Origin of the sequence: Actinomadura sp. NBRC 104412 (genome assembly GCF_030269515.1) — a bacterium.
Taxonomy (GTDB): domain Bacteria; phylum Actinomycetota; class Actinomycetes; order Streptosporangiales; family Streptosporangiaceae; genus Spirillospora.
The window spans coordinates 129423-176850 of sequence record NZ_BSTM01000014.1 but is presented as its reverse complement, the minus strand read 5'-3'; the positions used below and the strand labels follow the sequence as shown (position 1 = coordinate 176850).

The following is a 47428-nucleotide window of genomic DNA, read 5'->3' as shown; positions in this document are numbered from 1 at the left end:
GCATCCTGATCGACACCATCAACGCCTACATCGCCGACTGGAACCAGGACGCGAAACCCTTCATCTGGACCGCCAAACCCAAAGAGATCATCGCCAAGGTCCGCGTTCTCCAACGCGACTACAAGAAACTGCTTGCCAACAACTTCAAGTAAGCGATCTTCAGTTACAAGACACTAGGTCGGCCAGATAACGCGTGACCGTTGTGAGGCGCATCGAGGGGTCAAGTGTGAGCAGTTCGTCGAGTTGCTCGGCGGTGCCTTCTAGGTCCCCTTTGAAGAGGTGCGCCATTGCTGTGCCGACGCGGATCTGAGCCCAGATCGCTGGTGCGGTGGGTGCTCCGTTGGCCCATGCGGCATCGGCCATCTCGGCGGCTCGTAGTGCTGCGTCGGGATCGCCTGTCCGGTTGGCCACGGACAGGGCGAAGAGGGCTTGGCGTTCGTTGGGGAAGGACCAGACCGACAGGTCTGCGGTGCCGGTTCGGGCGGTCTCGGCGGACTGTTCGGCGCGGGCGACGGCTTCTCGTGCTCTGTTCTTGTCTCCGACGATGGCAGCGGCGTTCGCCTCGTACCACGCGAGTTGGGTTCTCATGGGCGTGTGCGGGCTGGCCTCGAAGCCCTGCCGGGACAGGTCCGCGGCTTCGATAAGGCGGTTTTGCCAGCGGGCCGTTTTGGCCTGGGCGTACCACGCGTACGACTCGTTGGCTCCGGCCTCCCGGGCGAGCATGAGCGCGACACTGCCGTACTGCTCGGCCTGGGCGTCCAAGTCGATGTCGCCGAAGATGACGGCTGCGTGTGCGAGTAGATCGGCGTTGATACGGAGAAGCTCGCGGGTGTGCCGGGGACGCGGGCGGCAGGTCTCCAGGAGGCCCTGTGCGCGGCGGTGAAGATGCAGCACTTGCGGGAGAAGTCGCTTCGCCGGCACCTGCGTATGCGCGGTGGCCAGGGATGAGGTCGATCGCGCAAGTCCTTCGATCGTCTCGTCCGTGGTGTCGCTGGCGGTGAGCCATCGGGTCAGGCGGGAGATGTCATTGGCGGCGTCTAGCTCTCCCTCACTGCCCGGGATGGTCTTGGTGTCCGCCGGTTGGGTCGGTGGCTCGGTGTGTGCGCGCGGCCGAGGGACGGCGACGGCTGACGCGCTCAGACGCCGTCGTGGCGCCAGTCCCAAAGTGATGCGGGCTGCTTCGGGCATGTTGAGGCCGTCGGCGATGCGCTCGAATACCTCCAAGGCGAGGACCTGGCGGCCACCCTTCTTCATGATCTCGCTGATCTTGCCTTGGGTCATGCCTACGGCGATCGCGATCTGGGTCTGGCTGGCGCCGGTGTACTGGCGCAGCAGGAGGAAGACGCTTCGGATGTCGCGTGTCCACAGGGCCTGGATCATCTGCGGTCGCTGCCAGAGGGACTCCGGGATGTCGATCGGGTCTGATGCCCGTCCCGGCATCGTTGCTCCACCTCCACGAGCGCGGCTTTCCCTGTGCCGAGCGTATATCCCACGGCGGGATACCTGCCGGTGATGGGCGGGCAGTGGCCGACACCGGGACCTTGGACGGCATGACGCAGCAGCAGACAGTGGATGAGCCTTGCCGGGCCTGTGTGTCGTGTGGTGGGCGGGGTGGCAAGTTCGTTCTTCCTCGGCGTGGGCTGGTCGCGGTCCGGTCGGAGGGTGCTCGCGAGCCGCTTGCCGTGCTGGGGCTGGAGCCGTGCCCGTTGTGTGTGGGGACGGGGGTGCAGGCGGCGTGATGGTGCAGGGGCCGGGTGTCGGGTTCGGGGTGTCGTGGGTGCGGGCGGGCCGCGTCCTGGTCGGCGCCGCAGGTGGGAAGGGCGCCGGTGTCGCCGGGCCGGGTGGGTGAGGCCGGTGCCGGCGAACGCTCGGGTGTGGGTGCCTGATCACTGGCACGTGGGCACCTCGCGTGATGGGACCTGGCGGGTCTTGCCGGAGCGGCGGGACCGTGCGGGCGCGCGGGCGATGGTGCGGGCGCTGCTGGTGCGGGACGGGGAACTGACCGGTGATCACCGGTATGAGGCCGGGGTCCGCGCCATTGATCGGGGCTATGACAGTTACCTGGTCGGCCTGGTGGCGTATGTCGCGTTCGCCTGCATGTGCCCGGAACCTTCAACACGGAAAGGTCAGGACAGTGGACATGCCGGGGTTGTCAGCCCCGTTGGAGTTCCGGAGGGCTTCGCGGTGCGAGACGCTGAATCAGACCGGGTGCGTGGAGGTGGCGAAGGGCCCGGGGTTTGTGGCCGTTCGTGATTCGACCGACCGCGGCGGTGCGGTGCTTGCGGTCTCGCCGGAGGCGTGGCGGCGGTTGGTGCGCCAGATGACGCGCCGGATGCTGGTGCACCGGTTGCCGTGTGATGCGACGGCGGCCTCGCGTGCGCGCAGGGTGCTGCGGGGCGAGCTGGCGCACTACCCGGCGGGCCTGCTTGATGACGTGGTGCTGTGTACCTGCGAGACGGTGACGAACGCGGTGCTGCATTCGGGGACGGCGCCGTGCGGGTTCCTGGTCCTGGTGGTGGAGACCTTCGACCGGCTGCGCGTTGAGGTGCTGGACGAGGGGAACGGCGCCGGTTCTGTGCTGGGTGAAGAGGCCGGGTTGTTCGCCGAGGGCGGCCGTGGCCTGTTCATCGTTGCGGAGCTGTCGGCGGCGATGGGTGTGTACGCCGATGGGGCGGGTCAGAACGTGTGGTTTGAGATGGACCTGTCCTCGCTGTCCGGGCGGCCGGGTTGTGGTCTGGGCCGGGCGGGTGACCGGTCGTGACTTTGCTGGCGAAGGTCGTGGGTGCGCATACCGATCAGGAGTGCGAGTTTTGCCCGGTGCGCGCGGTGCTGCGCGCTGAGCTGGTCCCTGCGGTGCAGGGATCGGGCCGGTTGCTGGTGTGCCGGTTGCACGGCCGCATGCTGATGATGGTCATGGAGTTCCGGAACGTGGTGATCTGGCTGGATGAGGACGCCGGGAACACGCTCAACTGGACGACGGCAGGGCCGGTGGTGAGCTGACCGGCGTGCGGTGCCTAGGGTGCGGTGCCTAGGGTGCGGGTGCCTGGCCGGGTCGTGCTCGCGCGTGGCTTGAAAGTTCCTGGTGGCGGTCTTGTGAAGGGGTGACGTGGGGTGCGGGGGCGCGTTAGGCTGCCTGGACGGTTGAGTTGTCGAGCTGATGGCAGGATGAGATGTCGGACGATATGGGGTACGCGCCGCCGAAGTACGCGCAGATCATCGCGGCGCTACGGCGCAGGATCGCCGATGGCACCTACCCGCCCGGCTCCGCCCTGCCCTCGGAATCCCAACTGATCAAAGAGTTCGGGGTAGCGCGCCCGACCGTGGTGCGGGCGTTGCAGGCGATGCAACTACGCGGGGAGATCGTCCGCGAGCACGGCCGCGGCTCGTTCGTCAAGGCGGCCCCGCTCACGCCCGAGGGTGAGCAGGCGCGTCCGGCGCGCACCGTGCTCGATGACGCAGAGGCCGGCGCCGGGGTGCGCATCCTGCACGTGGGGCAGGCCGACGCCCCGGAGCATGTGGCGCCGCTGCTGGGTGTGGTGGCCGGTGCGCCGCTGCTGCGGCGGCAACGCCTGGGCCTGCGCGGGGAACTGCCGTGTGAGCTGGTGTCGCTGTGGGCTGCGCCGCAGGTGGCGCGCTCGTCCGGGCTGGATCAGACCGAGCCGCTGACGGCCCCGGTCCGTCAGCTCGTGCAGGCGGGCACGCGGACACGGCTGGTGCACGTGGTGGAACGGCTCAGCGCGCGGCGGCCCACGGCGGCGGAGGCCAAACCGCTCCAGATCTCCAGGACGGCGCCGGTGTTCGGAGTGCTGGCCTCGGTGCTCGACGGTGACGGGCGCGCGATGCTGGTGGTGGAGCTGGTGCTGCCGGGCGAGCTGCACGACCTGGAAGAGACATACACCCTGTGACGTGACCTAAGTCACATCAGCTTGCCCGCTTACTCGACTTGTCGAGTTGCCATTCGCGACGTACCCTCATGGCAACTCGACAGTACAAGTTGTCGAGAGGTCGAACGAGTGGAGTGATGTGGCATGGCGATTCAGGGCAGGATCCCCGTCAGCTTCGCCGATGTGTTCCCGCACGGGGTGTACGCGACCGGCCCGGCTGAGGCGCTGGAGAACTTCGAGTCCAAGCGGCAGGAGATCGACAAGGACACCGGCCTTCCGGTGTGGGTGATCGATGTGTACGACGCCGACCCGGCGGCCGGTCACAAGGCGTCGGCGATCCGCGTCAAGGTGGCCGCCGAGGTGTGCCCGGTGGTGCCGGAGGCGGTGTTCGGCCCGTTCCGCCCGATCGAGTTCGAGGGGTTGACGGTGACCCCGTATGTGGAGGAGACCGGCCGCAAGCCCAACGGCGACCCCCGGGTACGGGTGGAGCGGCTGTACCGGTCCGGGCGTCGCGTCTCCTCGCCGGGCCGGTCGGGGAAGCGGGGTGCGGCGTGATGGCCGGGAAGGTCCGTGGTACGTGGGCGGCGCTGTCGGTCAATCCGGGTTCGGGTGCGTGGGTGATCTGTCACGCCTACCCCGGTAAGGCTCCGATTCTGGCGGTGCACGGCGCCCCGGTGAGCGTGAGCATCACTCCGGCCGGGCGGGAGGAGGGGCCGGTCACGGCGGCCGATGTGGACTTCGCCCGGCAGTTGGTCACGGCGGCCCAGACCTACCTGGACGAGATGCAGCGGCTGCACGCCCCAACCGACGGCGCGGGCACGGCCGGACCGGAGCGTGCTGCATGAGCGCGCCCCTCGTCGCCCTGGCGGTCCTGGTGCTGGCCGGGCTGGGCGTGGCCGGACTGCGGGCCTTCCTCGACTGGGCCGAGTCGCGCCGGGCGGCGCGCTGGTCACACACCCTGTCGCGGTTCTGCGGCGACCCCGGCTGCGGGGTGTGCCGGTCCCGCTCGCTGCCGACCGGATCCGCCCGGCCGGTCTGACACAGGTGGGGCGGCTGGAGGTCGCATCTCCGGCCGCCCCGCATCTCTCCCCTCGCAAACCCGCAAGTTGAAGAGGTGATCCATCATGGCATGGGAGTTCCGCAAGCTCGGGCCTGGTGAGAACGTCGCCGTCGAGGCCCAGCGTGATCCGTTCGCCGCGCCCAAGTGGGCGCCCCCGGTCTGGCACATGCCTGAGGGCCTGGTCCTGGTTGTGAACGCCGTCCGCGTCCTGGTGCGGGTGTTGGTGTGGCTGGTCCGCAACATCGTCCCCGTGAGCGTGGCGGCCGTCCTGTCCTGGCTGGGGTACGCCTTCGGCTGGCCGGTCCCCGTCCTGCTGGTCGTCTTGGCCGTGCTCGTCCTGGCGGCCTGGGCGGTCGCGGACCGTCCCACCTTCGTCCGCTACTTCGCGGGTCCGGTGCGGTCGCGGTGGCGGCTGGCCTGGACCTACCGGCGGCACTGGCAACCGGTTCTCGTCACCGCCGGGGTGACCAAGGTCCACCGGGGCCGTGAGTACCTGCCCTCGATCGTGCGTGTCCGCTCCGGTCCCACCTCCGATCGCGTCCTGGTCCGGATGCTCAAAGGGCAGGCGCCGGAGGCGTGGGAGCGGGTGGCGGCCAACCTGGCGCACGGCTTCGGCGCCCGCCTGGTCCGCGTGCGGGAGGGGGACCGTCCGGGCCGGATCTGGCTGGAGTTCGTCCGCCACGACGCCCTAGCCCGTCCCATCGCGGCGCTGCCCATCCCGGACGCGGACCAGGTCGACCTGTCCGGGGTGGTGATCGGACGGCAGGAGGACGGCTCACCCTGGCGGCTGCGGCTGCTGGGGACGCACGTGCTCATCGCGGGGGCGACGGGGGCCGGCAAGGGGTCGGTGATCTGGTCGGTGGTGCGTGCGGTGCTGCCGCTGATGCTGGACGGGCTGGTGCAGGTGTGGGCGATCGACCCCAAACGCATGGAACTGTCCTTTGGGCGGGCTTTGTTCGAGCGCTACGGCCGGTACTCCTCCGACCCGTCCGGCGGCATGGTCCGCCTGCTGGAGTCGGCGGCGCAGGACATGAACGCCCGCGCGGACCGGTTCGCCGGGCTCACGCGCTCGTTCACGCCCTCCCATGAGGATCCGTTCCGGCTGGTGATCGTGGATGAGCTGGCGTTCCTGACCGCCTACTGCCCCGAACGCGACCTACGCCGCCGGGCCGAGTCGGCGTTGGCGGTGCTGACCTCACAGGGCCGGTCGGTGGGGTACTGCGTGCTGGGCGCCCAGCAGGACGCCCGCAAAGAGGTCAACAACCTGCGCAACCTGTTCCCCGACCGCATCGCCCTGCGCCTGGACGAATCCGAACAGGTCGACATGGTGCTGGGCGACGGGGCGCGTGACCGTGGCGCGCTGGCCGATCAGATCTCCTCCGTCCCCGAGGTCGGCGCCGGGGTCGGTTATGTGCGGCTGGAGGCCGTCCCCGACCCGGTACGGGTCCGCGCGGCCTACGTCTCCGATGCCGACATCCGCCGCATGGTCGCCCTCGGCCTCGGCGAGACCGGCGGCGCTGACGAGGTGGGGGAGGTGGCGTGACCCAATCCACCCTCGGCACAACCGGCCCGGCTGACGAACCTCAGGCCGGGCCGGTGGCCAAGACGCTGCCGCCGCTGGCGCGGGGCGTGCTGGAACAGGTCGCCATCGACCACGGGGTGTGCATCCGCCCGGTGCCCATGCGCCGCGTGGACCTGCACACCGGCGCCTCCGACGTGGTGTACCTGCCGTGCGGTCACACCCTGGCCTCGGTCTGCCTACCCTGCGCCGAACGCAAGCGCCGGCTGCGCGCGGTGCAATGCGCCCAAGGCTGGCACCTCGACCACGAACCGGTCATACAACGGGCCGACCCGGACGCCGAACAGGCCGGGCTGATGGAGCTACGGGCGCGTGCCCAAGCCGAACGCGACCGCGCGGCGGCAACCGGGACGGCGGCCGGGGAAGGCGTGGAGTTCTGGGACCGGCTCTTGGCCGAACTCGATGGCGAGATCGAACGTTCCGGCGTCCGCGGCTCCCTCAAAACCGGCGACCGACCGGCACGGCGTACCCGCTCGACCCGGCGCCGCCAGGACGCCCCCGACCTCCCCCGCCGCCCCATCGACGCCCGCACCCTGGGCCGCACCTACCGGGGCCGGGACGGTAAGACTTTTCGCCCGTCGCTGTTCCTGACCCTGACCCTGGACTCCTATGGGCGGGTCAACTCCGATGGGACCCCGGCCGACCCCGACACCTACGACTACACGCGGGCGGCACGCGATGCGCTGCACTTCGGCAAGCTGATCGACCGGTTCGTGCAGAACCTGCGCCGGTTCGTCGGCTACGACGTGCAGTACTTCGCCACCGTCGAACCCCAACGCCGCCTCGCCACCAAGTGTGGTGGCCACCCACCGACCGCGTGCTCTACCAGGCGGACCGGCTCCCCGTTTTGGACGCTGCGCCGGGCCAAAGCGGCGGCTACATCGACCCCGACACCGGCGAGGTGCTGCCCACCTGGGATGAAGCCCTGGACGCGATCGGGCAGGACCCGGACGCTGAGCCGCTGCACGTGGTGCGGTTCGGGCGCCAGCTCGACGCACAGGGCGTCATGGCCGACACGCCCCGATCACGCAAGCTGATCGGCTACCTGACCAAGTACCTGGTCAAGGGCGTAGCCGAATGCCACGAACCCCAAACCGACGCCCAGCGCGAACACGTCGAGAAGATGGCCGAAGCGCTCCGGTACGAACCGTGCTCCCCGACGTGCGCGAACTGGCTGCGCTACGGCGTCCAGCCCAAAAACGCCCGGCGGGGCCTAACCCCGGGGTTCTGCAAGGGCAAGGCACACCGGCGCGAACACCTCGGCTATGGCGGGCGCCGCGTGCTGGTCTCCCGCAAATGGTCCGGCAAGACCCTGGCCGACCACCGCGCGGACCGCAAAGCCTGGGCCTTGGCCCGGCTCGCAGAAGCCGACATCCCCGTCCTCGATGCGGCCGACCCGGGCGCCGTCCACGTGTGGGAACGCGCCGGGCCGGGTGATCCGGACGTGCGGCCGGTCGAGCATCGCCTGTTGCTGCTGATCAACGAACGCATCCAACAACGCACCCAACTCGACCAAGCCACCCAGCACACCACCCCTGAGATTTCGGCAACTGTGGAGGCGGCGTGAGCACTATGCGCGATGAGCTCCTGACGGTTGATCAAGTGCTCGAAGAACTGGGCGGGGTCTCCCGGCGGACCTTCGACCGGTGGCGGGAGATCGGCAAGGCTCCGGAGGCGCTCCGGCTCCCGAACAACGGATTGCGCATCTGGCGTAGTGAGCTGATGCGCTGGCTCAGCACCTTGAGGGAGGCGGCGTGAACACGTCCTACAAGGTCACCTTCTGGGAACTACGGCCCAACAAGTCGGCTCCCAGGCCGGGCAAGCCGAGCAAAGTCATCTCCTACACGGCTCGGTGGCTGGTCGGCGGGCGCGAGAAGTCGCGGACGTTCAAGCGCTCCGCCCAGGCGAACAACTTCCTGTCTGATCTGCGGCAGGCTGCCAAGAAGGGGGAGGCGTTCGATGTGGACTCGGGCCTTCCGGTGTCCATGCTCGCCGAGAACAAGCGCGGTGAACGGATGGTCGCCTTCTTTGCCGTCATGTACTACGCGGCGCTGCGCCCGGAAGAGGCGGTGGATTTGCGCCGTGACCACCTCGTGAGCCTGCCGGATGATGGATGGGGCGAGATGCGGCTGACGCACGCTGAACCGCGTAGCGGCTCACTGTGGACGGACAGCGGGAAGCCGCGGGACAGGCAGCCTCTCAAGCATCGGGCGCCTGGCGAGACTCGGCCGGTGCCGATCCATCCGGAACTTGTCGCGCTGCTGCGTCGGCATATCAAGGAGTTCGACATCCCGCCCGGTGGCCGGCTGTTCGTCGGGCCGCGCGGCGGGATCATGACTGACCGGACGTACCTCGCGGCCTGGCACAAGGCACGCGAGAAGGCGCTGACAGAGCGGGAGGTGGCTTCGCCGCTGGCCCGTACGCCCTACGACCTTCGGCATGCGGCCGTGTCGACGTGGCTTGGTGCCGGTGTGCCTCCGGCTCAGGTGGCCGAGTGGGCGGGGCACAGCGTGGCCGTCCTGCTGCGCGTCTACGCGAAATGCGTCGCTGGGCAGGAGGAGGACGCCAAGCACCGGATCAGCGAAGCGACCAAGCCAAAGGATCGAGACGAAGGCCCCTAGGGCCTTAGCAAGCACCCGAGACGGCCCCTGACCTGGCTCAACTGGTCAGGGGCCGTTTATACATGTTGGGGCTCAGACGCGGGTCTTACAGCCACGAGACGCGGAGCAGGTACACCTCGCGCTGCTCTTCCAGGACGAGGTACGTGGCCAAGCCTTGCTCGCCGAAGGCATGCGTGAGCATGTTGCCTCTGGGGTTGGCGGCGTCGAAGGGCTGTCCGCTCCATGGAGCCGTCTCCAGCAGAGTGAACAGCTCGGCCAAGGGCCTCAGGGCCTCGCTGGGGAGGGCTGCTATCTGCTCTTCGGCGGTCGGGTCGGTGATGAGCTGGTACAACTACCGCTCGGCCTCTCGCTCGGCGAGGATTTCACGCCATGGCCGCCCCTGGGGTACGGCTTCCCCGGCCTGGATCTGCTCGGCCCTGGCGTGCATCTGACGGCGTCCCTCGGGGTCGTTCACCGAGTCGCACGCTGACAGCCACCAGCGGTGGACAAAGTCGTTCAGCACACCCAGATCAAGGCTGACCCGGACCTCGTCGAGCACGGCCTTGAGTCCGGAGTCGAACGCCTCGCGGTCCTGCGGCACCACCAGGGCGGCCCGGATGGCACGCAGGCTCTTGTCCGGCAACGGTGTGCCGCCTGGCCTTTCGTGTGGTTGCGCCGTCATCACAGGCCCTCCTCCGCCATACCTGACCTTGGTCAGCCATAGACGAGCCTACAGAGCCACGCGGGTAAGCGTCCTTCTGAATAACCTGGTCAAGGCTCCAAGGAAGCGTCTCGATCTTCGGCACGTATTCGGCACAGACGGCCGTAGAGGGCCGTTAACGATCAGAGACGGCCGGACAGAACGACAACAGCCCTTGACCGCGTCATGCCTGGCCAAGGGCTGTTTGCGCTGGTGTGGCGGGTCCAGGATTCGAACCTGGGTAGGCTAAGCCGACGGATTTACAGTCCGCTCCCATTGGCCACTCGGGCAACCCGCCTCGTGTCGTGTGTGCGACGGCACTGGAAAGGATAGCGGACGGTGGGAGTGGTCGTGACATCGGAGATCCGGGGCGGGGTTGGTCGCTACGCTGTGGCGGGACGCGAACGTGGGGCCGTACGGGCCTGCCCGGGGACGCGGGAGACTTCCACAGGGGACTGATCGTGGCAGATAGCTCTAGCTCTTTCGACATCGTCAGCAAGCTCGACCGGCAGGAGGTCGACAACGCGCTGAACCAGGCCGCCAAGGAGGTGGCGAACCGGTTCGACTTCCGGAACGTGGACGCCGGGATCAAGTGGTCGGGGGAGGTCATCGAGATCCAGGCCAACACCGACGAGCGGGCGCTGGCCGTGCTGGACGTGCTGAAGGACAAGCTCGTGAAGCGGGGCGTGTCGCTGAAGGCGATCGAGCCGGGGGACCCCAAGGCGTCCGGGAAGGTCCACAAGATCGTGGTGGCGCTCAAGGAGGGCATCTCCCAGGAGAACGCCAAGAAGATCGGCAAGATCATCCGGGAGGAGGGGCCGAAGGGGGTCAAGGCCCAGATCCAGGGTGATGAGCTGCGGGTGAGCTCCAAGAAGAAGGACGACCTGCAGGCGGTCATCACCTTGTTGAAGGGCAAGGACCTGGACGTGGCCCTCCAGTTCGTCAACTACCGGTGACGGCGAACGGGCCGGTTCCCGGAGCGGAGCGCCAGCGGAGCGGAGGGAGCCGGCCCGTTCGGCTTTTCCGGGGGGTGTGGGGGGTCGCCCCCCACAAGGGAACGCGCCGGCCCCCCTCCCCCGCTGAGGGAGTCCGGCGCGTTCACATGTGGTTTGACGGGGTCGCGAGCAGGGTGGTTCGCCGAGATACGGCGGGAACACGCCTGGAATATGGCGGTAACACGGCGGGCCTAGCGTCCGGGGCATGGTGAGCGATGGTGCACGGGCGTCCGAACTGCTCAGGAACGGGCTGGGACGCAGGGGTCTGTTCAGGGCCGCGGCGGCACTCGGTGTCGCGGGCGTCGTCGGAGGGGCCGGCCGGGCCGAGGCGAAGGTCCTCCAGCCGCGGCAGTGGTCCAACGCCTATCTGGGGTCGTCGCCGGAGACGGTGAGCTGGGGGTTCCTGCCGAACCGTACGGCCAAGCCGGTGCTGCGGGTCGGTTCGGGGAGCATCGTGACGGTCGACACGGTGTCGCATGAGGGGATCCTGGAGGATCAGGGGCGCGATCCCGTGGCCTTCTTCGGCGATCACGGGGTGCCCGAGGGCGCGGTGTTGCGGGACGCCCGGGCGATCGCGGCGTCCGATCTTGAGCATGACTTCGACGCGGACGGGCCGCATGTGGTGACCGGGCCGATCGCGGTACGGGGGGCGCGGCCGGGCGATGTGCTCAAGATCGATGTGCTGGACCTGAAGCCGCGGGTGCCGTACGGGGTGGTCTCGAACCGGCACGGGAAGGGCGCGCTGCCCGGCGAGTACCCGGAGAGCATCAAGGACGACCCGGAGACGCGCCCGTACCTGAACGAGTTCCAGAACATCTCGGTGTTCACGCCGGTGAAGCGGGGGCACGGGGTGATGCCCGGGGTGCGGTTCCCGCTGGATCCGTTCATGGGGATCATGGGCGTGGCGACCGACACGGCCGAGCGGGTGCATTCGGTGCCGCCGACGATCGCGGGCGGGAACCTCGACATCAACGAGCTCGGGGTCGGGTCGACGCTGTACCTGCCCGTGCAGGTTCCGGAGGCGTTGTTCTTCGTGGGCGACCCGCACTACGCGCAGGGGGACGGGGAGGTCGCGCTCACGGCGCTGGAGGGGTCGCTGCGCGGGACGTTCCGGCTGACCGTGATCAAGCCCGGTGGGAAGGCGCCCGAGGTGGCCTTCGAGTACCCGTTCGCGGAGGACGACGAGTACTGGATCCCGATCGGCCTGTCGGATCCGGACGGCGGTGTCGGCGGGCAGGTGACGTCCCTGGACGTGGCGATGAAGGTGGCCGTGCGCAACGCGATCGCGTTTCTGCACGAGGAGCTGCGGATGCCCAAGGCGGTCGCGTACGCCTACCTGTCGGCGGCGGCCGACTTCGAGGTCTCTCAGGTGGTGGACCGCACCACCGGGATCCATGCCCTGATTCGGAAGGCGGACTTCGATCGCCGGCCAGGGCGATGATCGACGTACCGAGGTTTCGGCGAGTGGGAGGTCATGCGGGAGGCGGGACGCGGCCGAGCGAGCTGGACGCCGTGGCGGCGCGGAGCATCCCGCCCCGTACCCCCCGACGGGGCTGCGGTGCGGAGTTCGCCACGGCGACGCGGCGGTGATCTTCGCTGTGGGCGGCTCATGGACGCGACCCGAACCGATCCTGTCCACGAGGGCGGGCACGATGCCGCGGTGATGCTCCACGGCGGACGGCAGCCGCCTGACGTCTAGGAGCGGCCGGCCAGGCGTTCCAGGCGGGCGATGCGCTCCTCGATGGGCGGGTGGGTGGAGAACAGCCGGCCGATGCCGAAGCCCTGGAACGGGTTGGAGATCATCAGGGAGCTGGTGGTGGCCAGCTCCGGGTCCTGGGGCAGCGGCATCGCGCGCGTCCCGGCCTCGATCTTGCGCAGGGCGGAGGCGAGGGCCAGCGGGTCGCCGGTGAGGGTGGCGCCGGACAGGTCGGCCTGGTACTCGCGGGTACGGCTGATCGCCAACTGGACGACCGTCGCCGCCACCGGGCCCAGGACCAGCATCAGCAGGGCGCCCAGCACTCCGGGGCCCTCGTCGTCCTCGCCGCGCCCCACCGGCAGGAAGATCGCCAGATAGGACAGGTAGGTGATCACCGTCGCGATCGCGGCGGCCACGGAGGAGATGAGGATGTCGCGGTTGTAGACGTGCGACAGCTCGTGGCCGAGGACGGCGCGCAGCTCGCGCTCGTCCAGGATGCGCAGGATGCCGCGGGTGCAGCAGACCGCGGCGTTGCGCGGGTTGCGGCCGGTGGCGAACGCGTTGGGCTGCATGGTCTCCGACACGTACAGCCGGGGCATCGGCTGCCTGGCCGAGGTCGCCAGTTCCCGGACGATCCGGTAGAGCATCGGCGCCTCGACCTCGCTGACCGGGTGGGCGCGCATGGAGCGCAGCGCGATCCGGTCGCTGAAGAAGTACGCGAAGCCGTTGGTGCCGAGCGCGATGATCAGGGCGATCGCCAGTCCCGCCCGGCCGCCCAGGGCCCAGCCCGCGGTGAGCATCAGTGCCGACAGGACGCCGATCAGTGCCGCCGTCTTGACGCCGTTGAGCCGCACGGTCGTTCTGCCTCCCCTTGTGCCACTATCCGGTCCAACGGGATGACCAGCCGAAACGTTCCCGCTAGGACGCCGCCGTCACGGCCTGCAGAACGAGCTGCGGCGCCACGGTGAGGACGAGCGCACCGGCCGCGGTGGCGGCGACGGCGGCCCGTACCGCCGGTCCGGGCTCGGCAAGCACGGGCGCGGAGGGACGTTCGGCGGGCGCGGCGAACAGGCGGGCGGCCCAGGCAAGGTAGTAGTAAAGCCCGATCACCGTGTTGACGGCCATGACGACGGCCAGCCAGGTGACCCCGCCGGCCACGGTCGCGCGGAACACCACGACCTTCGCGAACAGCCCCATGACGCCCGGCGGCAGCCCGGCCAGGCAGATCAGGAAGAACGCGAGCGCCGCCCCGGCCGCCGGGCGCGTACGGGCCAGGCCGCGGAAGTCGTCCAGGGCGGCGAAGCGCTTCCCGCGCGCGCCGTAGCCGATGACGACCGCGAACGCACCGAGGTTCATCACGGCGTAAAGCGCGACGTAGGCGATGGTGGCGGCGACCGCCTCGGGGAGCCGCCGTGGCCCGACCGCCAGCGGCGCGAGCATGTAGCCGGACTGCGCGATGGACGACCAGGCCAGCAGCCGGATCGCGGTGCGCTGCCGGAGCGCGAGCAGGTTGCCGAGGGTCATCGTGACCGCCGCCAGCACCGCGACCACCGGGCCCCACACGTGGCCGTACGCGGGGAAGCCCAGCGCCAGGACGATCGTCAGCCCGGCGAAACCCGCGGCCTTGGACACCACGGACAGGAACGCCGCGACGGGCAGCGGCGCGCCCTGGTACACGTCGGGCGCCCAGAAGTGGAACGGAACGGCCGCGACCTTGAACGCGAACCCGGCCAGCACCAGCACGACTCCGACGCCGGCCACCGGGGAGAGGTGGTCGGGCAGCCGTTGCAGGGCGGGCGCGATCCGGTCCAGGTGCATGGCGCCGGTGGCCCCGTACACCATGCTGATCCCGAACAGCATGATCGCGGCGGAGACCACCGAGACCAGGAAGAGCTTGACGGCCGCCTCGGACGCGACGCCGTCGTACCGGCGCAGCGCGACCAGCGCGAAGACCGGCAGCGACAGCGTCTCCAGCGCCACCACGAGCAGGATCAGGTCGCGGGCCGCCACCAGGACGAGGGCACCGGTGATCGCGGCGAGCAGCAGGAAGTGGTACTCGCCCGCGGGCATCCGCGCGTCCGCGATCTCGCGCAGCGACAGCAGCACCACGACCACGGCGGCGGCCAGCACCACGCCCTGGAACAGCAGCGTGAAGTCGTCGGCGACGTAGGAGCAGGACGCGGGGCCGTTGCCGCGCAGCCCGCCGGGCAGGCAGAAGGTGGCGCGCCGGCCGCCGGACGCGAGCGCGACCACGGCGATCAGCGCCGCCGCGAGGGCGCCGCCCGACACCGCGCCGAGGACGCGGCGTGGGACGTCGAACGCGTCGGCGAGCAGCAGCGCGATCGCGGCCAGGACCACGATCAGCGGGGGCGCGATCGCCGCGTAGTCGATGCCCTGGATCATGCCGAGCCCTTCCCGCGCACGGAACGCGCACGCATCAGCCGCCTCCCAGCAGCGCGCGCACCGGCGCCGTCGTCACGTCCAGCAGGGTCTTGGGCCACAGTCCGACCAGCAGCGTCAGCACGATCAGCGGGACCCAGGACGCGTACTCGTACGCCGAGATCGCCGCCACCGGCCCGCGCGCCGCCCCCGCGGAAGCCCCCGAAGCTCCCGAAGCCCCAGAAGCCTCCGCAGCCCCCGCCGGGCGGCCATGTGTGATCTTGGCGAGCAGGCGCAGGAAGTAGGCCGCGGTCAGCACCGCGCCGAGCCCGCCCACGACCATGAAGGTCACGAACGTCTCGCGGGGCAGCGCGGCGTGCGGACGGTACGCGCCGACGAGCGCGAGCATCTCGCCCCAGAACCCGGCGAGCCCCGGCAGCCCGAGGCTGGCCACGGACGCGAAGGTCAGGAACGAGGCGAGCCTCGGCGCGGCGCCCAGCATGCCGCCGCCGAGCGCGTCCAGGTCGCCCGTGCCGTACCGGTCCTTGATCGCACCGGCCAGGAAGAACAGCAGCCCGGTGATCAGCCCGTGCGCGATGTTGCCGAACAGCGCGGCGTTGATCCCGACCGGGGTGAGGGTGGCGATGCCCAGCAGCACGAAGCCCATGTGCCCGACCGACGAGAACGCGATCATCCGCTTGAGGTCGCGCTGGGCCAGGCAGGCCAGCGCGCCGTACACGATCCCGGCGACGGCGAGCAGTCCCAGCCAGGGCGCCCAGACCTCGGCTCCCTCGGGCGCGGCGGGCAGCGCCACGCGGACCAGGCCGTAGGTGCCCATCTTCAGCAGCACCCCGGCGAGCAGCACCGAGCCGACGGTCGGCGCCTCGGTGTGCGCGTCCGGCAGCCAGGTGTGCAGCGGCCACATCGGCGCCTTGACGCCGAACCCCACCACCATCAGCAGGAACGCGGTGATCTGGACGCCGCGGGTGACGCCTTCGCCCTGGAGCCGGGCCAGCTCGGTCATGTCGAGGGTGCCCGCGTTCACCGCGACCAGCAGCATCCCGGCGAGCAGCAGGCCGGAACCGAGCAGCGTGTAGAAGATGAACTTGTACGCGGCGGCGCGGCGCCCCGGGCCTCCCCAGCGGGCGATGACCACGTACATCGGGATCAGGACGACCTCGAAGAACACGAAGAACAGCACCAGGTCGAGCGCGACGAAGGTGCCGATCAGCCCGACCTCCAGGACCAGCAGCAGCGCCACGAGCAGCCGCGCGCCGCCGCCCGCGGGCGGGTGCTTGGTGACGTGCAGCAGGCACAGGAAGGTCAGCAGCGCGGTCAGCACCACCAGCGGCAGGGAGATCCCGTCGGCGCCGAGGTGGAAGCGGAGCCCGATGGCGGGCGCCCAGGCGTGGTCGATCTCCAACTGGACGCGGGACGTGGCGCCGTAGTCGAACGCCGCGACCGCCGACAGCGCCACCAGCAGCGTCGCGCCCGAGACGCCCAGCCCGTACCGGCGGACGGCGGTGTCCCCCGGCAGGAAGCGGGACTCGGGAAGTAGCAGGAGCAGGGCCGCCCCGGCGAGCGGGATCGCCGTCATCAGCACGAAGATCACAGGAAGATCACCACCCCGGCCGTGATCACGACGATGCCGGCGAGCAGGCCGGTGAGATAGCCCTGCGGGTTGCCGTTCTGCGGCAGGCGCAGCGGACCGGCGAGCCGCCGGGTGCCGCGGGCGATGCCGACGACGAGCGCGTCGATCCCCCGGCTGTCCAGCGTGACCACCGTGAACGCCAGCGCCCGCACGGGACGGACGATGGCGAACGCGTACGCCTCATCCACGTAGAAGGCCCGCGCGAACGTCGTACGGGCAGGCCCGAGGGCGCGCGCCGGATCGAGCGCGGGGTTCGTCCTCCAGACGAGGTACGCGACGCCGCCACCGGCCACGGCGCACAGCAAGGCCAGTAGCGCGGAGCCCAGGTGCGGCCGGAGCTCGGAGGCGCCGAGACCGAAGAACCCGAGGATCGCGGCCGGGACGGCGAGCACCACCACCGTCCAGGACATCAGCCCCGGGGCCTCCTTGACCTCGTACGAGCCGCGCGGCTCGCCGAAGAAGGTCATCAACCAGGCGCGCATCGCGTAGGCGGCGGTCAGCGCCGCGGTGAGCAGCAGTCCCAGGTAGATGAGCCAGGCGGCGACCCCGGGGATGTGCGGTGCCGGCGGGGCCTGCGCGAGCGGCGCGTACGCGGACCAGCCCTCCGGCGCCGCGCCCGCGACCGGCAGTTCACCGCCGTGCAGGGCTGAGTGCTGGGCCGCCTCGATGATGGAGTCCTTGCTGAACCAACCGCTGACCGGCGGGACGCCCACCAGCGCCGCCAGCCCGACCGTCATCGACCAGAACGTCAGCGGCATGCCCCGCCGCAGGCCGCCGTAGTCGCGCAGCAGGTTCGACCCGGCGACGACGATCACGCATCCGGCGGCGAGGAACAGCAGCGCCTTGAACGCGCCGTGGGTGAGCAGATGGAAGATCGCCCCGGTGCCCGTCCCGGCGGCGAGCCCGGCCGCCATCACGGCGAGCTGGCTGACCGTGGAGTACGCCAGCACGCGCTTGATGTCGTCCTGGGCCAGCGCCGCCAGCGCCGACCCGACCATCGAGATCACCGCGAGCAGGCCGAGGACGGTCAGCGCGGCGGGTGCGTCCAGGAACACCCCGTACAGGCGCGCCACGACGTAGATCCCGGCCGCGACCATCGTGGCCGCGTGGATCAGCGCGCTGATCGGGGTGGGGCCGGCCATCGCGTCGGGCAGCCACGTGTGCAGGGGGAACTGGGCGCTCTTGCCCGCGACCCCGGCGAGCAGCAGCAGCGCCGCGACGGTCACGGTGGTGTCCGGCAGGTCCGCGACCCGGCCGAGCACCCCGTCCACGGTGAACGTGCCCGCGCCCAGGCCGAGCACGACGATCCCGAACAGGAAGCCGACGTCGCCGAGCCGGGTCACCAGGAACGCCTTGACCGCGGCACGCGAGTTGGCCCGCTCCTCCCAGTGGTGGCCGATCAGGAAGTACGAGCAGACGCCCATGATCTCCCAGCCCACGTACAGCATGAGCAGGTCGGCCGCGTACACCACCAGCAGCATCGCGGCCGTGAACAGCGACACGAACGCCGCGTAGGACGAGTAGCGCGGGTCCTTGGCCATGTAGGCGACCGAGTACACCTGGACGGCCAGGGCCACGCAGCACACCATCAGCCCGACCACGGCGGCCAGGCCGTCCACCTGGAGCCCGACCTCGATCCGGACGGAGCCGGTCGGGATCAGCGCGAGCGTGCCGAGCCTGGCGCCCGGCTCACGCCAGACCGCGAACGCGACGACGGCGGCGAACGCGGTCGCGACGGCGATCGGCACGCAGGCCAGCAGCGCCGGGCCGTTGCGCAGCGGCGCCCGCTGGGCCGTCTCCGCCGCCTCCTGCCACTCCCCTTCCGGGACGCGCGGGCCGCCGCCCGGCACGGGTGCCGTCGAGCGTGCGTGCAGCGCCCGCGACAGGCGCGGGCCGAGCAGCATCCCGGCGAACGCGGCCGCGAACGGCAACAGGATCACCAGGGAGGCGAGTGCGATCACCGGGTCACGCCTCCCTCGGCCGACGCCGCCGCCTCGCCGCGCTCGGCCTGGCCCGGCCCCTGCTCCCGGCGCGGGTCCGGCCCGTCCGGTACGGGGGCCGGCGCGGTGCCGTCCTCGGCCAGGGAGCGCAGCCTGTCCACGTCGATCGTCCGGCGGTTGCGGAACACCAGCAGCACGATCGCCAGCCCCAGCCCGACCTCGGCCGCCGCGATCACGATGGTGAACAGCGTCAGCACCTGGCCGCCGTGCAGCCGGTCGCGCAGCCACACGTCGAACGCGACCAGGTTGAGGTTGACGGCGTTCAGCATGAGCTCGACCGACATCAGGACCAGGATCGCGTTACGCCGCGCGAGCACGCCGTACACGCCCACGGAGAACAGCAGTGCGGCGACCACCAGGGGGTAGGCCAGATGCATCAGCCCTCACCGCCGGAATCGGACCGCGCCGCCTCGTCCGGACCCGTCCCCTCCGGGCTGGGGCCGATGTCCGAACGGGAGAGGACGATCGCGCCGACGAGCGAGGCCAGCAGAAGCACCGACAACACCTCGAACGGCAGCACCCACGTACGGAACACCCCGGCTCCCAGCGCGTCCGCCGAGCCGCCGCCCGCACGCAGCGGCGTGTACGTGTCGCGAAAGCCCATCACCATCACGGTCACCAGCACCGCCGCGGTCGCCACCGCCACGGTCAGCGCCGCCCAGCGGTTGCCGGAGTCCAGCTCGCGCGACTCGCCGATCGGGGCGCGGGTCAGCATGATGCCGAACAGCAGCAGCACGACGACCGCGCCCACGTAGATCAGCACCTGCACCCAGGCGACGAACTCGGCCGTCAGCACCAGGTAGCCGCCGGCCAGCGCGCCGAACGACACCACCAGCCACAGCGCCGCGTGCACAAGCCGCCGCGTCGTCACCACCAGGACCGCCGCGCCCACGGCGACCACGCCCAGCAGCGCGAACACGACCTCCTGACCGGTCACGGGCCTCCACCGCCTCGACGCCGCGCGCGGGCGGCGGACTTCTCGGCGGCGGCGAGCTCCTTCGGCGGGTCGGCGTTGGGCTCGTGCGCCTGCGGCGGCGGCACCGTCCACATCCACTCCCGCAGCCGGTCCCGCTCGTGGGTCAGCTCGGCGATGTCATACTCGGCGTACTCGAACTCCGGCGACCAGAACAGCGCGTCGAACGGGCACACCTCGATGCAGATGCCGCAGTACATGCACAGCGCGAAGTCGATCGCGAACCGGTCGAGCACGTTGCGGGTACGGGGACGGCCGCCGCCCTCGGCGGGCAGGGTCTCCTTGTGCGAGTCGATATAGATGCACCAGTCGGGACACTCACGGGCGCACAGCATGCACACCGTGCAGTTCTCCTCGAAGAGGGCTATCACCCCCCTGCTGCGCGGAGGGAGATCCGGCTGCGCCTCCGGGTACTGTCGGGTGATGGAGCGCCGTGTCATCGTTCGCAGCGTGACAGCGAGCCCCTTGGCCAGTCCGCCTCCTGGTAGCCGTCCCACGGGTCACATGATTCCCTACGAATCGCCCGGGGGGAACGCAACGGGTGTCGCGTTCGTCGAACGGAACATGAGCTTCCGGGTCCGTTCGCTCATCCATCGGTGAGGAGGGCACGTGGACCGTGACATGGAAGGCCCGCACCGCGAAAACTTCCGTAAGGACGTCTCAGACGACGTCCACGACGACGAGGGACCGCGCCCCGGCACGGACTCCGGTCCGGGCCCGGTCCCGGGGTCGCGCCGGGCGTCCGGTCCGAGGGAGCACGCTCCGCCGGGGTTCCCGCAGTCGCACCACCGCTATGCCCCGGGGCAACCCACCGGTCCCTACCCGCGTCCGCACATGCCGCAGGGACGTCCGCCCTCGATGCCAGGGTGGCGGCCGCCGTACCCGACGCCGCCGGTCCCTCCGCCGCCGATGCATCCGCCCGTTCCGCCGCCCGGCGAGCCGCGCGGGTTCATGTGGGCGTTCGTGCCCTTCCTGACGTTCGGGATCGGCACCCCGTTCTCGTTCCTGTACGCGGCGGTGCGGCGGCATTCGCTGCACCTGGGGGCGATCGCGGGCAGCTACGGCGCGGGCACCGCCGCCTGGATGCTGATGGCGCTGTCCGACGACTCCGTTCTCAGCGCGCTGAGCATCATCATGATGATGATGCTGTGGGTCGCGGGCAGCGTGCACGCCTTCGCGGTACGGCCGTCGGTGTTCCCCCGCGAGCCACCGCAGAACGTCCGCAACGAGCACGCGATCAAGTACGCCAAGTACCGCAGGGCGCTGCGCGAGGAGGCCCGCGCGCTGGTCGCCGAGGACCCGGCGCTCGCGCACGAGCTGCGCATCGGACGTCCCGACCTGCCCCGCGGCTACGACGACGGCGGCCTGATCGACGTCAACCACGTCCCGCCCGCGACGCTCGCCATGCTGCCCGGACTGGACGAGGAGATCATCGACCGGATCGTGCGGAGGCGCACCGAGCAGGGCGGCTTCATCTCCGCCGAGGAGATGGCCGTGGACATCGACCTGCCGCCGGGGCTGCTGCCCCAGATCGCCGAGTACGCCGTCTTCCTGCCGTGATCGGGCGCCCGGCCGGGGCCGTCCGGCCGGGGTCACCCGGCGCTCCGGTCAGGCCAAAGCGACCCTGAGGACGCCGGTGAGCGCGAGCTGCGCCAGCGACAGCGGCACGAGCCATGCCCAGGCCAGCTTCTGCAACTGGTCCTCGCGCATCCTCGGGTAGCTGACCCGCAGCCAGATCACCACGAACGCCAGCACGGACGTCTTGAGCAGCGTCCACAGCCAGCCCAGCTCGGCGTCCAGGAACGGGCCCTTCCAGCCGCCCAGGAACAGCACCGTGGTCAGCGCGCACAGCACCACGATCCCCGCGTACTCGGCCAGCAGGAACAGCGCGAACCGCAGCCCGCCGTACTCCGTGTACGGGCCGAAAATGATCTCGGAGTCGGCGACCGGCATGTCGAACGGCGGGCGGCGCAGCTCGGCCAGGCCCGCCACGAAGAACACCACCGCGCCGACCGCCTGCCAGGGCAGCCACCACCAGCGCCACTCCTCGACGATCCCCGGCAGCGACAGCGTCCCGGCCGCCATCGCCACCGACGAGGCCGCGAACACCATCGGCAGCTCGTAGGACATCAACTGCGCCGCGACCCGCATCCCGCCCAGCAGCGAGTACTTGTTGGCCGACGCCCAGCCCGCCATGATCGCGCCGATCACCCCGACGCCCATCACGGCCAGCGCGAAGAACAGGCCCAGGCCGAGATCGATCGCCACCTGCCCGTCCGGCCCCACCGGAATGACGATCAGCACCAGCAGGTACGGGACCAGCGCCACCGCCGGGGCCAGCTTGAACACCCGCAGGTCGGCGTCCCTGGGGACCACGTCCTCCTTCTGGACGAACTTCACCCCGTCCGCGAGCAACTGCGCCCAGCCGTGGAAGGCGCCCGCGTACATCGGGCCGAGCCGCCCCTGCATGTGCGCCATGACCTTGTGCTCCGCCTGCCCGACCAGCAGCGGGAGCAGCGCGAACGCGGCGGCGACCAGCGCCAGCTTGACGACGATCTCAAGCATCCGGGGCCCGCCCCTCCGGTCGTCCGGCGTCCGGCGCGCGGCGCCGTGCGGGCTGCGACTGCCGGGCGCGTTCCGCCGCGGCGGCCCACGCCCCCTCCTCCGGTACGCCCGGCGGGCGGACGCGGCGGCGGCTCGGCGCGCCCCCGCCCGACTCGCCCGGCTCCTTCGCGCCCGGCCACGACTTGGCGACCCGCGCGGCCAGGACGAAGTCCTTGCGCAGCGGATGCCCCTCGAACCCGTCCGGGAGCAGCAGCGGCTTCAGATCGGGGTGGCCCTCGAAGACCACGCCGAACATCTCGAACGTCTCCCGCTCGTGCCAGGCCGCGCCCCGGTAGAGACCGGTCGCCGAGGGCAGGCGCGGCTCGTCGCGCGGCACCCGCGTACGGACGAGGAGGTGGTGGCGCCGTTCCAGCGAGTAGACGTGCACGACGATCGCGAACCCGTCCTCCAGCTCGTCCACACCGGTCAGCCAGTCGAAGAAGCCGCAGGACAGCTCGTCGCGGGCGAACGCGAGCGCGTCGAGCCACACCTCCGGCGGCACGCCCACGGCCAGCCCGCCGAAGGTCTCCTCGCTGCTGACATCGTCCCCGAACCGCTTGCGCCACGCCTCGGCGAGCGCCTCCGCGGTGGGCACCGTCGTGGGCACCGTCGTGGGTGCCTCGGCCTCGTCCGGCCCCGGAGGTTCCCGGCTCGCGTCGCTCATCGGCCGGTCCGTCCGATCTCGTCGTCGTGGCCGCCGTCGTCGTGCTCGTCGTCCGCCAGGCCCGGGATGATGGACGGGTCGTGATCGTCCGGGCGGGGCCTGCGGCGCCCGGTCCGGCCCGGCGGCTCCTCCGTGACGGGCTCGACGGAGACGGTCGCGTCCTCAGGACCCGCCTTGGGCGGCTGGTGCTCCTCCGTAGGCCCGGTGGGCTCGCTGGGCTCCGTAGGTGCGGTGGGTTGCTCGGTGGTCGCCGCGTCCTGGGGCGGCTCGGGCTCCTCGGTGGCCGGGGTCAGGCCCGGCGCCGGAACGTCGTCCGGCGCCGGCTGGAGAGGACGGCGCAGCACCGTGGCGGACATGGGACCGGGCGCCGGAGGCGGCGTCACCGAATCCCCTCCGCCGTTGTAGCGCTCCCCCAGCGACTCCCCGGCGATCTTCTCCTGGAGCCGGACGATGCCGTGCAGCAGCGCCTCCGGACGCGGCGGGCACCCCGGCACGTACACGTCCACCGGGATGATCTGGTCGACGCCCTTGGTGACGCAGTAGGAGTCCCAGTACGGGCCGCCGCAGTTGGAGCAGGCGCCGAACGAGATCACGTACTTGGGCTCGGGCATCTGCTCGTACAGCCGCCGCACGGCCGGGGCCATCTTGTCGCTGACCGTGCCGGACACCACCATCAGGTCCGCCTGCCGCGGGCCGGGCGCGAACGGGATCACGCCGAGCCGGATGAAGTCGTGCCGGCCCATCGAGGTCGCGATGAACTCGATCGCGCAGCAGGCCAGCCCGAAGTTGAAGACCCACAGCGAGTACCGGCGGCCCCAGTTGAGCACGAACTTGATCGGCTTGGGCGCCACCCGCGACAGCGCGCCCACGGTCGGCGACGGCAGATCAGTGCTCATGCGCTCGCTCCGCTCGCGTGCCCATGCGCTCGCTCCGCTCGCCGGGGTGTCCACGGAAGCATTCTTACAGCCGTACCACGGTCAGACCCAGGACAGAACGCCCTTCTTGCCCGCGTACAGCAGGCCGGTGGCGAGGAAGCCCAGGAAGATGAACATCTCCGCAAGCGTGGCCATGCCGTAACCGGGGGCGGCGAAGATGGTGGCCCACGGGAACAGGAACACCGCGTCGACGGCGAACACCACGTACAGGAAGGCGAACACGTAGTAGCGCACGTAGGACTGCGCCCAGCCCTGGCCGACCGGGTCCACACCGCACTCGTAGGTCGTCAGCTTCTCCGCGGTGGGCCGGTCCGGGCGCAGGAGGCGGTTGGCGGCCAGGCCACCGGCGACGATCCCGCCACCGATGATGATCAAAGCGACGACCACCACGTAGGTATCAAAATAATCAGTCAAACCAACCTCCCTCGCCGCGCGTCCAAGTATTCCCGAGAGGTCGGGACGATCACGACCGCGGGGCCGCCCTCATACGGCTGAGCGTAATGTCCCGCTTTTGCTGCACACTAGAGAAGCATTAGAGGGGCCAGTTGGACCTGGAAGGACGTGACCGATGAGCAACCCTCCGCCTCCACCGGGGTGGGATCCTCCAGGAGGATCCTGGCCTCCGCCTCCGCCCGCGAGTCCCGGCGGGCCGGGTGTCCCTCCGCCCCCTGGCCCGGGTGTCCCTCCACCGCCTGGTCCGGGTGGTCCAGGCTTCGGCGGCCCCAGCACGCCGCCGCCCTTCCCCCCGCCCGGCGGCATGCCGATGGGCCCCGGAATGGGTCCGGGCATGCCACCTCCCCCGCCCAAGCGCGGCAACGGAGCGGTCCTCGCCATCGTCCTGGGCGGCGCGCTGGTCGCGGTCGTCCTGGTGGCGGTCGTGGTGGTGGTCGTCCTCGCCAACAGCGGCAAGACCCCCGAGGAGCGCCTGGAAGCCGCAGCCAACTCGCTGTCCACGGCGCGCACCGTCAAGCTCAAGGGCTCCTTCAGCTACGCCTCCGACAACCTCCAGGGTGAGCTCACGGTGACCCGGGGCGGCCGTGTCAACGGCCAGGTGACCTGGAACGGCGACAACGTGACGCTGCTGGGTGCCGACAACAAGCTGTTCGTCAAGGCGTCCAAGAGCTACTGGACGTCCAAGCTGAGCTCGCTGTCGTCCAACTCCTTCCTGAAGGAGGGCGACCAGTGGGGCCTGGTCAGCAACACCGAGCTGAGCCTGGACTTCGACCGTGAGCTGACGCCGGCGGCGCTGGCCTCGGAGATGCGGCAGATCAGCCGCTACACCCTCCGGGAGCGGGAGACCACCGTCCAGGGCCGCAAGGCGTACCGCGTCGGCAGCAGCCTGACCACGTTCTACCTCTCCGAGGACGGCGAGCTGCTGCGGTACGAGAACATCAGCAGCCCGCGGGTGTCGGCCGATGTCACCGTGCAGTCCACCGCCGCCAGTTCGAGCACCATCAGCCAGATGCGCGCCCAGATGGGCGAGCTGACCGACGCGTTCGACTCCAGCAAGTCGCCGCGCAACTCGGCCAAGCCGGAGTTCGTCGACTGCGACCGCGGCGGCGAGCCGTGCACCGTGCGGGTGCGGGTCTGGAGCACCCGGGGCGGCGCGCCCAGCGTGCCCATCAAGGTCAACTTCCGGCTGACCTCGGCGCAGGGCGGCGGCACGCTGTACGGCGAGTGCAGCTCGACCGGAACCGTGACGGGCCTGGACGACGTGACGGTCCAGTGCACGATCTCCGGCGGCGAGTGGGCCAGGTCGGGCAAGAACGCCCGCCGGGTCTGGGTGTCGGCCACGCCGATGGCGATCGCCGCCACCTCCAGCGATGTCGCGGCCCTGCAGCGCGGCCTCGACTCCGAGTGAACGGCCCTGTGAACCCCCTGCCAACGTGATCATCGGGACGCCACTCGCACGGTCCGCCGCAGGCGCGTGCCGTGCGAGTGGGGAATCCCACCTGAAAGGTCATCGCCCCAGATCGAAGCGGGCGTGATCTGGCTCCGGTGCCGGACGATGCGCGGTCCTGCTGCGAGGACCCGCAACGTCCGGCACTCTATGTCTGTGATGCCCGTTGTCAGCACATTGAGCGCCGCGTGAGCGTAGAACACGAGGGGCCGCCGCAGGTGGGTCCTCGCCCAGGTTCCGGCCCGCGCCCCCCGATGAACCCGCTCCCGGGTCCCCCGCCGCATCTTCCGCCGCCCCCGCCGCAGGGGCCGCGATATCCCGCGCCCGGCTACCCGCAAGGCGCACCGCAGGGGCCGCCGCAGGGGCCGCCGCAGGGCTGGCCTCCTGGGCCGATGCCCCCGCCTCCGAAGGACGCCAAGCCGTCCCGGCGGCGGCCGGCGCTCGTCGCGGGGGCCGTGGTGGTCGTGCTGGCCGGCGTGGTCACCTTCGCGTTGCTGGCGACGGCGGACGACGAGGGACGCAGGCAGGGCGCCACCGCCAAGCCCACGCCCCCGGAGTGGTCGCAGGAGGCGGCCAGGCGGCTCACGTCCCTGCCCGGGCTCCGCTATGCCGGGACGATGACCCTGGCGGGCAGGCCCGTCCAGGTGCGGCTGACCGTGACCCGTGCCGGGCTCGGCACGGGAACGCTCACCGACGGGACGATCAGCGCGGATCTCGTCGCGATCGACGGCTCGACATACGTGAAGGGCGGCACCGCCTTCTGGCGCGCCTACAGCGGCGAGGCGGCACGAGCGGGCTCGTTCGCGGGCCGCTGGGCGAAGGTGCCCTTGGCGCTCTCCGGCCTGGCGGACGTTTCGGACGCCCTGGGGCCGAGGTCGATCGCGACCCGCCTGGGCTCGACCGGACGGTGGTCCACCGTGAAGGTCGGAACGACCCCCGCGTACAGGGTGCGCACCGCGGAGGCCGACTACTTCGTGACCGCATCCGCCCCGTACCGGCTCGTGCGGGTACGGGCGGCCGGACAGGGCAGGCCGCAGCTCGCGGTGTCTCCCCTGGTGGACGCCGCCGCCGCGGTCACCGAGCTGCGGCCGCGGGTGGCCGCGCTGGGCGGCGCCGGCGACCCCACGCTGCGCTTCCAACCGGGCAAGCCGGACTTCGTCAACTGCAACGACAACATGAGCGGCTGCACGCTGAGGGTCGACGCCACGCTGACGTCCCCGCAGGGAACGGTGCCCGTCGGCGCCCGCGCGGCGATGCGTGCCACGATCACCGCCGAGGGCAGGACGCTGGGGCGCTGCACCGGGTCGGCGCCCGTCCCGGCCGGTCGCACGGTGAAGCTGCGCTGCAAGGTCACGAGCCCCGGCTGGCGGTCATGGCTACGCGCAGTGCGGGAGACACCGGGGCCGCACCCGTACGAGGGGTACGCCCGCGTCATCGGCGAGGCGGTCGCGGCGTCCGACGTGGCCCGGCTCCTGGATCTGGTCGACCGTGAACGCGAACAGGTCATATCTCCGTCACCGTCGGCCACACCGTCCTCGACGCCCTGAGACACCGGTGCGGAACCCGTCCAGGACCCGTCGGGGAGATGGCCGGGGCGAGGGGGCGCCGCAAAGGCGCATTTCACATGCTGTCTATAGTGCGTGGCGTGAACTTCGCGCCCCCGGGAAGCCCAGGCTTCCCACACCGGCCACCGCGGCTCGTCAGGCGGCTCCATGTCGACCTGTGCCACATGGCAAGTTGCCTGTGTCCAGGTTGAACTCAGGGGCCGCCCGGGTCGTACCACCGGATAGGGACCTGCCCGAATTCCGAAGAGCCGCGTGAACCCGGGCGCGAAGTGATACGTCTTGTGTTACGGGGCCGCGACTCCCTGGAAGAGGGATGTCACATGACGGGCGGAACGCCCGCGGCCGACCAGGCCGCGGCGCCACGGGACTTCGGGAACCGGCCGGAACGCCGAGCCGCCATGGCGGCGCGCCACCGGACCGCCGACACGCCACACCCTGCCCCCCTGGCGAACCGCATCGCCCCCTTCCCGAGAAGAACATTCCATCCCGGACATACCATGAAGGTAAGCCTAAGTAGCATCGCGATTCTGGGTGCCTCCCCCAGGACGGGTGCTGCCCGTCGAGGAGGTCTTCCTCTGTGACCAAACAGGTCCAGCAACTCGACCGCGTCATCATCCGCTTCGCCGGCGACTCCGGTGACGGCATGCAGCTGACCGGCGATCGCTTCACGCAGGAGACGGCGGCGTTCGGCAACGACTTGTCGACCCTGCCGAACTTCCCGGCCGAGATCCGCGCCCCGGCGGGGACCCTGCCCGGTGTGTCCAGCTTCCAGCTGCACTTCGCCGACCACGACATCCTGACACCGGGCGACGCGCCCAACGTCCTGGTGGCCATGAACCCCGCCGCGCTCAAGGCCAACCTCGGCGACCTGCCGCGCGGCGCCGACCTGATCGTCAACACCGACGAGTTCACCAAGCGCAACCTGACCAAGGTCGGCTACGAGGCCAACCCCGTGGACGACGGCTCCCTGTCGGAGTACCGGGTGCACGCCCTGCCGCTGACCTCGATGACGGTGACCGCGCTCGCCGACTTCGACATCTCCAAGAAGGACGCCGAGCGGGCCAAGAACATGTTCGCCCTCGGCCTGCTGTCCTGGCTCTACCACCGTCCCACCGAGGGGACGATCGCCTTTCTGGAGCGCAAGTTCGGCCGCAAGCCGGAGATCATGAAGGCGAACATCGCCGCGTTCCAGGCGGGCTGGAGCTACGGCGAGACGACCGAGGCGTTCTCCGTCCAGTACGAGATCAAGCCGGCCGAGCACGAGCCGGGGCTGTACCGCAACATCACCGGCAACGTGGCGCTGTCGTACGGGCTGATCGCGGCGAGCGAGCGCAGCGGGCTGCCGATCTACCTCGGCTCGTACCCGATCACCCCGGCGTCCGACATCCTGCACGAGCTGTCCAAGCACAAGCGCTTCGGCGTGCGAACGTTCCAAGCCGAGGACGAGATCGCCGCGGTGGGCGCCGCGCTGGGCGCCTCGTTCGGCGGCTCGCTCGGGGTGACCACCACGTCCGGCCCGGGCATCGCGCTGAAGAGCGAGACGATCGGGCTCGCCGTGGCGACCGAGCTGCCACTGCTGGTCATCGACGTGCAGCGGGCGGGCCCGTCCACCGGGATGCCGACCAAGACCGAGCAGGCCGACCTGCTCCAGGCCATGCACGGCCGCAACGGCGAGGCGCCGGTCCCGGTCATCGCGCCCCGGTCCCCGTCCGACTGCTTCGACGCGGCGCTGGAGGCGGCCCGGATCGCGATCACCTACCGCACCCCGGTGATCCTGCTGTCGGACGGCTACCTGGCCAACGGCTCCGAGCCGTGGCGGCTGCCCGACGTCGACTCGCTCCCCGTCATCGAGCCGGGCTTCGCCGAGCCGGGCCAGGAGGACTTCCAGCCCTTCGGGCGCGACCCGCAGACCCTGGCGCGCCCCTGGGCGATCCCGGGCACGGCGGGGCTGGAGCACCGCATCGGCGGCCTGGAGAAGGCCGACGGGTCCGGGAACATCTCCTACGACCCGGCCAACCACGACCGGATGGTCCGGCTGCGCCAGGCCAAGGTCGACGGCATCGCGAACGACATCGCGCCGCTGGAGGTCGACGACCCGTCCGGTGACGCGAGGGTCCTGGTGCTGGGCTGGGGTGGAACGTTCGGAGCGATCTCCGCGGCCGTCCGCAGGGTGCGCCGCGCGGGGCAGGACGTCGCCCAGGCCCACCTGCGCCACCTCAACCCGTTCCCGGCCAACCTGGAACAGGTGCTCAAGTCCTACGACAAGGTCGTGGTGCCGGAGATCAACCTCGGGCAGCTCGCACTGCTGCTGCGCGGCCGGTTCCTCGTCGACGTCATCAGCTACAACCAGGTCCGCGGCCTGCCCTTCAAGGCCGAGGAGCTGGAAAGCGTGATCCGGGATGTGATCGACAGTGAGTGACAACGGGGCCACCGGAGCCAACGGGAACGGCTCCAACGGGAACGGCGCGGCCGGGGGACGCAGGGCGCTGGCCCTGGTGCCCAAGGCCGACGCGCCGCAGAAGATGAAGGACTTCAAGACCGACCAGGAGGTGCGCTGGTGCCCCGGGTGCGGTGACTACGCGATCCTGGCGGCCGTCCAGTCCTTCCTGCCCGAGCTGGGGCTGCGGCGAGAGAACATCACGTTCGTCTCCGGCATCGGCTGCTCGTCGCGGTTCCCGTACTACATGAACACCTACGGGTTCCACTCGATCCACGGCCGGGCGCCGGCGATCGCCACGGGCCTGGCCTCGTCCCGCCCCGACCTGTCGGTGTGGGTGGTGACCGGGGACGGCGACGCGCTCTCGATCGGCGGCAACCACCTGATCCACGCCCTGCGCCGCAACGTCAACCTCAAGATCCTGCTGTTCAACAACAGGATCTACGGGCTGACCAAGGGCCAGTACTCGCCGACCTCCGAGCTCGGCAAGATCACCAAGTCGACGCCGATGGGCTCGCTGGACGCCCCGTTCAACCCGATCTCGCTGGCGATCGGCGCGGAGGGCTCGTTCGTGGCACGTACCATCGACTCCGACCGCAAGCACCTGCAGTCGGTGCTGCGCGCCGCGGCCGAGCACCAGGGCACCGCGCTGGTGGAGATCTACCAGAACTGCAACATCTTCAACGACGGCGCCTTCGAGCCCTTGAAGGACGCCTCGGTGCGCGACGACATCACGGTGCGGCTGGAGCACGGCGAGCCGATCGTGTTCGGCTCGGAGCGGCAGAAGGCGCTGCGCCGCACGCCGAACGGCTCGTTCGAGGTCGTGAACGTGGCGGACGTGGACCCGTCCGAGATCGCGGTGCACGACGCGCACAACCCTGACCCGTCGCAGGCGTTCGCTCTGTCGCGGCTGGACTCCCCCGCGTTCGAGCACACCCCGATCGGCATCTTCCGCCAGGTCGAACGGCCCTCCTACGACGAGCTGATGAGCGCCCAGGTGGAGGAGGCCATCCGCACCCAGGGCAAGGGCGACCTGGCCGCCCTCCTCAGCAGCGGGGACACTTGGCGGGTTGACTGATCGACGCCTGGAGCGGAGCGGAAGGCGGCGATCAGTCGGCTCTTGTCGGGGGTGTGGGGGTCGCCCCCCACAGGGATACTGACCGACGCCTGGAGCGGAGCGGAAGGCGGCGATCAGTCCGCTCTTGTCGGGGGTGTGGGGGTCGTCCCCCACAGGGGTACTGAGCGCCGCCCGGAGCGGAGGGCGGCGGTCAGTCAGCTTGTCTCGGGGGTGACCAGCCGCTTCGACGGCCCGGATTTCTCAGGGGATCCGGGTCGTCGCATGTTGGCCGGAGAGCGTGGGCCTTGAAGGATGCGAGCGCCTCTCCGCTGCTGCCAGACTGGGGGATCATGTCGCTCCCGGGAGGTGACGATGCGGGTCATTCCGCGCCGGAGGAAGGGCCGCCGCGGTCCCCAGGACACCGCGCCCGTGCCTACTCCCGTGCCCCCCGCGTCTTCGGCGTCTCTGGCGTCTTCCGAGCCCGCGGGGGCGGTGGCCGCCGTACCGGACGCGGAGGCGGGCGGCGAGCCGGAGGCGACACGGACGCTGGATCCCGCCGACTGGTCCAGCCCGGACGCGCGGCGGCGGGCCAGGTCGGCCGAGCGGCAGCGGGCCGCGGCCGAGCTGAAGCGCAGCCGTGCCGCGCTGCGCAGGAGCACGCTGCGGCAGGACCGGGCGGTCCGCGACCACCGGTCCTCGCTGCTGATCATGGTGATCATGCTGGGGCTGCTGATCGCGACCGTGGTGGTGAGCGGCGGGCTGGTCGCGGCCTCGATGCGGAACCGGCCGATCACGCTGGCGGCGCCGCTGCACATCTACCCGGTCGTACGGACCGTTCCGGGGCAGTGCCCGGCGGGTACGGCGGGCATCAGCGGCCAGACGCCGGGCGGACCGGCCTGCTACCAGCTCACTCGTGGCATCGCCATCCGCAGGGTCGCCGATCTGGGCGTCCAGCGGGCGCAGCGGGCGGGCGCGTACGATGTCGCGGTCACGCTGCGCAGCAACGACCGGCGGGCGTTCGCGGCCCTGACCCGCGCATCCCTCCACCGGGACCTGGCCTTCGTGGTCCGTGACCGGCTGGTGACCGTGCCGCGGGTGGACGCCCCGATCCTGAACGGCAAAGTGGTCATCACCGGGCCGCGCAACCGGGCGGAGGCGGACCGGCTCGTCACCAGCCTGCGGGGCCGCTAGCCGGCCGGTCGTTCACGCCGCCGCGGCCTAGAGCCGCTCAGCGGCAGTTCCTTGAGCGCGACGACGGCGAGGAAGCCGAGCACGGCCACCGGGATGCCGAACAGGAAGACCATCTCCAGCGCCTCGGTGTAGGACTGGAGGACGATGCCGTGGAACGGTTCCGGCAGCGCGTGGATCTGGTCGGGTGAGCCGAGCCGTCCCGAGGCCCCTGTGGGCACGGGGACATGCGCGGCGGCCAGCCGTTCCTGGAGCTCGCCGGTCAGCCGGTTGGACAGGACGGCGCCGAACGCGGCCACGCCCACCGCGCCGCCGAGGTTGCGGAAGAACGACACGCCCGAGGTGGTGGCGGCGAGGTCGCCACGGTGCGCGGCGTTCTGCGCGGCGAGGATCAGGATCTGCATGGTGAGGCCCATCCCGATGCCGAGCACGGCGATGTCGATGCCGATCTGCAACCGGCCGGAGCTCACCTGGAGCCGGGACATCAGGAACATCCCGATACCGACGCACAGCAACCCGGCCACCGGGTAGATCTTCCAGCGGCCGATCCGGGTGACCAGTTGCCCGGACACGGTCGAGGCGACGAGCATGCCCGCCACCAGCGGAAGCGTCATCAGCCCCGAGGCGGTCGGGCTCATCTCCTGGACCACCTGCAAGTACTGCGGCAGGTAGATCATCACGCCGAAGATCGCCATGCCGACGCACAGCGAGGCGAACCCGCACAGCACGAACGTGCGGTTGCGGAACAGGCGGGGCGGCAGGATCGGGTCGTGCGCCGCCCGTTCCGCCACGACGCCCAGCGCCAGCAGCGCGAGCGCCCCGGCGCCGAGCCCGTAGGTCCAGGGGGAGTGCCAGGCGAACTCCTTGCCGCCCAGCGACAGGACGAGCATCACCAGGGTGGCGCAGCCGGTGATGGTGACCGCGCCGAAGACGTCCAGCCGGGTGTCGCGGCGCACGCGGGGCAGCTTGAGCACCCGCTGGAGGAGCAGGAAGGCGACCACGGCGAGCGGCACGCACACGTAGAAGCACCAGCGCCAGCCGAGGGCGTCGGCGTCCACGATGAACCCGCCGAGCAGCGGGCCCGCGACGGTGGCGACGCCGAAGGTCGCGCCGATGTATCCGGCGTACCGGCCGCGCTGGCGCGGCTCCACCACGTCCCCGATGATCACCTGGGCGAGCGCGGACAGCCCGCCCGTACCGAGTCCCTGGAGCGCGCGGGCGACGATGAGCTGCCCGATGTTCTGCGAGAGGCCCGCGCCGACCGAGGCGAGCACGAAGACCAGCAGGGCCGTCTGGAACATCAGCTTGCGGCCGAACAGGTCCGACAGCTTGCCCCACAGCGGGGTGGAGGCGGTCATGGTCAGCAGCGTGGCGCTGGCCACCCAGGACAGCTGGTCCTGCCCGCCCAGCTCGCCCACGATGGTCGGCAGCGCGGTGGAGATCACCGAGGTCGAGATCATCGAGGTCAGCAGGGCCAGCAGCAGACCGGCCAGGATCTCCAGGATCTGCCGGTGGGTGTAGGTCGGCCGCGGCCTCTCCGCCTCGCCCCCGTCGGCGGAGTCCTTCGTCCCGGACGGCACCGTGCTGGTCGTCGCCACATCGCCCCCTGTCATGCCGTGGATCACACGGTTCGGACATTTACCTGTGCTTTGCATGTATGCTAAGTAGTCACGCGTTTACCTGCAAATCGGGGCAGGTCTGGAGCAACGGAGAGACTGCGACGGTGCTGGAGCAGGCAGAGGCGCCGGTCACGGGTGAGCCCACCCCGGCCAGGCAGAAGCGCGACCGCGAGGCGACCCACCGCAGGCTGCTGGAGGCCGCCCGCACGCTGTTCGGCGAGCACGGCTACGACGGCGTGACCGTACGCATGATCGCGTCAGCGGCGGACGCCAATGTGGCGCTGGTCCACCGTTACTTCGGCTCCAAGGCGGCGTTGTTCGGGGCCGTCCTGGAGAGCGAGTACGTGATCCAGCGGGTGATCGCCGGCGAGGGCGACGACGAGCCCCTCCCCCTCCGCCTGGCCCGGCACTTCGTCCGGCAGGCGCGCCGCGGGCCGTCGTCCCCCGTCCCGCGCATGCTGGACCGCTCGGTCGGCAACCCTGAGGTCACCGGCATCCTGCGCGAGCACATCGAGCGGCTGATCGTGGAGCCACTGGTCGCGCAGTTGTCCGGCCCGGACGCCAGGACCCGCGCCATGCTCGCCGTCACGATCATCATGGGCGCCGGTCCGGTGCGGCGCGTGCTGGGCCTGGACGACCTGCTCCACACCGACCCCGAGGAGCTGACCACACGGGTCGCCGCGATGTTCGAGACGGCCCTAGCCCCATTGCGCTGACCGCGGCCCCCTCCGCCCCGCAACCGCGGGTTCAGCGGAAACACCGCCTCACTCGCCTTTTCGACGCTCCTGTCCGCCCTCACTCCCGCCGTTTCCTGGACGCGGCCTCCTGGTCATGACCTGGCCGGATCCGGCCACAATTTATCACTCTCCGCAGCGAGTCGATGACGTTCCGCCGTACGGTTCTTCCAGAAAATCGGTCGAACGCGTCGAGGGCGTCGCATATGCTCGGCAAACCTCGCTCCAGGTGCCCGCGTCCAACACTGAAACCGCGGTCGGAACGGGCGCTCAACCGGCTCGAAGGTCGGGTTAGCGCCCGGCCGCATGGGGGAGATGATCAACCATGGCACGGCAGCAGCTTGTCAAACGCCCCAAACCGCCACGTCAACCGAGCCCACTGGACCTCCGGACCCCTACCGGACGTCTTCTGCCGTACTGACGAACACGACCCCATACACCTGAGACACATAACCAACGCAGGGCCTCTCCCGTCCAAAGGAAGAGGCCCTGCGCCCGTTCAGCGCCACGCCCCGATTTCGCTTTCCGTTGGGAGGTCACTCGGCCGCAGTGATGCCTGTCGGGCAGGAGAGGCCGGTGCCGCCCAGGCCGCAGTAGCCGTTGGGGTTCTTGGTGGGGGCCAGGTACTGCTGGTGGTAGTCCTCGGCGAAGTAGAAGTCGGTGGCCTTGGTCACCTCGGTGGTGATGGTGCCGTAGCCGGCCTTGGTGAGGACCTGCTGGAAGGCGTCACGGGACGCTTCGGCCTGCTTTCGCTGGGCGTCGTCGCGGTAGAAGATGGCCGAGCGGTACTGGGTGCCGACGTCGTTGCCCTGGCGCATGCCCTGAGTCGGGTCGTGGGACTCCCAGAAGACGCGGAGGAGCTCTTCGTAGGAGACCTTGGCCGGGTCGTAGACAACGCGGACGGTCTCGGTGTGGCCCGTGCGTCCGCTACAGACCTCTTCGTAGGTGGGGTTCGGCGTGTAGCCGCCCTCGTAGCCGACGGACGTGGAGATCACGCCGGGGGTCTGCCAGAACACCCGTTCGGCGCCCCAGAAGCAGCCGAGGGCGACCTCGGCGATCTCGGCGCCGTCCGGGTAGGGCGGCGCCAGCGGCGCGTCGAGGACCTCGTGCCTGGCCGGGACGGGCATCGGCTCCGCACGTCCGGGCAGGGCCTTCTCGGGAGAGACCATCGTGGTCTTCGCGAAGAACATGCCTCCAGGCTACGCAGCCGGGTCGTCATCATCGTTAGTTAGCGTCGCTCATTACCGGTGGTACGGTGGCGCGCGTGGCGGAACGTCGTGGACTGGTGTTCGGGGTGGCGGCGTACGTCATCTGGGGGCTCTTCCCGCTGTACTGGCCGCTGCTGGAGCCGTCCGGGGCCGTCGAGATCCTGGCGCACCGGATCATGTGGTCGCTGCTGGCCGTGCTGATCATGCTCGCCTGGGGACGGCACTGGATCCGGGGGCTGACCTGGCGGAGGGCCGGGCTGCTGGCGGGGGCGGCGATCGTCATCACGGTCAACTGGGGCACCTACATCTGGTCGGTGAACAGCGGGCACACGATCGAGGCCGCCCTGGGCTACTTCATCAACCCGCTGGTCAGCGTGGTCTTCGGGGTGCTGATCTTCCGGGAGCGGCTGCGCCGGTGGCAGTGGGCCGCGGTGGGCCTGGGCGCCTGCGCGGTGGTGGTGCTGACGGCCGGGTACGGGCGCCCGCCGTGGGTCGCGCTGGTGCTGGCCATGGCGTTCGGCCTGTACGGGCTGTTCAAGAAGTTCGCGGACATGCCCTCGGTGGAGAGCCTGGCGGTGGAGACCGCGGTGATGTTCCTGCCCGCCTTAGCGTTCACGGTGGCGCTGGAGGCGCGGGGAGACGCGGCGTTCGGGCACGAGGGCGTGTGGCACATGCTGCTGATGGCGGGCGGCGGTGTCATCACGGCGGTCCCGCTGCTGCTGTTCAACGGGGCGGCGACCCGGTTACCGCTGTCCACGATCGGGATGCTCCAGTACCTGGCGCCCGTCTTGCAGTTCCTCATCGGCCTGCTCGTCCAGCGCGAGGAGATGCCGGCGGGACGCTGGGCGGGGTTCCTGCTGGTCTGGGCGGCGCTGGTGGTGCTCACCTGGGACGGCCTGCGGGCGCGCCGGCATGGTCGTCTCGGTTTCGGCGCATCGGTGGAGCCGGAGATCGCCAAGCACTAGAGTGCCGCAGGCATCACCAGCCCCGCGTTCCAAGGAGTCCGGTTGCGCCTGTTCAGCTTCACTTTGATGGGAGCGGCCCTGATAGCGGCCGGACTGGCCGCGCCCGTCTCGGTCGAGCAGGGCGAGGCGGGGGACGCGATGCGGTTCGGCCCCGCGCTTCCGGGCGGGCGGGTGCGCATCGAGGTCCCGGCCTGTGCCGCGGACCGGGTGGAGTCGGCGGCGTTCGCCGGGGAGGTCCGGCTTGGGGGACGTCCCGGCACGGCCGTGCTGAAGCCGGAGATCCGTCCGGGAAGTCACCTTGTCATCGCCCACTGCGGGTCACGCACAGTGACGGGATGGCTTCCGGTGTCCGAGGAGCGGCCCTGGCCCTCACTGCTGCCGGGCGCCCTCAATTACCAGATGGCCCGCGTATCCGGAGACCACTGACCGATATCGGCCAGCGATAATCGTCGTGGCCGACGGGCCGGACGACTCCGACGGCGAATCCACGAGGCCGTCACCTGCTCATATCGGCCTTTTCACAAAGGCCGCCGAGAGCCGGTCTTTTTTGATCGATCTCAGCCACGGGACGCAAGGTTCGCGGAGGCCGCGGGACGCCGCTCCACCTTCTTTCACCGGCCAACTAAGCGCGAATTGGCGCGGCGGCGAGAACGCCCGATATCGATCACTCAGCGTAGCGAACCATCGCCCTTAGTGAGACTCACCACTCCTGACAGGAACGGTCACCAAGCCTGACGACCCTTGGCAGGGTGATCTAGCTCACCGTAGGATCCATACATTTCCGCCATCTGGGGCCTTGATCCCGTTAATTGATCATGTGATACTTCCTGGAAAACGCCCATTCCACACAAGCATCAACATAACGGAGAACCAACCCAAGATCGCTCCAACCGTCGCCGTCGGTCACCCCCCGAGCGGCCCTCTTCCCACCGGTTCATGGCACGACGAGGGGCAGTGGAAATGTCCGTTGATGTCGGCTCCGTCCCGACCCGGAAGGCCGTCTCCTTTCCGCTCTATCGAACATTCTCTCGATTTGTTCGGGACCCTCTCAGGGAACTGGAACGCATCAGCGCGGAGGCCGGAGGCGAGCTGATCCGGCTCGATCTCGGCGCCTCGCGTCCGTACCTGGCGACCCATCCCGACCACGTCCAGCAGGTGCTCCGCCGGGAGTCGCAGAACTTCGTCCGGGACGGCATGTTCTGGCGGCCGCTGCGCGGGCTCTTCGGCGCGAGCATCATGTCCGAGTTCGACGAGTGGGAGCTCAGCAAGCGGATCCTGCAGCCGGTGTTCTCCACCAAGCACGTGCGGGCGCTGACCGAGAGCATGGCGGACGCCATCAACGCGGCCGTGGACACCCTGGAGGCGCCGGCCCACGCGGGCGAGGCGATCGAGATCCTCCCGGAGATGGGCCGCATCGTCCACGAGACCGTGATCAAGGTGCTGTTCGGCAACAAGATCCGGCAGGCCGAGGCGGACCGGCTGGTCCCCGGCATGGAGAAGCTCGCCACCTCGATCGCGTACCGCTTCCTGCTGCCGTTCGTGCCGCGCTCCATCCCGCTGCCGGGCGACCGCGCCTTCGCCGCCGCGCTGGAGATGATGGACGAGACCCTGTACGAGCTGGTGGACCGGTACCGGGACGCACCAGGCGAGGGGTTCGACATCTTCACCGCGCTGTGCCAGGCCCGGATGACCGAGGGCAGCGGGCTGGACGACCAGTGGGTCCGCGACAACCTGCTGTCGATGTGGGCGACCAGCATCGAGACCACCACGGTCGCGCTGACCTGGATCTGGCCGATCCTCGACCGGCACCCGGAGGTGGCGGGGCGGCTACGCAAGGAGATCGACGAGGTGGTCGGCGGGGAGCGCGTCCGGCCCGAGCACCTGCACCGGCTGCCGTACGTCAAGCAGGTCATCCAGGAGCTGCTCCGGCTCTACCCGGTGGGCTGGATCTTCCCCAGGATCGCGCAGAACCCGACCAGCGTCGGCGGCGTGCCGATCAAGGCCGGGGACACCGTGCTGGTCAGCCCGTACCTCACCCACCGGCTGGAGTCGGTGTGGGAGGACCCGCTGAGGTTCGACCCCGAACGGTTCAGCCCGGAACGCGCCAGGACGCACCACCGCTACGCCTACTACCCCTTCGGCGGCGGCCCCCACATGTGCATCGGGCGGCACGTGTTCAACTTCGAGGCGGAGCTGATCCTGACGAGCATCCTCAGCAGGTTCCGCCCGGAGGTGCGGCACGCGGAGGGCGCCATCCCCAAGATCGGCGCGACGATCCGGCCGAGGAACGAGCTCAAGATGACCCTCGTCCCCCTGCGGAGCGCCGCGTGAGCCGCCGAGCGGACCGGACGCCCACGGCGGCGGCCCGGCCCGGCGCCCCCGGCCGGGCGGCGTGAGCGGGGACGGGCGCGGCGCGGACAAGGACATGGCCACGGTGCCCGAGGGCGGCCCTCTGCGGGACGCCTTCGGTGCCGGCACGGTCATGGCCCAGGCGGTCCGGGCCGCGCGTGATCTGGTCGCGTGCGTCGAGGCGCATCCGGGCCTCTTCTGCTCCGACGCCCTCGACGCCACCACCTGCAACGCGCTCGCCTGCGCCAACGCGTTCGCCGCCGCCGGAGTGGACGCGCCCCGAACGCGCATCCTCAACCGCACGGCGCTCTGGCTGTTCGGCCTGGACTGGCTGGTGGACCACAAGGCGGCGGCGCGCGAGGAGATCGAGGACATCAACCGGCGGGTGCTGGCCGTCCTGGACGGCGCCGATCCCGCGCCGGGCGACGAGCTGACCCCGTTCCTGGCCGAGATCCGGGACGAGCTCGCCGCGTCCCCCGCCTTCCCGGCGCTGCGCACCGCCTGGCGCGAGGACCTTGTGCGCGTGCTCGAGGCGGGCCTGCGCGAGTGGGAGTGGAAGACGGCCGCCGCGTCCGGCGACCGCGGCCGGCTGCCGTCGCTGGACGGCTACCTCGCCAACGCCGACAACATCGGCTCCGCCTGGGTGAACCTGTCGCACTGGATCGCGCTCGCCGACCCGGCCACGATCGCGAACCTGGAACCGTTGCGCGAGGTGAACCGCGAGGTGCAGAAGGCGCTGCGGCTGCTGAACGACCTGGCCACCTACGAGCGGGATCTGGCCTGGGGCGATCTCAACGCCATCATGCTCGACACCGACCGTGCGGGGGTTTCCGCCCGGATCGACGAGATCATCCGCTACTGTCGCCGCCTACTCGGGCCCCTGCGGGATCCCTGCCCGGACGGGACGGCGTATCTCGAACGGCAGCTCGGGTTCAACATCGCCTTCTACGGCGTCAGCGACTACTGGGGTTCGCCATGACCGAGCACGGGTCGTCGCTTCCGGCGGGGTTCGTCGACACCGGCGCCGCCGCCCGGGAGCTGGTCGCCGAGCTGCACGCCCATCCCTGGGGACGTTCCTCCCCCTCGGTGTACGAGACGGGACGGCTGGTGTCCCTGGCGCCGTGGCTGGACGGGCAGGCCGAGCGGTTGCGGTTCCTGATCGGTACGCAGCGCGCGGACGGCGGCTGGGGCCTCCCGGACGACGGCTACTCGCTGGTCCCCACGTTGAGCGCCACCGAGGCCCTGCTGAGCGCGCTCGCCGCGGGCGATCCCGCCGCGAACGCGCGGCGTGCCGAGCTGGTCAAGGCCGCCGATCATGGTCTGGAACGGCTGTCCCGCCTGCTGGCCCCCGGCCGCGACCTCGACGTGCCGGACATGCCGGCGGTCGAGCACATCACCCCGTACCTGATCGCACTGATCAACGCCCGGCTGGACGGGGCGGGCGACGGTCCGCCCGCGGGCCTGGAGTCCTGGCACGACACGGGCCCGTTGCGGGCTCCCGCGGGCATGGGCGGCGAGTTACTGCCGCTCGTCCGGGACCTGCTCGACCGGGGCGAGGCCGTCCCCCCGAAGCTGCTGCACGCGCTGGAGATCGCGGGGGATGCGGCGCGTTCGGCGCGGTCGGTCCGACCGGAACGTTCTGGGACGGTCGGCGCGTCCCCCGCCGCCACCGCCGCCTGGCTCGGCCCCGCCGGCACAGCCTCTGGCGAGTCGGGGGACCCGGAGCGCGCGGCGGCGCGGCGCTACCTGGAGGCCGCGGTCGAGCAGCACGGCGGCCCCGTCCCGGTGGCCGTCCCGATCACCGAGTTCGAGCGCGGCTGGGTGCTGGGGTGGCTCGCCCGCGCGGGCGTCCCGCTCCAGTCGCCGGGACGCGCGCTGGACGACCTGCTGGACGGGCTGCGGACCTCGCTCGGCGAGTCCGGGACGGGCGGCGGCGCGGGCCTGCCGCCCGACGCCGACACCAGTTCGGGCGCGCTGTACGCGCTGTCCCTGCTCGGCCGCCCCCATCCGCCCGACCTGCTGTGGAATTACGAGACGGACACGCATTTCTGCACTTGGCAGGGCGAGAACGGGCGGTCGGTCACCACCAACGCACACGTTCTGGAGGCGTTCGGCCAGTATCTGGAATGCACGGGCGGCGGCGAGCGGGCGGCCAGGTACGCCGCGACCACCGCGAAGGTGGCATTGTGGCTATGTGAACAGCAGGATCGGGACGGCGCGTGGCGCGACCGCTGGCATGCCTCCCCGTATTACGCCACCGCCTGCGCCGTTCCGGCGCTCGCCCGTTTCGGCGGCGACCGCTGTGCCGACGCGGTGGAACGCGCGCGGCGATGGGTGCTGGAAACGCAACGGCCGGACGGTTCGTGGGGTCGCTGGGACGGGACCGCCGAGGAGACGGCGTACGCGGTGCAGATCCTGCTCCTGCGCCAGGACGGACCTCCAGGGAGGGACGCCTCGCGTGCCGCGGCCCGGGGAGCGGTCTACCTCAGGACGGCCATCCATAGATCCGGACAAAACGAACTATGGATGACAAATGCCATTTCAACGACAGAACCGTATCTTTGGCACGATAAGGATATATACCACCCTATCACCATTGTCCGGGCGGCCATCCTGGCATCGCTCCACCTCGCCCAGAGCCGGCCGCAGGTTACGGGCGCGTGAATTCACTCACACCCGCACAGGAGACCGGCGAAAATTCGTTGAAGTAAACGATTCACCTTGAGGGGTTATGGGTATGTTGGTAAGGTTCTCGATGCACGAATACGGGTGATGCCGGCGCTGATGCAGACCCCGCTGTCGCAAGCCTTGCATCCGGGACGCCGCCGAGCATTGCAAAGCAACTTGACATTTGTTGGGCGATTCCCATGCGCTTTCGCAACTCGCGGCTGCGGACCAAGATTGCGGCGATGCTGGTCTCCCTCACCGCGCTGTGGGCCTTCGCGGCGTGGGTGACCGCCCGGGAGGGCATCAACCTCCTCTGGGTGAGCACGCTGGACACCAACGTCGCCGCGACGACGGACCCCATGCTCGTCGACATGCAGGCGGAACGGCGGCTCACCGTCGTCTACCTCGCGGCCCCGACGCAGCAACGGCGTGACGCGCTCCTCGCGCAGCGCGCCCGCACCGACAAGACCGTGGCGGTGGTGCTCAAGGGCATCAGGTCCGCCTCCGTCAAGCGCGCCGCCGACGCGAACCTGGAACGCCGGCTCACCGAGTTCGACGCCCAGTTGCAGCGTCTGCCCGTCGAGCGCCGCGCCGTCGACGCCGGGCTGTCGGACCGCGACCGCGCGTTCGACGCCTACTCGGCGATCAACGAGGCCAACTTCCGGGTGTACGACGAGCTGGCCACCCTCGACGACAAGGACTTCGCCGACGCCACCCGCGACCAGGTCGCCATCAACCGCACCTGGGAGCTGCTGTCCCGCGAGGACGCGATGGTCGCGGGCGCCCTCACCATCGGCAGGCTCAGCGCCGCCGAGCTGCAGCGGATCAGCCAGACGGTCGGCGCCCGGCGGTTCGCCTACGAGAGCGCGATGGTCGGCGTCCGCGCGACCGAGCCACAGCAGTACTCGGAGCTGAGCACCAACCAGAAGCTGGCCGAGGTCCGCGCCCTTGAGGACGGCCTGCTCAAGACGCGGCCCGGCCAGCGGCCCAGGCTGACCGACCAGCAGTGGCAGGCCGCCACCGGGCCGGCGCTCGACCAGATGCGCACCAGCATCCAGGCCGGGGGCAACCGGCTGGTCGAGCGCGCCACCCCGATCGCCATCTGGGTCGTCGTCCGGCTGCTGCTGGCCGGCGGGCTCGGGCTGATCACCGTTATCGCGTCCATCACCGTGTCCATCACCACCGCGCGAGCCCTGGTGCGCCAGCTCGAACGGCTGCGCACCGCGGCGTGGGAGCTGGCCGAGCAACGGCTGCCCAGCGTGGTCGAACGGCTGGGGCACGGCGAGAAGGTGGACGTGGCCGCCGAGGCGCCGCCACTGCGGTTCGGCGACGACGAGATCGGCCAGGTGGGCAAGGCGTTCAACCACGTGCAGGAGACCGCGCTGCGCACCGCGGTCGAGCAGGCCGAGCTGCGGCGCGGCATCCGTGACGTCCTGCTCAGCCTGGCCCGCCGCACCCAGACCCTGGTGCACCGGCAGCTGAGCCTGCTCGACACCATGGAGCGCAAGCGCGACATCGACCCCAAGGACCTGGAAGAGCTGTTCCGGCTCGACCACCTGGCCACCCGGATGCGGCGCAACGCCGAGAACCTGATCGTCCTGTCCGGCGCCATCCCGGCCCGCGGCTGGCGCCGCTCGGTCCCGATGGTGGACGTCGTCCGCGCCGCGGTCGGCGAGGTCGAGGACTACACCCGGGTCCAGGTGCTGCCGTTCGGGCCGGTGGAGCTGACCGGCCGCGCGGTCGGTGACGTCACCCACCTGCTGGCCGAGCTGATCGAGAACGCGGTGTCGTTCTCCCCGCCCGACACCGTCGTGCAGATCGGCGGGCACCTGGTCGCCAACGGCTTCGCCATCGACATCGAGGACCGCGGCCTGGGCATGACCGACGAGAAGCTCGCCGAGATCAACGCCCGGATCGCCGACCCGCCCGAGTTCAACCTGCAGAGCTCCGTCCAGCTCGGCCTGTTCGTGGTCGGCAAGCTGGCCGAGCGGTACGGACTCCAGGTCATGCTCAAGCGGTCCGCGTACGGCGGCACCACCGCGGTCGTGGTGATCCCCCGCGAGCTGGTCGTGGAGGAGCGGCCCGCGCAGCCGCAGCCCGAGCCGCGTACCGAGGCCGCCGTCCCGGCCGCGCAGGAGGGGCCGAGGCCGGTCCCCGCGGGCACCACCACCGAGAACGGCCTGGCCGTCCGCCAGCCGACCATGGTGGGGGCGCAGGCCGGCCCCGCGGACGGCTCCCCGGCCCTGGTCGCGGTCCCGGACCCGGCCCGCAGGTCCCCGGGCGCCGTCGGCCACGCGATCCCCGGCGAAGGCGGCCCGGACCGTCCCGAACCGGGCGACCCGCGGACCGGCACCTCGTTGGGCTCACCCACGGCCACCGGCCCGGTCACGCCGCAGGCGCAGCAGGGGCAGGCGCCCCCGGTGCAGGGCGTCGTCTCGGCCGGTCCTGGCACGACCCTGGACGGCGGCACCGGCACCGACCGCGCCGCCGCACCGAACGACGCCGGGGGTGGAGGTAGCCCCGGGCGTTCCACGACCGCGACCCCGCCCCCGGAGGATCTACCACCCGTGCCCGACATCGACAGCACCCCCTCGGGCCTCCCCGTCCGGGTGCCGCAGGCCAACCTGGCACCTCCGCTGCGCGACGGCGAGCCGCCCACGCAGCAGGACGCGGAGGCCGAGCAGGACCAGGGCCGCTCGCCCGCGGAGATCCAGCGGATCATGGGCTCCTACCAGCGTGGCACCCGCCGCGGCCGTTCCGACGCCGCCCGCGCGGCGGGCAGGGCCGCCGACGGCCGTTCCGATGCCGCCCCCGCGGCGAGCCGTACCGAAGGCGAGGAGGATCAGTGATGCAGAAGACGGGCTCGGCCGCCGATCTCAGCTGGCTGCTGGACGACCTGGTGGGACGGCTGCCGCACACCCGGCACGCGATCGTGCTGTCCGCGGACGGCCTGCTGATGGCCTCTTCCCGGAACTTCTCCCAGGACGACGGCGAGCACCTGGCCGCGGTCGCCGCGGGCATCCAGAGCCTGGCCAAGGGCGCGGGGACCCGCTTCGGCGGCGGGCCGGTCCGGCAGACGATCGTGGAGATGCAGTCGGCGTTCCTGCTGGTCTCGGTCGCCGGCAAGGGCGCCTGCCTGGCCGTGCTCAGCGACGAGGAGGCCGATGTCGGGCTCATCGCCTACGAGATGGCCATGCTGGTCACCGCGATGGGTCACCATCTGTCCACGCCGTCGCGGAGCGAGTCCGCCGCGGCCGCCGAGAGCAGGGGCGCGCAATGATGCCGCCCGAGGATCCCGAGCGGGAGGCGCGCCCGCCCGAGGTACCGGCCGACCTGCCGCCCGAGCGGCTGCTGGACGAGCAGGCCGGGCCGATGGTGCGGCCGTACGTGATGACCAGCGGCCGGCTCGAACCCACCCGCGGCAAGTTCGACCTGATCACACTGGTGGTGGCGATCGGGGTGAACCCGGAGGGCGAGGTCGGCCTGGGCCCCGAGCATCTGGCGATCCTGCGGCTGTGCCAGTCGGTGATGTCCGTCGCCGAGCTCACCGGGCATCTCAACCTTCCCGTCGCCACCGTCCGGGTCATGCTCGGTGACCTGCTGGACAAGGGCTTCATCACCATGCAGGAGCCCGAACCGGAGGCGGACATGCACGACATCAGGCTCTACAAGGCGGTGATCGATGGTCTCCGGGCCCTCTAGTCGCGACATGAACGGCCGTAAGCTCCCCACCGCGGTCAAGATCGTGATCGCCGGCGGTTTCGGTGTGGGCAAGACCACCATGGTCGGCACGGTCTCCGAGACCCAGCCGCTGCGCACCGAGGAGATCCTCACCGACGAGAGCATCGGCGTCGACGACATCTCCGGGGTGGAGCGCAAGGACACCACCACCGTCGCGATGGACTTCGGCCGCATCACGATGCGGGACGAGTACGTCCTCTACCTGTTCGGCACCCCGGGCCAGGAACGGTTCTGGTTCATGTGGGACGAGGTGACGCTGGGCGCCCTCGGCGCCGTGGTGCTCGCCGACACCCGGCGCCTCGCGGACTGCTTCCCCTCGGTGGACTACTTCGAGCGCCGCGGCACCCCGTTCATCGTCGCGGTGAACTGCTTCGAGGGTGCCCGCCGCTACGACCTCGAAGAGATCGAGATGGCGCTCAACCTCGGACCGAAGGTGCCGGTCATGCTGTGCGACGCGCGCAGCCTCGAATCGTGCAAGAAGGTCCTCATCAAGATGGTCCTGCACGCGATGAAGAGCCGCGGCCTCAGCCCCGAGAACGCCGCGCCTCAGAGCAGCGGCGTCTAGCCCGTCCTGGACACCACGTAGTCGCACAGCCCGATGAACGCGGCACGCGCCGGGATGTCGGGCAGCGTGAGCAGTTCCGCGCGGGCGTCCTCGGCCCAGCGGCGCAGGTCGGACCGTGAACGCTCCATGGCCGGGTGTGCGCGCAGCAGCGCCAGCGCCTCGGCGTGCAGCGCGTCGTCGGTGAGGTCCTGGTCGAGCAGGGCGCGCAGCCGCGCGTCGTCCGGACCCGACCCGATGCCCGCGAGAACGTGGTGGACGGGCAGGGTGCGGATCCCTTCCCGCAGGTCGATACCGGGGGTCTTGCCGGACTGCTCGGTGTCGGAGGCGATGTCGAGCACGTCGTCCGCCAACTGGAACGCGACGCCGATCTTCTCGCAGGCCGAGGTGACGGTGTCCACCACATGGGTGGGCGCGCCCGACAGCAGCGCCCCGAACTGGCCCGACACGGCGATCAGCGAGCCGGTCTTGTCCGCCACCACCTGGAGGTAGTGCTTGAGCGGGTCGGCGTCGGGCGCGGGACCCACGGTCTCCTGGATCTGGCCGCGCACCAGCCGGGAGAACGCGCGGGCCTGGATCCGCACCGCCTCGGGGCCGAGGTCGGCGAGCAGGTCGGACGCGCGGGCGAACAGGTAGTCGCCGGTGAGGATGGCGACGGTGTTGGTCCAGCGGGAGTTGGCCGAGGGCTCGCCGCGGCGCACCGTCGCCTCGTCCATCACGTCGTCGTGGTACAGCGTGGCCAGATGGGTGAGCTCCACCACCACCGCCGCCTCCACGACGCCGCGCGCCGCGGGGTCGCCGAAGTGGGAGGCCAGCAGCACCAGCGTCGGCCTGAACCGCTTGCCGCCCGCCTCCACCAGGTGCTTGGACGCCTCCGCGAGCAGCGGATCGTCGCTGTGCACGGCGTCGAGCAGGACGGCCTCGATGGCGCCGAGCCGCTCCTGGACGGCCGCCGCGAGCGCCTCGTCGACGGAGAGGTCGAAGGGCACGCCCCCTCCCCTCAACGACCGTCCTCCGGGGCCTCCGCCGAAAGCTTCACTCACCCAAGACCCCCTACCGGACTGCCGGCGCGCTACCGGACGAACAGTTGTGACGCGGCATGCCCCGCCAGGTCCAGGACGGGCTGGGGGAGCACACCCAGTACAACAGTAGCCGTCACGCCGAGCACCACCGCTGCCGCGGTGGCCGGTCCGACGACCACCGACGGGCCGTCCGCCTCCGGCTCGCTGAAGAACATGACCACGATCACCCGGACGTAGAAGAACGCCGCGACCGCCGACGACAGCACACCGACGATCACCAGCGGGGTCGCGCCCTCCTGCACGGCCGCCGAGAACACCGCGAACTTGCCGGTGAACCCGCTGGTCAGCGGAATACCGGCGAACGCCAGGAGGAAGAAGGCGAACACCCCGGCGACCAGCGGGGCCCGCCGTCCCAGGCCCGCCCAGCGGGACAGGTGCGCGGCCTCGCCGGCGGTGTCCCGCACCATGGTGACCACGGCGAACGCACCGATCGTGGTGAAGCCGTAGGCCGCCAGGTAGAACAGCGTGCCCGACAGACCGGACTCGGAGGTGGCGACCACACCGGTGAGCAGGAAGCCCGCGTGCGCGACCGAGGAGTAGGCCAGCATCCGCTTGATGTCGGTCTGGGTGATCGCGATGACCGCCCCGGCCACCATGGTGAGAATGGCCACACCCCACAGCGCGGGCCGCCAGT

At 70.7% G+C, this 47428-nt stretch carries 45 protein-coding genes, 1 tRNA gene and 2 pseudogenes (1 of these 48 running past the window's edge); 29 read left to right on the top strand and 19 right to left on the bottom strand.

Annotated features, from left to right (window positions below; translation table 11 throughout):
* Positions 1 to 159 precede the first annotated feature (159 nt).
* Positions 160 to 1440 (bottom strand): helix-turn-helix domain-containing protein, encoded by a 1281-nt coding sequence (locus QSK21_RS19615; RefSeq protein ID WP_285697677.1) that lies wholly within the window; start codon positions 1438 to 1440, stop codon positions 160 to 162.
* Positions 1441 to 2017: 577 nt separating this feature from the next.
* On the opposite strand from QSK21_RS19615, the gene QSK21_RS19610 reads away from it, so the two are divergent.
* From QSK21_RS19610 to QSK21_RS19565, 11 genes and pseudogenes are all read left to right on the top strand, one after another.
* Positions 2018 to 2761 (top strand): DUF397 domain-containing protein, encoded by a 744-nt coding sequence (locus QSK21_RS19610; protein ID WP_352231300.1) that lies wholly within the window; start codon positions 2018 to 2020, stop codon positions 2759 to 2761.
* A complete protein-coding gene (locus tag QSK21_RS19605; protein ID WP_285697674.1) occupies positions 2758 to 3000 on the top strand; it encodes a hypothetical protein in 243 nt (80 codons plus the stop codon). The genes QSK21_RS19610 and QSK21_RS19605 overlap by 4 nt, the downstream gene beginning before the upstream one ends.
* A 170-nt stretch (positions 3001 to 3170) precedes the next feature.
* Positions 3171 to 3905, top strand: a complete 735-nt coding sequence (locus tag QSK21_RS19600) for a GntR family transcriptional regulator (protein WP_285697672.1) — start codon at positions 3171 to 3173, stop codon at positions 3903 to 3905.
* A gap of 123 nt (positions 3906 to 4028) precedes the next feature.
* Positions 4029 to 4439: a plasmid replication, integration and excision activator gene (locus QSK21_RS19595; protein ID WP_285697671.1), complete on the top strand. Its 411-nt coding sequence runs from the start codon at positions 4029 to 4031 to the stop codon at positions 4437 to 4439.
* Positions 4439 to 4729 carry a hypothetical protein gene (locus tag QSK21_RS19590; RefSeq protein WP_285697669.1) on the top strand — a complete coding sequence of 97 codons (291 nt, stop codon included), beginning with the start codon at positions 4439 to 4441 and terminating at the stop codon, positions 4727 to 4729. Before QSK21_RS19595 ends, QSK21_RS19590 begins: the two co-directional genes overlap by 1 nt.
* Positions 4726 to 4923 carry a hypothetical protein gene (locus tag QSK21_RS19585; RefSeq protein WP_285697668.1) on the top strand — a complete coding sequence of 66 codons (198 nt, stop codon included), beginning with the start codon at positions 4726 to 4728 and terminating at the stop codon, positions 4921 to 4923. The genes QSK21_RS19590 and QSK21_RS19585 overlap by 4 nt, the downstream gene beginning before the upstream one ends.
* An 85-nt stretch (positions 4924 to 5008) precedes the next feature.
* Positions 5009 to 6487, top strand: coding sequence for an FtsK/SpoIIIE domain-containing protein (locus QSK21_RS19580; protein ID WP_285697667.1), 1479 nt, complete (start codon positions 5009 to 5011; stop codon positions 6485 to 6487).
* A gap of 137 nt (positions 6488 to 6624) precedes the next feature.
* Positions 6625 to 7251: pseudogene (locus QSK21_RS36150) on the top strand (replication initiator); the annotation flags it as partial.
* 65 nt (positions 7252 to 7316) lie between these two features.
* Positions 7317 to 8090 carry a replication initiator gene (locus QSK21_RS36145; protein ID WP_352231299.1) on the top strand — a complete coding sequence of 258 codons (774 nt, stop codon included), beginning with the start codon at positions 7317 to 7319 and terminating at the stop codon, positions 8088 to 8090.
* A gap of 5 nt (positions 8091 to 8095) precedes the next feature.
* Positions 8096 to 8281 carry a helix-turn-helix transcriptional regulator gene (locus QSK21_RS19570; RefSeq protein WP_285697699.1) on the top strand — a complete coding sequence of 62 codons (186 nt, stop codon included), beginning with the start codon at positions 8096 to 8098 and terminating at the stop codon, positions 8279 to 8281.
* On the top strand, positions 8278 to 9144 hold the full coding sequence (locus QSK21_RS19565) for a tyrosine-type recombinase/integrase (RefSeq protein ID WP_285697665.1): 867 nt from the start codon (positions 8278 to 8280) through the stop codon (positions 9142 to 9144). Before QSK21_RS19570 ends, QSK21_RS19565 begins: the two co-directional genes overlap by 4 nt.
* Positions 9145 to 9229: 85 nt before the next feature.
* Here the strand turns inward: QSK21_RS19565 and QSK21_RS19560 are convergent, their stop codons facing one another.
* From QSK21_RS19560 to QSK21_RS19550, 3 genes are all read right to left on the bottom strand, one after another.
* Positions 9230 to 9475: a hypothetical protein gene (locus QSK21_RS19560; protein ID WP_285697663.1), complete on the bottom strand. Its 246-nt coding sequence runs from the start codon at positions 9473 to 9475 to the stop codon at positions 9230 to 9232.
* Entirely contained in the window at positions 9476 to 9805 is a 330-nt protein-coding gene (locus QSK21_RS19555) for a DUF6247 family protein (protein ID WP_285697661.1), read from the bottom strand.
* 234 nt (positions 9806 to 10039) lie between these two features.
* Positions 10040 to 10121, bottom strand: a tRNA-Tyr gene (locus QSK21_RS19550).
* Positions 10122 to 10284: 163 nt separating this feature from the next.
* Between QSK21_RS19550 and QSK21_RS19545 the strand changes: the two genes are divergently transcribed.
* A complete protein-coding gene (locus tag QSK21_RS19545) occupies positions 10285 to 10779 on the top strand; it encodes a YajQ family cyclic di-GMP-binding protein (RefSeq protein WP_285697660.1) in 495 nt (164 codons plus the stop codon).
* A gap of 244 nt (positions 10780 to 11023) precedes the next feature.
* Positions 11024 to 12259: an acetamidase/formamidase family protein gene (locus QSK21_RS19540; RefSeq protein ID WP_285697658.1), complete on the top strand. Its 1236-nt coding sequence runs from the start codon at positions 11024 to 11026 to the stop codon at positions 12257 to 12259.
* Between the two features lie 254 nt (positions 12260 to 12513).
* Here the strand turns inward: QSK21_RS19540 and htpX are convergent, their stop codons facing one another.
* The 7 genes and pseudogenes from htpX to QSK21_RS19505 form a co-directional block, all read right to left on the bottom strand.
* On the bottom strand, positions 12514 to 13368 hold the full coding sequence (htpX, locus tag QSK21_RS19535; protein WP_285697656.1) for a zinc metalloprotease HtpX: 855 nt from the start codon (positions 13366 to 13368) through the stop codon (positions 12514 to 12516).
* Positions 13369 to 13432: 64 nt separating this feature from the next.
* Positions 13433 to 14917: an NADH-quinone oxidoreductase subunit N gene (locus QSK21_RS19530; RefSeq protein WP_285697655.1), complete on the bottom strand. Its 1485-nt coding sequence runs from the start codon at positions 14915 to 14917 to the stop codon at positions 13433 to 13435.
* Positions 14918 to 14951: 34 nt separating this feature from the next.
* Positions 14952 to 16490: a complex I subunit 4 family protein gene (locus QSK21_RS19525; protein WP_285697653.1), complete on the bottom strand. Its 1539-nt coding sequence runs from the start codon at positions 16488 to 16490 to the stop codon at positions 14952 to 14954.
* 11 nt (positions 16491 to 16501) lie between these two features.
* Positions 16502 to 18505 carry an NADH-quinone oxidoreductase subunit 5 family protein gene (locus tag QSK21_RS19520; RefSeq protein ID WP_285697652.1) on the bottom strand — a complete coding sequence of 668 codons (2004 nt, stop codon included), beginning with the start codon at positions 18503 to 18505 and terminating at the stop codon, positions 16502 to 16504.
* A gap of 113 nt (positions 18506 to 18618) precedes the next feature.
* Positions 18619 to 18921: pseudogene (gene nuoK / locus QSK21_RS19515) on the bottom strand (NADH-quinone oxidoreductase subunit NuoK); the annotation flags it as partial.
* A complete protein-coding gene (locus QSK21_RS19510; RefSeq protein ID WP_285697648.1) occupies positions 18921 to 19481 on the bottom strand; it encodes an NADH-quinone oxidoreductase subunit J family protein in 561 nt (186 codons plus the stop codon). The gene QSK21_RS19510 and the pseudogene nuoK, both read right to left, overlap by 1 nt.
* Entirely contained in the window at positions 19478 to 19957 is a 480-nt protein-coding gene (locus QSK21_RS19505) for a 4Fe-4S binding protein (RefSeq protein WP_285697647.1), read from the bottom strand. The genes QSK21_RS19510 and QSK21_RS19505 overlap by 4 nt, the downstream gene beginning before the upstream one ends.
* A 469-nt stretch (positions 19958 to 20426) precedes the next feature.
* On the opposite strand from QSK21_RS19505, the gene QSK21_RS19500 reads away from it, so the two are divergent.
* Positions 20427 to 21077 carry a helix-hairpin-helix domain-containing protein gene (locus QSK21_RS19500; protein WP_285697646.1) on the top strand — a complete coding sequence of 217 codons (651 nt, stop codon included), beginning with the start codon at positions 20427 to 20429 and terminating at the stop codon, positions 21075 to 21077.
* Positions 21078 to 21125: 48 nt separating this feature from the next.
* On the opposite strand, the gene QSK21_RS19495 is transcribed toward QSK21_RS19500, so the two are convergent.
* The 4 genes from QSK21_RS19495 to QSK21_RS19480 all read right to left on the bottom strand — a co-directional run bounded on the left by QSK21_RS19495 (position 21126) and on the right by QSK21_RS19480 (position 24134).
* On the bottom strand, positions 21126 to 22082 hold the full coding sequence (locus QSK21_RS19495) for a complex I subunit 1/NuoH family protein (RefSeq protein WP_285697645.1): 957 nt from the start codon (positions 22080 to 22082) through the stop codon (positions 21126 to 21128).
* Positions 22075 to 22785: an NADH-quinone oxidoreductase subunit C gene (locus tag QSK21_RS19490; protein WP_285697644.1), complete on the bottom strand. Its 711-nt coding sequence runs from the start codon at positions 22783 to 22785 to the stop codon at positions 22075 to 22077. The genes QSK21_RS19495 and QSK21_RS19490 overlap by 8 nt, the downstream gene beginning before the upstream one ends.
* The gene (locus QSK21_RS36360; RefSeq protein ID WP_285697643.1) at positions 22782 to 23681 is read right to left on the bottom strand and encodes an NADH-quinone oxidoreductase subunit B; all 900 of its coding nucleotides are present in this window, start codon (positions 23679 to 23681) and stop codon (positions 22782 to 22784) included. Before QSK21_RS36360 ends, QSK21_RS19490 begins: the two co-directional genes overlap by 4 nt.
* Before the next feature lie 81 nt (positions 23682 to 23762).
* Positions 23763 to 24134: an NADH-quinone oxidoreductase subunit A gene (locus tag QSK21_RS19480; RefSeq protein ID WP_285697642.1), complete on the bottom strand. Its 372-nt coding sequence runs from the start codon at positions 24132 to 24134 to the stop codon at positions 23763 to 23765.
* A 373-nt stretch (positions 24135 to 24507) separates the two neighbouring features.
* On the opposite strand from QSK21_RS19480, the gene QSK21_RS19475 reads away from it, so the two are divergent.
* The 5 genes from QSK21_RS19475 (at position 24508) to QSK21_RS19455 (ending at position 31870) form a co-directional block, all read left to right on the top strand.
* Positions 24508 to 25581, top strand: a complete 1074-nt coding sequence (locus tag QSK21_RS19475) for a hypothetical protein (protein WP_285697641.1) — start codon at positions 24508 to 24510, stop codon at positions 25579 to 25581.
* Positions 25582 to 26012: 431 nt separating this feature from the next.
* A complete protein-coding gene (locus QSK21_RS19470; protein WP_285697640.1) occupies positions 26013 to 27167 on the top strand; it encodes a hypothetical protein in 1155 nt (384 codons plus the stop codon).
* Between the two features lie 595 nt (positions 27168 to 27762).
* On the top strand, positions 27763 to 29604 hold the full coding sequence (locus QSK21_RS19465; RefSeq protein WP_285697639.1) for a 2-oxoacid:acceptor oxidoreductase subunit alpha: 1842 nt from the start codon (positions 27763 to 27765) through the stop codon (positions 29602 to 29604).
* Between the two features lie 67 nt (positions 29605 to 29671).
* Positions 29672 to 30700, top strand: a complete 1029-nt coding sequence (locus tag QSK21_RS19460) for a 2-oxoacid:ferredoxin oxidoreductase subunit beta (protein WP_285697697.1) — start codon at positions 29672 to 29674, stop codon at positions 30698 to 30700.
* 471 nt (positions 30701 to 31171) lie between these two features.
* Positions 31172 to 31870, top strand: a complete 699-nt coding sequence (locus QSK21_RS19455) for a SecDF P1 head subdomain-containing protein (protein WP_285697638.1) — start codon at positions 31172 to 31174, stop codon at positions 31868 to 31870.
* Here the strand turns inward: QSK21_RS19455 and QSK21_RS19450 are convergent.
* Positions 31867 to 33480: an MDR family MFS transporter gene (locus QSK21_RS19450; protein ID WP_285697636.1), complete on the bottom strand. Its 1614-nt coding sequence runs from the start codon at positions 33478 to 33480 to the stop codon at positions 31867 to 31869. The two genes, QSK21_RS19455 and QSK21_RS19450, sit on opposite strands and share 4 nt — an antisense overlap.
* Positions 33481 to 33590: 110 nt before the next feature.
* On the opposite strand from QSK21_RS19450, the gene QSK21_RS19445 reads away from it, so the two are divergent.
* The gene (locus QSK21_RS19445; RefSeq protein WP_285697634.1) at positions 33591 to 34202 is read left to right on the top strand and encodes a TetR/AcrR family transcriptional regulator; all 612 of its coding nucleotides are present in this window, start codon (positions 33591 to 33593) and stop codon (positions 34200 to 34202) included.
* A gap of 554 nt (positions 34203 to 34756) precedes the next feature.
* Here the strand turns inward: QSK21_RS19445 and msrA are convergent.
* A complete protein-coding gene (msrA, locus tag QSK21_RS19440; RefSeq protein ID WP_285697632.1) occupies positions 34757 to 35410 on the bottom strand; it encodes a peptide-methionine (S)-S-oxide reductase MsrA in 654 nt (217 codons plus the stop codon).
* A 74-nt stretch (positions 35411 to 35484) separates the two neighbouring features.
* Between msrA and rarD the strand changes: the two genes are divergently transcribed.
* The 9 genes from rarD to QSK21_RS19395 all read left to right on the top strand — a co-directional run bounded on the left by rarD (position 35485) and on the right by QSK21_RS19395 (position 45715).
* Positions 35485 to 36393 (top strand): EamA family transporter RarD, encoded by a 909-nt coding sequence (gene rarD / locus QSK21_RS19435; protein WP_285697629.1) that lies wholly within the window; start codon positions 35485 to 35487, stop codon positions 36391 to 36393.
* Between the two features lie 42 nt (positions 36394 to 36435).
* Complete coding sequence (locus QSK21_RS19430; protein ID WP_285697628.1) at positions 36436 to 36819, top strand: hypothetical protein; 384 nt, start codon at positions 36436 to 36438, stop codon at positions 36817 to 36819.
* A 534-nt stretch (positions 36820 to 37353) separates the two neighbouring features.
* Positions 37354 to 38724, top strand: a complete 1371-nt coding sequence (locus QSK21_RS19425) for a cytochrome P450 (RefSeq protein ID WP_285697627.1) — start codon at positions 37354 to 37356, stop codon at positions 38722 to 38724.
* A gap of 61 nt (positions 38725 to 38785) precedes the next feature.
* Positions 38786 to 39721 carry a terpene synthase family protein gene (locus tag QSK21_RS19420; protein WP_285697625.1) on the top strand — a complete coding sequence of 312 codons (936 nt, stop codon included), beginning with the start codon at positions 38786 to 38788 and terminating at the stop codon, positions 39719 to 39721.
* The gene (locus QSK21_RS19415) at positions 39718 to 41406 is read left to right on the top strand and encodes a prenyltransferase/squalene oxidase repeat-containing protein (RefSeq protein WP_285697622.1); all 1689 of its coding nucleotides are present in this window, start codon (positions 39718 to 39720) and stop codon (positions 41404 to 41406) included. Before QSK21_RS19420 ends, QSK21_RS19415 begins: the two co-directional genes overlap by 4 nt.
* A 245-nt stretch (positions 41407 to 41651) precedes the next feature.
* Positions 41652 to 44258: a sensor histidine kinase gene (locus tag QSK21_RS19410; RefSeq protein WP_285697621.1), complete on the top strand. Its 2607-nt coding sequence runs from the start codon at positions 41652 to 41654 to the stop codon at positions 44256 to 44258.
* A complete protein-coding gene (locus QSK21_RS19405) occupies positions 44258 to 44689 on the top strand; it encodes a roadblock/LC7 domain-containing protein (protein WP_285697619.1) in 432 nt (143 codons plus the stop codon). The genes QSK21_RS19410 and QSK21_RS19405 overlap by 1 nt, the downstream gene beginning before the upstream one ends.
* The gene (locus QSK21_RS19400; RefSeq protein WP_285697618.1) at positions 44686 to 45111 is read left to right on the top strand and encodes a DUF742 domain-containing protein; all 426 of its coding nucleotides are present in this window, start codon (positions 44686 to 44688) and stop codon (positions 45109 to 45111) included. The genes QSK21_RS19405 and QSK21_RS19400 overlap by 4 nt, the downstream gene beginning before the upstream one ends.
* Complete coding sequence (locus QSK21_RS19395; protein ID WP_285697617.1) at positions 45092 to 45715, top strand: GTP-binding protein; 624 nt, start codon at positions 45092 to 45094, stop codon at positions 45713 to 45715. Before QSK21_RS19400 ends, QSK21_RS19395 begins: the two co-directional genes overlap by 20 nt.
* On the opposite strand, the gene QSK21_RS19390 is transcribed toward QSK21_RS19395, so the two are convergent.
* The gene (locus QSK21_RS19390; RefSeq protein ID WP_285697615.1) at positions 45712 to 46701 is read right to left on the bottom strand and encodes a polyprenyl synthetase family protein; all 990 of its coding nucleotides are present in this window, start codon (positions 46699 to 46701) and stop codon (positions 45712 to 45714) included. The genes QSK21_RS19395 and QSK21_RS19390 overlap by 4 nt on opposite strands.
* A gap of 83 nt (positions 46702 to 46784) precedes the next feature.
* On the bottom strand, positions 46785 to 47428 hold the 3' end of the coding sequence (gene nuoN / locus QSK21_RS19385; protein ID WP_285697613.1) for an NADH-quinone oxidoreductase subunit NuoN. 934 nt of this gene lie beyond the right edge of the window; only the last 644 of its 1578 coding nucleotides appear in the window; the start codon falls outside the window, past its right edge — the gene reads right to left on this strand; its stop codon occupies positions 46785 to 46787.

What these genes read in the sequence shown, in the direction of transcription:
- QSK21_RS19425 (WP_285697627.1), top strand. Translation starts at nt 37,354, where the DNA reads ATGTCCGTTGATGTCGGCTCCGTCCCGACCCGGAAGGCCGTCTCCTTT.
- QSK21_RS19400 (WP_285697618.1), top strand. Translation starts at nt 44,686, where the DNA reads ATGATGCCGCCCGAGGATCCCGAGCGGGAGGCGCGCCCGCCCGAGGTA.
- QSK21_RS19595 (WP_285697671.1), top strand. Translation starts at nt 4,029, where the DNA reads ATGGCGATTCAGGGCAGGATCCCCGTCAGCTTCGCCGATGTGTTCCCG.
- QSK21_RS19540 (WP_285697658.1), top strand. Translation starts at nt 11,024, where the DNA reads ATGGTGAGCGATGGTGCACGGGCGTCCGAACTGCTCAGGAACGGGCTG.
- QSK21_RS19505 (WP_285697647.1), bottom strand. Translation starts at nt 19,957, where the DNA reads ATGACACGGCGCTCCATCACCCGACAGTACCCGGAGGCGCAGCCGGAT.
- QSK21_RS19570 (WP_285697699.1), top strand. Translation starts at nt 8,096, where the DNA reads ATGCGCGATGAGCTCCTGACGGTTGATCAAGTGCTCGAAGAACTGGGC.
- QSK21_RS19395 (WP_285697617.1), top strand. Translation starts at nt 45,092, where the DNA reads ATGGTCTCCGGGCCCTCTAGTCGCGACATGAACGGCCGTAAGCTCCCC.
- msrA (WP_285697632.1), bottom strand. Translation starts at nt 35,410, where the DNA reads ATGTTCTTCGCGAAGACCACGATGGTCTCTCCCGAGAAGGCCCTGCCC.
- QSK21_RS19555 (WP_285697661.1), bottom strand. Translation starts at nt 9,805, where the DNA reads ATGACGGCGCAACCACACGAAAGGCCAGGCGGCACACCGTTGCCGGAC.
- QSK21_RS19590 (WP_285697669.1), top strand. Translation starts at nt 4,439, where the DNA reads ATGGCCGGGAAGGTCCGTGGTACGTGGGCGGCGCTGTCGGTCAATCCG.
- QSK21_RS19415 (WP_285697622.1), top strand. Translation starts at nt 39,718, where the DNA reads ATGACCGAGCACGGGTCGTCGCTTCCGGCGGGGTTCGTCGACACCGGC.
- QSK21_RS19410 (WP_285697621.1), top strand. Translation starts at nt 41,652, where the DNA reads ATGCTGGTCTCCCTCACCGCGCTGTGGGCCTTCGCGGCGTGGGTGACC.
- QSK21_RS19500 (WP_285697646.1), top strand. Translation starts at nt 20,427, where the DNA reads ATGCATCCGCCCGTTCCGCCGCCCGGCGAGCCGCGCGGGTTCATGTGG.
- QSK21_RS19610 (WP_352231300.1), top strand. Translation starts at nt 2,018, where the DNA reads ATGAGGCCGGGGTCCGCGCCATTGATCGGGGCTATGACAGTTACCTGG.
- QSK21_RS19600 (WP_285697672.1), top strand. Translation starts at nt 3,171, where the DNA reads ATGTCGGACGATATGGGGTACGCGCCGCCGAAGTACGCGCAGATCATC.
- QSK21_RS19495 (WP_285697645.1), bottom strand. Translation starts at nt 22,082, where the DNA reads ATGCTTGAGATCGTCGTCAAGCTGGCGCTGGTCGCCGCCGCGTTCGCG.
- QSK21_RS19470 (WP_285697640.1), top strand. Translation starts at nt 26,013, where the DNA reads ATGCCCCCGCCTCCGAAGGACGCCAAGCCGTCCCGGCGGCGGCCGGCG.
- QSK21_RS19585 (WP_285697668.1), top strand. Translation starts at nt 4,726, where the DNA reads ATGAGCGCGCCCCTCGTCGCCCTGGCGGTCCTGGTGCTGGCCGGGCTG.
- QSK21_RS19475 (WP_285697641.1), top strand. Translation starts at nt 24,508, where the DNA reads ATGCCACCTCCCCCGCCCAAGCGCGGCAACGGAGCGGTCCTCGCCATC.
- QSK21_RS36360 (WP_285697643.1), bottom strand. Translation starts at nt 23,681, where the DNA reads ATGAGCACTGATCTGCCGTCGCCGACCGTGGGCGCGCTGTCGCGGGTG.
- QSK21_RS19405 (WP_285697619.1), top strand. Translation starts at nt 44,258, where the DNA reads ATGCAGAAGACGGGCTCGGCCGCCGATCTCAGCTGGCTGCTGGACGAC.
- QSK21_RS19530 (WP_285697655.1), bottom strand. Translation starts at nt 14,917, where the DNA reads ATGATCCAGGGCATCGACTACGCGGCGATCGCGCCCCCGCTGATCGTG.
- QSK21_RS19450 (WP_285697636.1), bottom strand. Translation starts at nt 33,480, where the DNA reads ATGACAGGGGGCGATGTGGCGACGACCAGCACGGTGCCGTCCGGGACG.
- QSK21_RS19525 (WP_285697653.1), bottom strand. Translation starts at nt 16,490, where the DNA reads ATGACGGCGATCCCGCTCGCCGGGGCGGCCCTGCTCCTGCTACTTCCC.
- QSK21_RS19580 (WP_285697667.1), top strand. Translation starts at nt 5,009, where the DNA reads ATGGCATGGGAGTTCCGCAAGCTCGGGCCTGGTGAGAACGTCGCCGTC.
- QSK21_RS19615 (WP_285697677.1), bottom strand. Translation starts at nt 1,440, where the DNA reads ATGCCGGGACGGGCATCAGACCCGATCGACATCCCGGAGTCCCTCTGG.
- QSK21_RS19490 (WP_285697644.1), bottom strand. Translation starts at nt 22,785, where the DNA reads ATGAGCGACGCGAGCCGGGAACCTCCGGGGCCGGACGAGGCCGAGGCA.